Raw genomic sequence first — 56,388 nt, 5'->3', positions numbered from 1 at the left:
CACCGTAAGGTCCAGGCCGGACTGCGGCCGGCGGCACGGGGCGGGAGGTTCGGGCGCCTGTGCGGCAGGGCTCTGTGGATCAGGGAGAATGGGCGCCATGAGCGTTCGTACCCAGTCATCCGAAAAGCCGGCCGAAGCTGTCCACCGGGCTGGCTTCGCCTGCTTCGTGGGCCGTCCCAACGCGGGCAAGTCCACCCTCACGAATGCTCTGGTCGGCCAGAAGGTGGCGATCACGGCGAACCAGCCGCAGACCACGCGGCACACCGTGCGGGGCATCGTGCACCGCTCGGACGCCCAGCTGATCCTGGTCGACACCCCGGGGCTGCACAAGCCGCGCACGCTGCTGGGCGAGCGGCTGAACGACATCGTGCGCACCACGTGGGCCGAGGTGGACGTGATCGGCTTCTGCCTGCCGGCGAACGAGAAGCTCGGCCCCGGCGACCGCTTCATCGCGAAGGAACTGGCGTCCATCAAGAAGACGCCGAAGATCGCCATCGTCACCAAGACCGACCTGGTGGACAGCAAGACACTCGCCGAGCAGCTCATCGCGATCGACCAGCTCGGCAAGGAACTCGGCTTCGAGTGGGCCGAGATCGTCCCGGTGTCGGCGGTCGGCGACAAGCAGGTGGGCCTGCTGGCCGACCTGATCGTCCCCCTCCTGCCGGAGGGCCCGGCGCTCTACCCCGAGGGCGACCTGACCGACGAGCCCGAGCAGGTCATGATCGCGGAACTGATCCGGGAGGCCGCGCTGGAGGGCGTCCGCGACGAGCTCCCGCACTCCATCGCCGTGGTCGTCGAGGAGATGCTCCCCCGCGAGGACCGCCCCGCCGACAAGCCCCTGCTCGACATCCACGCCTTCGTCTACATCGAGCGCCCCAGCCAGAAGGGCATCATCATCGGCCCCAAGGGCAAGCGCCTGAAGGAGGTCGGCATCAAGTCCCGCAAACAGATCGAGGCCCTGCTGGGCACGCCGGTCTTCCTCGACCTGCACGTGAAGGTCGCGAAGGACTGGCAGCGGGATCCGAGGCAGTTGCGCAAGCTGGGATTCTGAGGAGCCGGCTCCTCGTGCCGGGGGACGCGACGCGTGCGGAGGGTCACCCGGTCGCGCCCTTCAGGCCGGCCGTTCGCGGCACACGGAGATCGCCGGTCTGCTGAGCGCGGATGAGCGACCGGTAGTGCTCACTGCTGTCGAGGAGATCCCCGTGGCTGCCCGTGGCCACGACCCGGCCGGCGTCGAGGACGACGATCAGGTCTGCTGCGCGGATGGTCGACATGCGGTGCGCGATCACGAGCAGCGTGCACTCCCGCGCGGTCTCCCGCATCGACCTGCGCAGCGCCGCTTCGCTGACCGCGTCCAGATGGGCGGTCGGCTCGTCCAGCAGGAGCAGGCGCGGCCGGGCCAGCAGGGCACGGGCGATCGCGATCCGCTGCCGCTCGCCACCGGAGAGCGCCATACCGTGCTCACCGGCGTCGGTGTCCAGCCCCCGAGGCAGACGGGCGATCAGGTCCGTGAGGTGTGCCAGCTCGACCACCCGGTCCAGCTCCTCCGGCCCGGCGTCCGGGACGGAGTAGGTCAGATTCTCCCGCAGCGTGCCGTACAGCACCGGGGCATGCTGTTCCACCAGGCCGACCCGGGCCCGGTGTTCGGCTCGGCCGATCACCTGTATGTCACCGCCGTCGAAGAGGATGTGGCCGCGGTCCGGGTCGTAGAACCGCTCGATCAGCGCGAAGACGGTGGACTTGCCGACTCCCGAGCTGCCGATCAGGGCGACATGGCAGTGCTCCGGCGCCTCGAAGGTCACGCCGCGCAGGACGGGGCGTGACGGTTCGTAGCCGAACCACACGTCGCGGAACTCCAGCGCGGCCGCCCGTGGCCTGCCTTCGCCGCCACGCGCTGGGCGGGACGCCGGAGCCCCGGCGCCCGGCACGGCGTCCTGCTCCGTGGGCAGCTCCAGCACTTCCGTGACCCTGCGGTACGCGCCCACGCCCTGCTCCATGGTGCTGAGGGACTGGAACAGCATGCCGATCGGCTCCACCAGGTAGATCATGTACAGCAGGAAGGCCGCGAGATCGGCGATCGACCCCTGCCGGTCGGCGACCCGTATGCCGCCGATGAGCAGCACGACGACGAACGATCCCTTGACGGCCAGCTGGATCGCCGGTGCCACCACGGCGTCCAGCTTCGCCATCCGCACGCTGCCCACGTAGGCCGACCTGGCGCCCCCCGCGATGCGGTCGGTCTCACGCTGCTCGGCGCGGCTGGCCCGGACGGTGCGGATGGCACCGAGCGCGCGCTCCAGATCAGCGGTCATCGCGCCCGTCGCCCGCTGCGTGGACAGCGACGCCACCTCGATGCCGTGCAGCACCGAGACGACGATCACGGTGGCGATCGCCACCATGCCCAGCACGACGAGAAACATCAGCCAGTCGAGCCAGACCATCAGCACCACGATGCCGATCAGCCCGATGGCCCCGGTCACCGCTTCGGTGAAGCCCTCCGCGACGAGCAGCCGCAAGGTCGTGCTGTCGGTGCTGGTGCGCGAGATCAGATCGCCGATGCGGTGGCGGTCGTAGACGGCCATGGGCAGCCGCAGAACGTGCTTGATCAGGCCGAGCCGGATCCCCAGCACGATCCCTTCGCCCGTGCGGGCCAGCACGAACTGGGCGAGGCCCTGCACCAGTGCCTGGGCCAGGAAGAGGACGACGAGCAACGCCAGGGCGGGCCCGATCGCGCTGCCGGACGCGGTCGCCTCGATCACCTGCTTGACCAGCAGCGGCTGGGCCAGGCTCAGGGCAGAGGCTCCCAGCGTCAGCAGGACGGCGAGGGCGACCCACCGCCGGTGGCCGTGCAGCAGGCGCAGGAAGTCCCACGGGGCGGTCCGGCGCCGCTCGTCGGTCTCATCCGTCGCTTCGGGCTTCATGGATCACGGCCTCACGGCTGACGGGACCAGGAGCGCAGGGCACGGTGAACAGGGGGCGGAAGTAGTCGGGCGGGTGGGTCTCTCCCACCGGCACCCCCTCCGCCTCCACCCACGCGTGCGCACCGAAGGGCGGCAGGCGCCGTGCGCCCACGCACCAGGTGGGCCACTGGCCGTGCAGGCGGCACAGCAGGATCGTGGCCAGGGACCGGGGCAGGCACCCCTCCCGTCCCCCGCACGCCAGGCTGACCGCGACCACGGAGTCCCGGGCGGCCCGGGTCTGTTCGAGGGTGGCCGGACGGGCGCCCCGGCGCAGCCACTCCAGTACGACCCGGATGCGCCGGGGGCGCCGGCGGGCCAGAAGCCGTGCGGCGCCCACGGCGAGCCGGACCGGGATCCGGCGCCGCAGGGGCACCGAGCGAGGGTCGTGGAAGATCGCCTCCGGTGAGGTCATCGGCTCTTCCTCCCCGGCCGCCGGCCGAGTACGCGCGGCCATCGGCCGTGCGCCCGGCGCCGCCCCGGCCGCGGCGCTGGGGCCCGCTGAGTTCCGGCGCGCTCCTCCGGCCCGCCGGTGTTCTCCTCGCCCAGGCCCGCCGAGTGCAGTCCGCCGACCAGTTCATGGACGTCCCGGTGCGCGGTGGCGATGTCCACCGCGTACTCCTCGCTGAGCGTCCGCGCGGCATCGGCTTCCGTGCCGCCGTGCAGCAGCGTTCGCAGGGCGATGGCGGCGCTGGGATTGAGCGTCCAGTACTGGTCGCGCTCCTCGTCGAGGAGCGTGATCCCGTAGTCCGTCTCGGCCGTGAACACACCCTCACGCAGCTTGAAGGTCATCGGCCCTCTCCCTTCAGCCCGGAACGGCGGTGGTGGCGGTTTCCAGCGTGCGGAGCCACATCTCGCACACCACGGTCTGGTACAGCGCGTCGAACGGCAGGGTCGGGGGCAGCGGCCCACCGCACATCTCGCGCAGCACCTTCGCGTCGATCAGACCCAGGCGGGCCAGCCGGGAGTCCTCGCACAGGGCCAGCAACTCGGCACGCTGCTCCCGCATCCCGACTTCCGCCTCGTAGGAACCCTCGTCCTTGGTGTGGCGGGTCAGGCTCTCGTCGGGAACGATGCCGCGCATCGCCTCGACGATGAGCGGCTTGTACCGCCAGGGCGTGATCCTTTCCTGCGGCCGCACGGCCAGGCCCGCTTCGATCACGCGGTCGTCGTAGTAGGGGGCGGCGAGGGTGAGCCCGGCGCGGGTGGCCAGCTGACCCACCTGCCGGACCATGCGGGAATTGTTTCCCAGGGCTTCCAGCTCGATGTGCTGTCCGCGCCGCTCGGCCAGTGGTTCGGCGGTACGCGCCGCCGTGCGGATCAGCTCCCGTACGGCCTCGACGGCATCCGGCGTCGCCCAGGGAGGGAGCCGCGGTGGCGTCCCCCAGTCCAGCGCGGGCGCCTCCAAGGGGGGCGGTGCGGCGGTGAGCAGGTCGCCGGCCCGGGCCAGCCACGCCCGGTAGGAGGTGTTGTCCCACAGCTGCCGCAGCGTTTCCCGGTACGGCCACGGACCCTGGGCGGCGAAGCCACGCAGGCGCTGCAACGCGGTTCTGGGGTGTGTGCGTATCAGCGTGTGCAGATGCGCCGGCGAACCGGCGAACAGCTCGTCCCCGCCGAAGCCCGTCAGGTGCATACCGGAGCCCTGTGCCGCGGCCAACCGTGGAATGACCAGGCAGCGGCTGGGATGCATCATGGCCGGGCACGGCTCGTCGAAGCGCTCGTCCACGTCCCGAAGGCCCTCGTACACCATCGGCAACTGGTCGCCGGCGATGATGTGGTGATCGACGCCGCCGAGTCCCGCAACCGTCCGGCGAGCCCAGGGCACGTCGTCGCACAGGGGGTCGAGGCCGTCGGCGGTGTAGGCGATGACCTTCGCCGTGCCGCCTGCGGCCAGAGCACACACCGAGGTCGAGTCCAGCCCGCCCAGATCGCAGCTCACCACGTCCCGGCCCCGGACGCGGACCTCCACCGCCGCCGACAGTGCCTCCCGCAACGCCGACGCGCCCTCGGCCATCGGCACCACCGGCTCCGGAGGCGCCCACCACGCCACGGGCCGTCCCCGGCCGTCGGCGTCGAGCGCCAGGTAGTGGCCGATCCCCAGGGCGCTCACGTCGCGCCAGACCGGCTCGCCGGCCAGCGGGTGGGGCGCGCACGGATTCAGCAGGCGGGCCGCCAACCACTGCTCGTCGGCCTCCGCGTCGAGCAGAGCGGCCAGGACGTCGGCCCGGTCCGCGGCCACGGCGGTATCACCGATCCTGGCGTGGAACACCCGCCGAAAGCCGGTGAGGCTCCCCTGGACACGCACCCGTCCGCTGATCGAGGCGACCAGATGAGAACTCCCGGCCATGCCACGGGCCAGACCGTCCAGACCGGCGATCGCACTGATCCGGCCGGCCGCCCGGGTGAGCCGGTCGGCGGTCATGGCGTGTTCACCGACGACCGCGACCTTCGCCCGGCCGGCCTCGCCGACGGACATGGCACCGGGAGACCAGCGGCCGAGCAGCCACGGCCGTCCTGACGGGTGGGTGACCTCCTGGACCTTCCGGGTGCGCAGTGCGGCGGACACCCGGCCCGCCGAAGCACAGTCCGGAAGGACGACGAACCAGCCCGGCCCCTCGCCGGAATCAGGAAAATCGACCATGCCGGTCCCTTCCCGTACGCCCAGCCACGAGGTGATCAAGACATAGGGGCGGCAGGACCTGCGCCCTGCCGCCATCTGGAGGTCCCGCGCCGGTGAGACAACCGGCGGATCAGAAGAACCTCCTCCGGAAGAACCAGAACCTCTCCGGTCCAGCCCTGAAGCCCAGACCGGTCTTGCGGAAGGAGCCGACCGCAGTCAGCGTCGGACGCTCGTAGGTGCGCATGTCGTTGCACCTCCTGAACTGCGCGCGTCGCTATCGGTTGTCTCTTCCACAGTAGACGCCGAATCGACCAAATGCCCAAAAGGTGAGATATGGTTATTGGTTCAATATTTAGGATTCTTCAGTGGCATTTCGCAGGGTTTGTGCGTGCAGTACATCGCGGAACCATGCGTACGACGCCTTAGGAGTCCGCTCCAGCGTCTGGAAGTCGACGTGCACCAGTCCGAAGCGGCGTGCGTAGCCCTCCGCCCACTCGAAGTTGTCGAGCAGGGACCACACGAAGTAACCGCGCACGTCGACGCCCGCCTCCATCGCCCGGTGCAGGGCCCGGAGATGGCCGTCCAGGTAGGTGATGCGGTCCCGGTCGTCGACGCCCGGGTACGAGCAGCCGTTCTCGGTGATGACGACGGGCGGGAGGCGGTCGCCGTAGCGGTCGTGGAAGGTGGTGAGGAGTTCGGTGAGGCCCTCGGGAACGACGGGCCAGCCGAAGTCCGTGACCGGGTGGCCCTCGATCTCCCGTACGGAGAAGGGGAGTTCGGCGGGCATGCGGACACCGCCGAACTCGATCTCCGTGCCCTGCGGGGCGCCCACCCGGGTCGGGGCGTAGTAGTTGACGCCGTACCAGTCGAGCGGCTCGGCGATCACCTTCAGGTCGGCCTCGACGTCCCCGGGCATCAGCTCGCCGATGCCGTCCGGGTACCGGCCCAGCAGCAGCGGGTCCGCGAACAGGCGGTTCAGCAGCAGGTCGTAGAACTCGGCCGCCTCCACGTCCGGCGCCTCGGTGGACGCCGCCCAGGTCGGGCCGTGCGAGTTGGCGATGCCGATGTCCGTGGCGCCGGAGGCGCGCAGGGCCCCAACGGCCAAGCCGTGGGCCAGCAGCTGGTGGTGGGCGGCCGGGAGCGCGTCGAACAGCAGTTGCCTGCCCGGTGCGTGGACGCCCAGGGCGTGGCCCAGCAGGGTGTGTTCGGCGGGCTCGTTGAGGGTGATCCACTTGGTCACCCGGTCCCCGAGGCGGCCGGCGACCAGCGAGACGTACTCGGCGAAGCGCGCGGCCGTGTCCCGCTCCAGCCAGTCGAGGTCCGCCGGCAGGTCCCAGTGGAACAGGGTCGGCACCGGGCGGACGCCCGCCGCGCACAGGTCGTCCACCAGCCGGTCGTAGAAGTCCAGGCCCTTCTCGGAGCGCACCCGGGGCCAGGAGACCGAGAAGCGGTAGGCGTTCACGCCGAGGCCGGCGAGCAGGGCCACGTCCTCGCGGTGGCGGTGGTAGTGGTCGCAGGCCACCGCCGCCGTCGAGCCGTCCTTCACCCGGCCCGGCTCGGCGGTGAAGGCGTCCCACACGGACGACTCGCGCTCGTCCGCGGCCCCCTCGATCTGGTGCGCCGAGGTCGACACGCCCCAGAGGAAGCCGGCCGGGAAGCGGGGGATCGGATTGCCTGCGTCAGTCGCCATGCGCTGGATCATCCGTACCGCCGGTAACGGAAGTCAACAGGCCGCTGCGGAAGACCTGTTAAGCACCTTCCTTCAGCACCCGCGAGATCAGCTTCCGCTGCTCGTCCGTCAGTCGCGGGTCGGCCGCGTACACCGTCTTCCCGTCCACGGTGATCTGGTAGCTGAACCCGTCCGGAACCCCGATCGGCGGCGTGCTCCGGCCGGCGGCGACCGCCTGCTCGGCCAGCGCGTGCCATTCGGGGGCATCGGGGCGGCCGGAGGTGTCCACCTCGGCATGCCGCTCGATGCCCGCGAACCCGCCCGTGCGCCTCACCTGAATACGCATGGCACCTGTCTAGTACGGAACTACAGGGTCCGCACCCCGACCTGCTCCCAGGCCTTCGACACGGCCTCCAGCTCCTCCCCGTCGCCGAACCGCTCCCGCGCGGCCTTGACGGTGAGCGTGGCGAAGTCGGCGAACATCGCCTGCTGCTTCAGCTCGCCGCCGGTCAGCACGTCGTACCAGATCAGTCCCGCGCGCTCCCAGGCGTGGCCGCCGAGGGCCGTGGCCGCCAGGTAGAAGGCGTGGTTCGGGATGCCCGAGTTGATGTGGACGCCGCCGTTGTCGCGGCCGGTGCGGACGAAGTCGTCCATCGTCGCCGGCTGGGGGTCCTTGCCCAGGACGTCGTCGTCGTACGCCGTGCCCGGCTCCTTCATGGAGCGCAGTGCCTTGCCCGTCACCCGCGGGGCGAGCAGGCCCGCGCCGATCAGCCAGTCGGCCTCGGCGGCGGTCTGGCCGAGCGTGTACTGCTTGATGAGCGAGCCGAAGACGTCCGACACGGACTCGTTCAGCGCGCCGGGCTGGCCGAAGTAGGTGAGGTTGGCCGTGTACTGCGTGACGCCGTGGACGAGTTCGTGGCCGATGACGTCGATCGGGATGGTGAAGTCGAGGAAGATCTCGCCGTCCCCGTCGCCGAAGACCATCTGCTCGCCGTTCCAGAAGGCGTTGTTGTACTCGCGGTCGTAGTGCACGGTCGCGTCCAGGGGAAGACCGTTGCCGTCGATCGAGTCGCGCCGGTACGCCTTCAGGAGCAGCTCGAAGGTGGCGCCGAGGCCGGCGTAGGCGCGGTTGACGGTGGCGTCCTTGCCGGGCTTGTCGCCCTCGCCCCGCACCTTGTGTCCGGGCAGGTCCGTGCCGTGCCGGGCGTCGTGGACCGTGCGGTGCGGCCTGGCGGGCTCGGCCCCGGCGGGCGGGGCCACGGACGGGGCGCCGACGACCGTGGTCAGGCGGCGGTGGGTGCGCTCCAGGGCGTCGCGCTCCAGTGTCCGGCGGGCGGGCCCGGCGAGTGCGGGGTCCTCGGCCTGGGAGAGCTTGTCGAGGACGTGGGGCGGAACGATGGTGCAGAAGACGGGCTCGAAGCCCCCGTGAGTCGTCATGCCCGGCACCTTTGCACTGCGTGACGAGACTGTCACCAGTAGCCACCATGATTGGTGAAATACCGGGACAAGGACCTTCACCCTCCGTGGCGAAGTGGTATAGCGCACTTTTTGTCCCGTTTGCGCGTCCGGTCCCGCATACTGATACGGATCCGCGCACACGGAGAGTCTCGACTAGCATGCTGCGCATCATGCGTTTCGGGCTGCTTCTCCTTAGCTGCCGCGGCGAGGGCCTGTAGTCGAGGCCGACTCCCTCCCCGCGGAGCTTGGTGCTGCGTCGTCGGCCGTCCTTCCGGACACCTCCTGAGGAGCCCCCGCATTATGGCGAACCGCCAGCAGCCCAGTTCCATGCCGATCCACAAGTACGGCCGCTACGAGCAGGTCGACATCCCGGACCGCACGTGGCCGGACAAGCGCATCACCACCGCCCCCCGCTGGCTCTCCACCGACCTGCGCGACGGCAACCAGGCCCTGATCGACCCCATGTCGCCCGCCCGCAAGCGCGCGATGTTCGACCTGCTGGTCAAGATGGGCTACAAGGAGATCGAGGTCGGCTTCCCGGCCTCCGGCCAGACCGACTTCGACTTCGTACGCTCCATCATCGAAGAGCCCGGTGCCATCCCCGACGACGTCACCATCTCCGTACTGACCCAGGCCCGCGAGGACCTGATCGAGCGCACGGTGGAGTCGCTGAAGGGCGCCAGGCGCGCGACCGTCCACCTCTACAACGCCACCGCCCCCGTCTTCCGCCGGGTCGTCTTCCGGGGCTCCAAGGACGACATCAAGCAGATCGCCGTCGACGGCACGCGGCTGGTCATGGAGTACGCGGAGAAACTGCTGGGCCCGGAGACGGAGTTCGGCTACCAGTACTCGCCGGAGATCTTCACCGACACCGAGCTGGACTTCGCGCTGGAGGTCTGCGAGGCGGTCATGGACGTCTGGCAGCCCGGCCCGGGTCGCGAGATCATCCTCAACCTGCCCGCCACGGTGGAGCGTTCGACCCCGTCGACCCACGCGGACCGCTTCGAGTGGATGGGCCGCAACCTCTCCCGCCGCGAGCACGTCTGCCTGTCGATCCACCCGCACAACGACCGCGGCACGGCCGTCGCCGCCGCCGAGCTGGCCCTGATGGCCGGCGCCGACCGTGTCGAGGGCTGCCTGTTCGGGCAGGGCGAGCGCACCGGCAACGTCGACCTGGTCACCCTGGGCATGAACCTCTTCTCCCAGGGCGTCGACCCGCAGATCGACTTCTCCGACATCGACGAGATCCGCCGCACGTGGGAGTACTGCAACCAGATGGAGGTCCACCCGCGCCACCCGTACGTGGGCGACCTGGTCTACACGTCCTTCTCCGGCTCCCACCAGGACGCCATCAAGAAGGGCTTCGACGCGATGGAGGCCGACGCGGCCGCCAAGGGCGTCACCGTCGACGACATCGAGTGGGCGGTCCCGTACCTGCCGATCGACCCCAAGGACGTCGGCCGCTCCTACGAGGCCGTCATCCGGGTCAACTCGCAGTCCGGCAAGGGCGGCATCGCGTACGTCCTGAAGAACGACCACAAGCTGGAACTGCCCCGCCGGATGCAGATCGAGTTCTCCAAGCTCATCCAGGCGAAGACCGACGCCGAGGGCGGCGAGGTCACGCCGAAGGACATCTGGGCGGCCTTCCGGGACGAGTACCTGCCCAACCCCGAGAACCCGTGGGGCCGGATCCAGGTCAAGAACAACCAGTCGACGACCGACACCGACGGAGTGGACACGCTGACGGTCGAGGCCACGGTCGACGGCCAGGACACCGTCCTGACCGGTTCCGGCAACGGTCCGATCTCGGCCTTCTTCGACGCGCTCCAGTCCGTCGGCATCGACGTACGCCTGCTGGACTACCAGGAGCACACGATGAGCGAGGGTGCCTCCGCGCAGGCCGCCTCCTACATCGAATGCGCGATCGGCGACAAGGTCCTGTGGGGGATCGGAATCGACGCGAACACCACGCGCGCCTCGCTGAAGGCGGTCGTCTCGGCCGTCAACCGCGCGACTCGCTGACCAGCCCCGTAGGCGGTTTGAGGGCTCCGTCCGCTGATGTCCGGCGGTCGGAGCCCCGTCGCATACCGGCCAATCCCTGTGAGGGTCACGGAAAGGTCTCCTCCGGGGTGCTGACTCCTCCTCATGGATGTGGCTAACATCACGCAAGCGCGGCGACGCTGCCGTGCGGCATGACGGAGGTGCGACGTGCTGCCAGGACGGGGACGAAACGGCCATGCCGCCAGGTTGTCGGGCATCCTGGGCACCCGTACCGCGTGGACGCCCGCCGGTGACGGAGAGTTCTTCTGCCCCGGCTGCGGCGGCGACCGCAACTACCAGCGGCTGACCGGACAACGCCGCTTCACCCTGCTCGGCCTGCCCGTGCTGCCGCGCGGCGAGACCGGCCCGGTCGTGGAGTGCGCCGCCTGCCGCCGCCACTTCGGCATGGACGTCCTCGACCATCCGACCACCACCCGCTTCTCCGCGATGCTCCGCGACGCCGTGCACACCGTCGCCCTCGCCGTGCTGGCCGCGGGCGGCGCCGGTTCCCGTACGGCGCTGGAGTCCGCGGTGCTCGCCGTGCGCGCGGCCGGCTTCGACGACTGCACGGAGGAGCAACTGGCCGCCCTCGTGGAGGCGCTGGAGGCGGACACCGGCCGGATCACCGGGGAGCCCTGCGGTGCGGGGCTGGCCATAGAGCTGCACGAGGCGCTGGACCCGCTCGCCCCGCACCTCGCCACGGTCGGCCGCGAATCGATCCTGCTCCAGGGGGCGCGCATCGCCCTGGCGGACGGGCCGTACACCCCGGCCGAGCGGGACGTGCTCGCCACGGTGGGGGCGGCGCTCACCATCTGTTCGGACGACGTGACACGGGTGATGGCGGCGGCGGCGCGCACGCCGTCGTAGGGCGCAGCCCCTTCCCGGCCGACCCGGGGCCGTTACTCCCCGGGGAGTAATCCGCAGCCCGTGCCGCCCTGTGCAGTAACCCCCGACTCGGCCTCGAGCCCGACGAATCCGCCCCCGTGCGCCGGGAGTCTGGAGACCGTTCCAGACACCCGGACCGGAGGGAGCCCGAACAGTGGGGGACACAAGGAACACCGCACGGCGGCGAGCCGTGCCCTGGGCGGTGGTCGGGCTGTGGCTCGCCGCCCTCGTACTGGTCGGGCCGCTCGCCGGGAAGTTCGCCGGCATCCAGCAGAACCGCGCGGTCGACTACCTGCCCGACAGCGCCGACTCCACGCAGGTCGCGCGGATCCAGGACCGGCTCCCGGGGGGCGAGTCCACCGACCTGGTGCTCGTGTACCACCGGGACGGCGGCCTGACCGACGCCGACCGGCGCACGGCCGCCGAGCAGATCGCCGAGGTGCGCGGCGCCTACGACGTGACCGGCGAGCCGCGGGGCGTGCCGTCCGAGGACGGCTCCACCCTGATGTACCCGGTGTCCAGCACCCAGCCGGGCCAGGACGAGGAGGCCCGGAACGCCTTCGTGGACGGCGTGCGCGAGGTCGCCGAGGGGAGCGGCGGGCTGAGCGTCGAGGTCGGCGGGCCGGGGGCGCTGAACACCGACATGGGCAAGGTGTTCGAGACGATCGACGGCACCCTGCTGCTGGCCACGCTCGCCGTCGTCACCGTCCTGCTGATCCTGATCTACCGCAGCCCGTTCCTGTGGCTGGTGCCGCTCGCCGTCGCGGGCGTCGCCGCCACCACGGCCATGGCCGCCGGGTATGGACTCCACGAACTGTTCGACGTCACCGTCACCGGCCAGAGCGGCGGCGTGATGACCGTGCTCGTCCTCGGCGCCGGCACCGACTACGCGCTGCTGCTCATCGCCCGCTACCGCGAGGAACTACGGCGCCACGAGCGGCCGTACGACGCCATGCGCACCGCTCTGCGCGGCTGCGGACCGGCCATCCTCGCCTCCTCCGGGACCGTCGCGGCCGGGCTGCTGTGCCTGCTCGCCGCCGATCTCAACAGCAGCAGCGGCATGGGGCCGGTCGGCACGGTCGGCGTACTCGCGGCGCTGGTCGCCATGACGACCCTGCTGCCCGCCGTGCTCGTGCTGCTCGGGCGGCGGGTCTTCTGGCCGCTGATCCCCGCCTTCGGCAGTGAGCCCAAGGCCCGGCGGTCGCTGTTCGCCGCGATGGGGACCTCGGCGACGCGCCGGCCCGTCACCGTGCTCGTCGGTGGCGGCGTCCTGCTCGGTGCGCTCGCGCTGGGCACGCTCAACCTGTCCGGCAGCATCAAGCAGGAGGACTCCTTCACCGAACGGCCCGAGTCCATCACCGCCATGCAGACGCTGGCGCGGGAGTATCCGGAGCGCAGCAGCCGGCCGGTGACCGTCATCGCCCCCGACGAGCGGACCGACGTGGTGTTGGACCGGGCCCGTGAGACCGAGGGTGTCGCCGAGGCGGTTCCCGGGCGCAGTGGCTCGGGGTGGACCGAGATCGCGGTCTTCACGGCTGCCTCGCCCGAGACTCCGGCCGAGACGCGGACCATCGAAGCCCTGCGTACCGGGCTCGACACCGCGGGCGCCTACGTCGGCGGGCCCAGCGCGCAGCAGATCGACCTGGCCGACAGCGAGTCGCGGGACCGCAAGGTGATCGTGCCGCTGGTGCTGGGCGCCGTGTTCGTCATCCTGGTCGGCCTGTTGCGGAGTCTCGTCGCGCCGTTGCTGCTGCTGGCGGCCGTGGTGGCGGTGTGGGGTGCGGCCCTCGGCATCGGGGGGCTGGTGTTCGAGCCGGTGTTCGGCTTCGGCGGTACGGATCCCGGACTGGGGCTGCTGTCGTTCGTGTTCCTGGTCGCCCTCGGGGTCGACTACGGCATCTTCCTCATGCACCGGATGCGGGAGGAGTCGGTGAAGGGTGCCGAACCGGAGGCCGCGGCGCTGACCGCGTTGCGTACGACCGGTGGGGTCATCGCCTCGGCGGGGGTGGTGCTCGCGGCGACGTTCGCGGTACTGACGACGCTGCCGTTGGTCGGGCTCGTCGAGCTCGGGTTCGTCATCACGGTGGGGGTGCTGCTGGACACCTTCCTTGTGCGGACGTACTTGGTCACCACGGCGAGTGTGCTGCTGAAGCGGCGGATGTGGTGGCCGGGTCGGCTCTCGCGTGCACCGGAGCAGCCTGCCGGAGCCGAACAGGGGCGGGTGCGCAGCCCTGCGTCGCGCTGAGCAGATCAAGCGCCCCTCCCCTCCCGGAGGGGCGCATTCCTGGACGAGGATGAGGTCCGTGCAGGTGCCCACGACAGGTAATCGGATCATGGCGGTGATCAACCGTGATCCGCTGACCGCTCCGCACGCCGTGCGCAACGACGCGCTGCTCGCTGTCGTCGCCGCCGTACTGGCGGTCGGACTCGCGCTGTTCGTCGACGACGGCCGCCGGCCCGACGCGCTCGGCTGGACGCTGCTGCTCGCCTGCCACGTGCCGCTGGCGTGGCGGCGCCGCCGTCCGCTGCTCGTGCTGCTCGCGATCGTGGCCTGCGTCGCGCCCTACCACGCCCTCGACAACACCCACACGGCGCCGACCCCGGCCACCTACATCGCCCTCTACACCGTCGCCGTCACCGGACGGCCGCTGCGTACCGTCCTGGTCGGCGTCGGCGTCATCACCCTCTCGACGAGCGTGATGCTCACCGTGAGCATGCACGAGGCGCTGAAGGTGCTCCAGATCTCCGGGTGGGTCGTCGCCGTGCTGTTCTGCGGTGCGGACGTGCGCTTCTACCGCCAGTACGTCGCCTCCATCGTGGAACGCGCCGAACGTGCCGAGCGCACCCGCGAGGAGGAGGCCCGGCGGCGGGTCGCCGAGGAGCGGTTGCGGATCGCCCGGGACCTGCACGACCTGCTCGCGCACAGCATCACCCTCATCGGCGTGCAGACTTCCGTCGCCGCCCACGTGCTGTCCGCCGACCCCGAGCGGCTCGACCGGGAGACGGTGGCCAAGGCGCTGGACGACATCGCCGAGACCTGTCGCAGCGCCCGGGGCGAACTCCGTACGACGCTGGAGGTGCTGCGCGAGCACGATTCCCCGGATGCCCGAGGTCCGCTGCCCGGCCTCGACGGTCTGACCGACCTGGCGGAGGCCGCGCGGCTCGCCGGTGCCCGGGTCGAGCAGACCGTACGGATACGGCAGGCACCGCCCGCCGTCGGTGCCGCCGCCTACCGCATCGTGCAGGAGGCGCTGACCAACGCGGTACGGCACGCGGGACCCGAACCGGCCGTCCGTGTCGACCTGGACGAGCGGCAGGGTGCTCTGCACCTGACGGTCAGCGACGACGGCACCGGACCGGCACCGGGCGGCACCCCGGGGTTCGGGCTCGTCGGAATGCGGGAGCGGGCCCGCAGCGTCGGTGGCACACTCGACGCCGGACCGCGCACCGGGGGCGGGTTCGAGGTGACCGCGGTCCTGCCGCTGACGACGGGGGAGAGAGCCGGATGACCATCCGAGTGCTGCTCGCGGACGACCAGACGCTGGTGCGGGAGGCGTTCGCGATGCTCGTGGAGTCGGCCCGGGACATGAAGGTCGTCGGCCAGGCCGCCACCGGCCGGCAGGCCGTGCGGCTGGCCCGCAGCGAGCGCGCCGACCTCGTGGTGATGGACATCCGCATGCCCGACCTGGACGGCATCGAGGCGACCCGGCTCATCGCGGCCGACGAGGACCTCGCGGGCGTCCGCGTCCTGGTGCTCACCACCTACGACACCGACGAGAACATCGTGGACGCGCTGCGCGCCGGGGCCTCCGGGTTCCTGGTGAAGGACACCAGGCCGGCCGAACTCCTCGACGCCATCCGTACGGTCGCGGCCGGGGAGTCCCTGCTGTCGCCCGGGCCCACGGCACGGCTGATCGAGCGGTTCCTGCGCAGTCCCTCGGCACCGGAGACCGGCGGCCCGGAATGCCTGTCCGGCCGTGAGCGTGAGGTGCTGTCGCTGGTCGCGCGCGGCCTCAACAACACCGAGATAGCCGATGCGTTGGGTCTGAGCCCGCTGACCGCGAAGACCCACGTCAGCCGCATCATGGGCAAGCTGGCGGCCCGTGACCGGGCGCAGTTGGTCATCGTCGCGTACGAGTCGGGGCTGGTGACGCCGGGGAGCATCTGACGGACAGGTACTGTCCGATGCTCCGTCACGCTCCGTCAGGAGAGGGATGACACTCCTCAGACGCACACTCCTCGTCACCGCCGTCCTGTGCACGCCCCTCACCGCCACGACCCACGCCTCGGCCACCCCCGGCTGCACCTCCTCCGTCCCGTACGTCTCGGGCGAGGGCGGCTACGACACGTACCGCATCCCGGCCACCGTCACGACGGGCAAAGGCACCGTTCTCGCCTTCGCCGAGGGCAGACGCGGCGGCGCGGGCGACACCGGCGACATCGACGTCGTCCTGCGGCGCTCGGCGGACGGCGGCTGCACCTGGGGCCCGCTCACCGTCGTCGCGGCCGGGGACGGCGACACCCGGGGCAACCCGGCTCCCGTCGTCGACCCGCGCACCGGCGCCGTCGTGCTGCTCACCTCCTACAACAGCGGCGAGGTGACGGAGGCCCGGATCATGCGCGGCGAGGTCACGCCCGAGCAGAGCCGCCGGGTGTTCGTGCAGCGCAGCCGCGACGACGGCCGGCACTTCACCCCGCCCCGTGAGATCACCGCGCAGGTGAAGGACCCGTCCTGGCGCTGGTACGCGACCGGCCCCGGCCATGCGGTCGCCCTCACCCGGGGCCCGTACGCGGGCCGCCTGGTCGTCCCCGCCAACCACTCGGCGTCCCCGCCGCCCGGCTCCCCGGACACCGGCCAGGAGCCCCGCTACTACGGCGCCCACGCGCTGCTGAGCGACGACGGCGGCAGGACCTGGCGGCCGGGCTTCGTCGACGACTCGTACGAGGGGACCCACAACGCCAACGAGTCCACCGCCGCCCAACTGCCGGACGGCCGGGTGTACTTCAACGCCAGGGACCAGCACGGCACGAGCCCGGGCAACCGCCTCGACAGCCACTCGCCGGACGGCGGCCGGTCTCTCGACCGCCCGTACACCGTGGAGCCCACCCTGAACGAGGTCCCGGTCGTCCAGGGCAGCGTCCTGCAACTCCCCGGCCGCAGCGGGCCGCTGCTGTTCTCCGGCCCGTCCGTCCCCGCCGCCCGCCGGGCGATGGCCGTCTGGCGCAGCACGGACGGCGGCGCCACCTTCACCAAGACGCTCACGCTCTCCCAGCGGCCGGCGGCCTACTCCGACCTGGTGCCGCTCGGCCGGAAGACGGTGGGGATCCTCTACGAGACGGGCGCCCAGGGGCCCTACGAGACGATCGAGTTCCGCCGCCTCCCAGCCGGCGACCTCTGGAAACAGAAGCTCTACAGCAGCCCCGCCGCCGCCAGGTACTTCCCGACCCGCTCCACCTCGCCCTGCGACAACGGCACCTGCGGCTGCGCCGTGGCCGGGCAGTCGATCACGCCCCGCAGGTGCAGCGCGGCCTTGAAGGCGCCGATCGCCGAGGAGCCGGGGCCCATGCGGGCCGGGTCGCCGACGGTGACCATGCCGAACAGGGCGCACAGCCGCTCCTGTTCGGCACGGGCCTCGTCCCACTCCCCGGCGCGGCACAGGCGGTCCAGGCGGGCATAGCCGTGCGGGTCGACGTTGCCGAGGCCGGGCACCGTGCCGTCCGCGCCGACCGCGAGCGCCGCGTCGACGATCAGCTCGGAGCCGGTCAGCACGCTGAAGCCGGTGATGCCCTGGTGGGCCCTGGCCCCGGTCACGACCTGGCGGAAGGCGGCCAGGTCGCCGCTGGAGTCCTTGAGCGCGGCCAGGACACCGTCGGTGGCCAGCTCCAGGACCACGTCCGCGGGCAGCTTCGTGTGGACGGCGACGGGAATGTCGTAGGCGACCACCGGCACCGGACTGGCCCCCGCGACCGCGCGGTAGTGGCGGGCGATCTCCGCCGGGTGGGTCCGGGCGTAGAACGGCGCGGTGACGACGACCGCGTCCGCGCCGGCCGCCGCCACCGCCGCGACATGGCCGAGGACCCGGGCCGTCGTCATGTCGATCGCCCCGGCGAGCACCGGGAGCTGCCCGCCCACGTGGGCCGCGACCGACTCGACGACCAGCCTGCGCTGCTCGTCCGTCAGATACGCCGCCTCCGACGTCGAGCCGAGTACGAACAGGCCGTGCACCCCGCCGGCGACCAGATGGTCGACCAGCCTGAGCAGCGAGGGGACGTCCACCTCGCGGTCCGGTGTCAGGGGCGTGCAGACGGGCGGGATGACACCGGTCAGCGAGGTGATCGTCATGGGGCCTCCATCGGGTCGCTCCGGCGGACGAGGTCGCGGGTCGACTCGTCCTCCTGGACAGGATGGTGGCAGCGGAAGCGGTGCGCGGGGGCCGACGCGGCCGAGAAGTCCGGCATCACCTCCGCGCACGTGCCGTCCGCCTTCCAGCAGCGCGTGCGGAACGGGCAGCCGCTCGGCGGGCGCGTCGCCGACGGGACCGGACCGGCCAGCGGGATCGGCTCGATCGGGTCGAGCAGGCCGGGCGTGGCGGAGAACAGCGCACGGGTGTACGGGTGCCGGGCCCGGTCGGTGACCAGGGCGGCCGGGGACTCCTCGACGATCCGGCCCAGGTACATGGTGATCACGCGGTCGCTCATCCGCCGTACGGTCTGGATGTCGTGCGAGACGAACACCAGGGCCAGGCCCAGGCGTTCCTTCAGGTCCAGCAGGAGGTTGAGGATCTGGGCGCGGACCGACACGTCCAGGGCACTGGTCGGCTCGTCCGCGACGACCAGGTCCGGGTCCAGCGCCAGCGCCCGGGCGATCGCGACGCGCTGCCGCTGCCCGCCCGACAGCTGGCCGGGCAGGGCGTCGGCGAGGGCCCGGGGGAGGCCGACCAGGGACATCAACTCCCGGACTCTCTCGTCACGTTGCCCGCGAGTGCCCCGGTCGTGCACGTCCAGCGGGTCCCGCAGGATCTGCCGTACGGTCAGGCGGCGGTTCAGGGCGGTCGACGGGTCCTGGAAGATCATGCCGGTGCTGCCGCCGACGGCCCTGCGGCGTTCGGCGGGCGGCATCGCCCACAGGTCGCGGCCCCGGAACGACACCGTCCCCCGCGTCGGCCGCTCCACCCCGACCAGCACCTTCGCCAGCGTCGACTTCCCGCAGCCCGACTCGCCCACCACGCCGATGGTCTCGCCGGGCGCGATCGCCAGGTCGGCGCCGGTCAGGGCGTACACCCGGTCGCGGGTGAACAGGCCGCCGCTGCGGGCCTTGTGCACGACGTGCGCGTCGGAGAGCTCCACGAAAGCGGGCTGTGCGTTCATGACACCGCCTCGGTCTCGGTCGTCGCCAGGTCTATGGCCGGGTGATGGCAGGCCGCCGTGTGCGCCGGTGTACCGGTCAGGAGCGGGGCCGTCGTCCGGCAGATCCCGCTCGCCCGCGGACACCGGTCGGCGAACCGGCACCCGGCCGGGAAGTCGGCGGGGGACGGCACGACCCCCTTGATCTGCGTCATCCGCTCCTGCGCCGACTCCAGCGACAGCACACTGCCGAGCAGACCGCGCGTGTAGTGGTGCGCCGGTGCCTCCACCAGGTCGGCGGTCACGCCGATCTCGACGATCTGCCCGCCGTACATCACCGCCACCCGGTCGGTGACGTCCGCGACCAGCGCCAGGTCGTGCGAGACGAGGATGAGCGCGAAGCCGAGCTCCTCGCGCAGCCGCAGCAGCAGCTCTATGACCTGGGCCTGCACGGTCACGTCGAGGGCGGTCGTCGGCTCGTCGGCGACGATCAGCTTCGGGTCGCGGGACAGGGCCATGGCGATCAGGACGCGCTGCCGCTGCCCGCCGGACAGCTCGTGCGGGTAGCTGCGCAGGGTGCGCCCGGGATCGAGGCCGACCATCGTCAGCAGCTCGGCGGGACCGCGCCGCCCGCCCCGCCGCACGACCTGCTTGAGCTGCGCGCGGATCGTCATCGCCGGATTCAGCGACGACAGGGCGTCCTGGTAGATCATCGCCATCTCGTGGCCGAGGAGTCTGCGGCGTACGCGCATCGGTTCGGCGAGCAGGTCGCGCTGGTTGAACCGGACCTGGCCGCCGACGCGCGCTCCCTTCGGCTGGAGGCCCATGACCGCCAGCGCGGTCAGCGACTTGCCGCAGCCCGACTCGCCGACCAGGCCCAGCACCTCGCCGGGATGCACCTCGAAGCTGATGCCGTCCACGATGTCCACGCCGCCGTGGCGCTGGTCGAAGCCGATGGTGAGGTTCTCCACCGCGAGCACCGGCTGCCCGTCCCGGGGCAGCCGACGGGCCCGGGCCCGCAGCCGCCGGGCCGCCTCCGTCAGGCCGGGCAGCCGCACGACCTCCCCGCTGCCGGGCTCCGGCGCCTGGAGCCGGTCGTCCTCGGGGACGTCCACCTCCCGCGCCGACGGGGCCGCCCACGCGTCGGACACCCCCTCGGACAGGATGTTCAGCGACAGCACCGTGACCAGCATCAGCAGGCCGGGGAACACGGTCGCCCACCAGCCGCCGGTCAGCACCATGTTCTTGCCGTCCGCGATGACACTGCCCCAGGACGGGTCGGGCGGCCGTACGCCCGCTCCGATGAAGGACAGCGACGCCTCGAAGACGATCGCCTCGGCGACCTGCACCGTGCAGAACACCAGCACCGGAGCCGCGCAGTTGATCGCCACGTGCTTCAGCACGATGTGCGGTGTGCGGGCACCGATCACCCGTTCCGCCGTCACGTAGTCCTCGCCGTACTGGTCGAGGACGTTCGCCCGGACGACCCGCGCCACCGGCGGCGTGAACAGGAACGCGATCGCGCAGATCAGCACCGTGATGCCACCGCCGAACACCGCCACCAGCACGGCGGCGAGCGCGATGCCCGGGAACGCCATGACGACGTCCAGGCAGCGCATCAGCGTCTCGTCGACCGCCTTGCGCGAGGTGGCCGCGACGGCCCCGAGCAGCGCCCCGGCCACCAGCGCCAGGCCGGTGGCGCCGAGCCCGATCGCCAGCGACCAGCGTGCCCCGTACATCAGCCGGCTGAGGATGTCCCGGCCGAGGCTGTCCTGGCCCATCCAGTGCCCGGCGGACGGATGGCCGGTGCCGTCGACGGGCGGCTGCTGGTCGAGCGGGTCGTGCGGGGCGAGCAGCGGCGCGAGCAGCGCCAGCAGCACGACGACCGCCAGGAAGCAGACGGCGGCCTTCGACAGCAACGGCAGCCGGCGCCAGCCGCGCAGCCGGAGGCCGGGCCGGGACAGCGCCTCGGTGAGGCTCTTCCGGGTCATCATGCGGGTCATCACGTGGTCGCATCCCTCAGTCGCGGGTTGACCAGCAGGTAGAGGACGTCGATGACGAGGTTCACGACGACGAACCCGGCCGCCGTGGTCAGTACGACGCCCTGGACGACGGCCGGATCGCCGTTCTTCACCGCGTCGATCATCAGCTTGCCCATGCCGGGCAGCGAGAAGATCGTCTCGATGACGACCGCGCCGCCCAGCAGATAGCCGACGCGCAGCCCGAGCACGGTGAGCGGGTTGATGAGCGCGTTCCGCAGCACGTTCCGCCCCACGACCACGCGCGGCGGCAGCCCGCTCCCGATCGCCGTCCGTACGTAGTCCTTGTCCAGCTCCTCCACCACGGCCGTCCGCACGATCCGGGTCAGCTGCGCCGCCACCGGAAGGGAGAGGGCGAGGGCGGGGAGGGTCATGGTCTTCAGCCAGCCGGTGAAGGAGTCGGCCGGGTTGATGTAGCCGCCGGTCGGGAACCAGCCCAGGTCGACCGCCAGGTACTGGATCATCAGCAGCGCCAGCCAGAAGCCGGGCGCCGCGACACCGGTCAGCGACACGACCCGGATGATCTGGTCGGGCAGCCGGTCCCGGTAGATCGCCGCGGTCACGCCGCCCACGAGGGACAGCACGACCGCGATGCCCAGGCCCAGGAAGGTCAGCTGGAGGGTGAGCGGCAGCGCGGTGGTGACCTGGTCGATCACGGGTGCCCGGGTCAGCGCGCTGGTGCCCAGGTCGCCGTGCAGCAGGTCGGCGACGAAGTCGGCGTACCGCACGGGCAGCGGGTCGAGCAGGCCGTGTTCCTCGCGGAAGTCGTGCAGTTGCTGCGGTGTCGGGTTGGCGCCCTGGAAGAATGCGGACGCCGGATCGACGTCCGAGAACCGCATCACCAGGAACACGAACAGCACGATGCCGAGCATCAGCGGCACGAGCAGGGCGATGCGGCGGAGCAGGATCCGCAGGACTGCCGTCATGCCGCTAGGCCCACTTGGCCTGAAGCAGGTTGATGCCGGGGTACGGTTGCGCCCTTATGCCGCTGAGCCGCTTCGGGTCCCAGGCCGTCATCAGCTCGTTGTGGACGACCGGGTAGAGCACGGCCTGTTCGGCGACGACGTCGATGTAGTCCTGGACCATCGCCTTCTTCTTCTCGGGCTCCGGCTCCCGGGTGGCCCGGTCCATGTCCCTGAAGAGAGCCTTGGCGACGGGGTCGCCCGCCCACCGCGTGTACTGCATCCACAGGTTCTCGGGTCCGTAGTTGTAGTGCATGATCAGGTCGGCGTCGAGGCCGAACTGGTTGGGGTTCGAGGCGGCGGCGACGACCTGGTAGTCCTGCTTCTGGTCCATCTTCGTGAACACGGCCGTCGTCTCCTGCGGGGACAGGGTCGTCTTCACGCCGATCGCGTCCCAGGACGCCTTGATGGTCGGCAGGCAGTCGACGATCCAGCTCACGTTCACCGCGAGGATGTCGATGCTCAGCCCCTTGACCCCGGCCTCCTTCAGCAGTGCCTTCGCCTTGTCCGGGTCGTAGTCGTACACGGTCTTCGCCCGGCGGTAGGACGGGTTGCTCTCGTCGAGGAAGGAACTCGACGGCTTCCCGTGGCCCTTGAGCGCGACCTCCACCATCTTCTCGGTGTCGATGGCGTAGTGCAGGGCCTGGCGTACGCGCACGTCGTCGAAGGGCTTGTGCTTGGTGTTGAACATCAGGAACAGGTTGTTCATCCCGGCCCCGCCGGCGACGGTCAGCCCGCTGCTCTCGAGCTGCGCGATGTTGGCGTACGGGATGTTGTCCGCGATCTGCGCGCCCGCACTCGACCCCGAGATCTTCGCGACGCGGGGTGCCGCGTCCACGATGGTCAGCCAGTTCATCTTCCGGAAGGCCGGCTTGCGCGGGCCGTTGTAGCCGTCGAACGCCTCGAAGGTCGTGTTCGACTTCGGGTGGTGCGCGGTCTGCCGGTACGGCCCCGAGCCGATCGCCTTGCCCTTGATGGCGTCGTCCCAGGCGCCCGGCCGGGAGAACACGTGCTTCGGCATGATCTTGGCGAGGGTCAGCCGTGAAAGCCCGTCCGGAAAGGGGAACTTGAGCACGAGTTCCACGCTCTGCGCGTCGATCTTCCGGACCTCCTTCAGCCAGCTCGCGAAGAAGCCCTTGGCGAGGGTCTGGGTGTCCGGGTCGAGGATCCGCTCGAAGACGAAGACCACGTCGTCGGCGGTGACGGGCTTGCCGTCGTGGAACTTCGCGCCCGCCCGCAGCGTGAACTTCCAGGACGTGCCGTCCGGGTCCTTCGGCACCTCGGTCGCCAGGGCCGCGTACGGCACGCGGGAGATCGGGTCGGTGTCGAGCAGGCCTTCGTAGATGTGGTTGTTCGCGGCCATGCAGAACGCGGACGCCGTCTGGGTGGGATCCCAGCTTCCGTCGTTGCCGTAGCCGATCACCGCGGTCAGTGTCCGGTTCGCCCCGCTGCCGCCGCCACCGGTGTCGTTGGTGGACTCCGGCCCGGACGAACACGCCGACAACGACGCGGAGACGGCGGCGGCCGCGCCCAGCGCGCCGGTGTACTTCAGGAACGTCCGGCGGTGCGGCGCCGGCACGTCGTGGGTCACGTCGCGCACGGGGTCCTCCAGCGAGAGGTCTGGAAAGGAAGCGAGGGGGCGAGCAGAGGAGATACGACGTCCTACGTCCTGCGGTCAGCGCGACCATAGGAGGGGCCGTGGAGGCGGTCAAGGGCTCGCACACGAATGGCGTATCTGTCAGAGGTCGGACCAATGACGCTGTGGAACAGGTGAGTTGACGGCCTATCAGGGCAGGGCCGGCACCGGGTACCGCCAGAGGTGGGACGTGGGACGTCCGGGGCGCGTACGATGCGGCGCATGTCCGAGGAGCCCAGGACCAGCCGGATACAACGCCAGGTCGTGCAGCTCATCCTCGACCGCAGACTCACCGCCGGCGCGCCGCTGCCCACCGAGACCGAACTCATGGAGGATCTCGGCGTCAGCCGCAACTCGGTCCGCGAGGCACTCAAAGCCCTCCAGGCCCTCGACATCGTCGAGATCAGACACGGTTACGGCACCTACGTCGGCCAGGCCTCCCTCACCCCCCTCGTCGACGGCCTGACCTTCCGCACCCTGGCCCGGCACGACGACGACACCGGCGCCCTCGCCGAGATCCTCCAGGTCCGGGAGGTACTGGAGGAGGGCCTGATCCGCCGGGTCGCCGCGACCGTCACCGAGGCCGAACTGGAGAGGCTGGAGGGCGTGGTGACCCGCATGGAGTCCGCGGGCGGCACGGGCCTCTCCTTCCCCGAACTCGACCGCGAGTTCCACGAGATCCTGTACGCCTCCCTCGGCAACGCGCTGGTCCCGCAGCTCCTCGGCGCGTTCTGGACGGTCTTCCGCCGGGTCTCCGGCGCCCGCGGCTGGACCGACGACCCGTCACCCGAGATCACGGTCCGCCGCCACCGCGACATCGTCACCGCCCTGCGCGCCCGCGACGTCGAGGGCGCGCAGCGGGCGATGGCGGTGCACTTCCGGGGGATCGAGGCGCGGGCGGCGGAGGAGTCGCGAGGGGTGGGCTGATTCCGCTCCCCGGCGAGCGGGCGCGGAGCATGATGAGGGGCATGACCGAGCTGTGGAGCGAGAGCGACGTCGGCGTCCTGCGGCTGCCCTCCGGCCGGCTGGTACGCGGCCGAGGCCTCCGCCACCCCCTGGACCCCGTCGCGCCCACCCCCTCCTACGGCCTCTACCTGCTCGGCAAGCAGCCCCCGGAGGTCCCCTGGGAGTCCGGCTGGCTCCGCTGGCCCGACTTCCGCATCCCGTCGGACCGGGCAGCCGCCCGCGTGGTGCTGGCCGACGCCTGGGAACGGGCCGCCGGGGAGCGCGTGGAGATCGCCTGCGGCGGAGGACGCGGCCGTACGGGCACGGCGCTGGCCTGCCTGGCGGTGCTGGACGGGGTGCCGGGGGAGGAGGCGGTGGCGTACGTGCGGCGGCACTACGACCGGCATGCGGTGGAAACGCCCTGGCAGCGGCGGTACGTACGGAGTTTCAGCGCGGGGTGAGCTCGGCCCCGCGCTGGCCGGCTTTGCTCTTGTCGGATTGTTCAACAATTCTCTAGTCTTGTTCGTATGAGACTGCTGCCGACCGGGCAGGACTCGCTGCTCATCGATCTGGACGGACCGGGCGAGGCCCAGGCGTGGCACGCCGAACTGCTGCGCCGCCGGGCCGCGGGCACCCTGACGCCGGTGCGGGAGATCGTGCCGGGGGAGAGGACCGTGCTCTTGTACGGCGTGCACGATCTCCCCGGTCTGCAGGCGGAACTGCGCCGATGGTCCACCCCTCCGCCGGTGGCGGACAGCGGCGAGCTGGTCGAGATACCCGTCCGGTACGACGGGGCCGACCTCGGCCTGGTCGCCGAGCTGTGGGGCATGAGCGAGGACGAGGTGGTACGCCTGCACGGCGGCACCGAACACCGGGTGGCGTTCTCCGGGTTCGCCCCTGGATTCGCGTACATGACGGGACTGGGCGAGCCGTACGTCGTGCCGCGCCGGGCGGAGCCGCGGACCTCGGTTCCGGCCGGGGCGGTGGCCCTGGCCGGCCACTACACCGGCATCTATCCCCGGAGCTCGCCGGGAGGCTGGCAGTTGATCGGCAGGACCTCGGTGACGCTGTGGGACCTGCAGAGGCAGCCGGCGGCCCTGCTCGTGCCGGGCACCCGGGTGCGTTTCGTGCCTGACTCCGAGGAGCGGCCGCGTGAGTGACGGCAAGGTGGAAGTGGTGCGGGCCGGTGCGCTGACCACCGTCCAGGACCTGGGACGGTTCGGCCACGCGGCTCTCGGTGTACCCCGCTCCGGGGCCCTGGACCAGCCGGCGCACCGGCTGGCGAACCGGCTGGTGGGCAACCCCGCCGACGCCGCCACCCTGGAGACCACCCTGACCGGCGTGACGATACGCGCCACCCGGGCGGTGACCGTGGCCGTCACCGGAGCACCCGCCCCGGTACGCGTCGACGGCCGGCCGGCGGCATGGGCCGGTCCCGTCCACCTGCCGGCCGGTGCGGTACTCGACGTGGGCGCCGCCACCTTCGGGCTGCGCGGCTATCTCGCCGTGAGCGGAGGCATCGCCGTACCTCCGGTCCTCGGCAGCCGTTCCACCGACCTGCTGTCCGGGCTGGGCCCCGCCCCCCTCAAGGACGGTGACGTCCTGCCGCTGGGCGAACCGGCCGCCGCGGGCCCGCCGCACCACCACATGGCCCTGTGGGACGGGCCCCCGCGTGAACTGGTGCTCCCCGTGCTGCTCGGCCCGCGCGACGACTGGTTCACCGCCGCCGCCGTGCGCACCCTCGCGACGGGCCGCTTCGCCGTGTCTCCCCACAGCAACCGCATCGCACTGCGGTTGGACGGCCCCTCCCTGGAACGAGCGGTGGACGGCGAACTTCCCAGCGAGGGCATGGTGCTCGGCGCGGTCCAGGTACCGCCCGACGGCAGGCCCGTGCTCTTCCTCGCCGACTCACCCACGACCGGCGGCTACCCCGTCATCGGTGTCGTCCCCGAGTCCCGCCTGCCCGCCGCCGCCCAGGCCCGGCCGGGCCTGTCCGTCCGCTTCGCGCCACTGCGGGAGCGGCGCCGCGCGGTTCAGGCACGTCCCGGCGGTCGCACCATGAAGACGTCGACCGGGTCCTGCGACTCCACAGTGAAACCGTGGCGTTCGTAGAGGCGCCGGGCCGGGCTGCCCTGGAGGACGTTCAGGCGTACCCGTTCGCCGTCGGCGTCGGTCCGGGTCAACACGGCGCGGAGGACCGCCGAACCCAGGCCTCGGCCCTGGAGCTCCGGGCTGAGGTAGAAGTGCTCCAGCCAGTGGCCGTTCTCGTCGGTCTCGGACGGGCGCAGTGCGACGCTGCCCGCGAACATGCCGTCGGCCTCGATGACCGACGTGTGCTGGGGGCAGAAGGCGTCCCGTAGCCGCTGCCTGACCCGGTGTTCGTCGAAGCGGCCCAGCCGTTCCAGGTCCGGGCGCATCACCACCGCCCGTAGTTCCGCTATCGGTTCGACGTCCGCCGGCTCGGCGGGACGCAGGGCCCAAGTCATGGGGACCGGCCGTATCCCGTCCGCCGTCGTACGTGTATCCACGGCCGGATTATGTCAGCGGCCGCTTATCGTCAATCGGCTTTCCTGCTGAGCGCTTGAAAAATACCCCTCGCCGCATGCCGAGAACCGTGGCCATTGCCGAACCCCTTTGTGCCGCGCCGCAGTTGTAGGGCACAGACCCCTCCCGAGTGTAGGCGCGGAGCGTCACCGCAGGGATGCGAAGAGTGAAACTCCCAAAGGAGGGGGAGCACGGTGGAGGCACGACACTCGGCGCTCTGCGTCGAAGAAGCGGAGGATGCGGTGAAAGAATTGCGGGCAGAACTCGTCAAGACCGGAATTACCCTGCCGTCATTGGGGCTGGGCCCGGTAAGTCTTGCGCGGGAAGCACCCTGTCCGCTCGTGGAATTGGCCCGGTGTTCCGTTCGGACCACCCGGCGGCTCGCGGCGGTGCCGCGATGAAGCCTCCGGTCGGCGCGTATGTCGTGGACACCCGCAGCGGCCGCATCGGCATCGTCATGGGGCATGAGGGGCCCTACGTGCAGCTGAGGCCGTACGGGGGCGGGAAGGAGTGGGACGCCGACCCTGGTGCCGTCCGGCACGCCACCCCGGCCGAGCGGCTGCGCGCGGCGACGGCGTACGCCAACGCCCGCAGCAGGGGCGAGGTCCCTTGACGCCATGACCCTGCGAGAATGACGCCATGAGTCTGTTCCGCGACGACGGCATCGTGCTGCGCACCCAGAAGCTGGGTGAGGCGGACCGGATCATCACGCTGCTCACCCGCGGTCACGGACGCGTACGGGCGGTGGCCAGGGGCGTGCGCCGGACGAAGTCGAAGTTCGGTGCGCGCCTCGAACCCTTCTCCCACGTCGACGTGCAGTTCTTCGCCAAGGGGAGCGAGCTGGTCGGGCGAGGGCTGCCGCTGTGCACGCAGAGCGAGACCATCGCCCCGTACGGGGGCGGGATCGTCAGCGACTACGCGCGGTACACCGCGGGGACCGTGATGCTCGAGACCGCCGAGCGGTTCACCGACCACGAGGGCGAGCCGGCCGTGCAGCAGTACCTGCTGCTCGTCGGCGGGCTGCGGACCCTCGCCCGCGGGGAGCACGCGCCGCACCTCGTGCTGGACGCGTTCCTGCTGCGGTCCCTCGCCGTCAACGGGTACGCCCCGAGCTTCACCGACTGCGCGAAGTGCGGCATGCCCGGGCCCAACCGGTTCTTCTCGGTCGCGTCGGGCGGTTCCGTCTGCGGGGACTGCCGGGTACCGGGCAGCGTCGTACCCTCGCCCCAGGCCCTGGAACTCCTCGGCGCGCTGCTTACGGGAGACTGGGAGACCGCGGACGCCTGCGAGCCGCGGTACGTCCGGGAGGGCAGCGGGCTGGTGTCCGCGTATCTGCACTGGCACATGGAGCGCGGGCTGCGCTCCCTGCGCTACGTCGAGAAGTAAGCGAAGCAAGCAAGCACGAGGAGACGAGAAACACATGGCCGTACGCGGGATCCTGGGGCGGCAGCGCCGGGAGTACAGGACGCCGGAGCCCCACCCGTCCGGCGCGCGGCCGCCGAAGCTCGGAGAGCTCGTACCACAGCATGTGGCGATCGTCATGGACGGCAACGGGCGGTGGGCGAAGGAGCGGGGCCTGCCGCGCACCGAGGGGCACAAGGTCGGCGCCGAGCGGGTGCTCGACGTGCTTCAGGGCGCCATCGAGATGGGCGTGGGCGCCATCTCCCTGTACGCCTTCTCCACCGAGAACTGGAAGCGGTCGCCGGACGAGGTGCGCTTCCTGATGAACTTCAACCGGGACTTCATCCGCAAGACCCGCGACCAGCTCGACGAGCTGGGCATCCGGGTGCGCTGGGTGGGCCGTATGCCCAAGCTGTGGCGCTCGGTCGCCAAGGAGCTCCAGATCGCCCAGGAACAGACCAAGGGCAACGACAAGCTCACGCTGTACTTCTGCATGAACTACGGGGGGCGCGCCGAGATCGCCGACGCGGCGCAGGCGCTGGCGGCCGATGTGAAGGCCGGGAAGCTCGACCCGTCGAAGGTCAACGAGAAGACCTTCGCGAAGTACATGTACTACCCGGACATGCCGGACGTGGACCTGTTCCTGCGTCCGAGCGGTGAGCAGCGCACCTCCAACTACCTGCTCTGGCAGAGCGCCTACGCCGAGATGGTCTTCCAGGACGTGCTGTGGCCGGACTTCGACCGCCGCGACCTGTGGCGGGCGTGCCTGGAGTTCGCCTCGCGGGACCGGCGCTTCGGCGGGGCCATCCCGAACGAGGAGCTGCTGGCGATGGAGGGCAAGCAGCAGTAGGTCTCACCCGGCCCGGCAGCCCCTCGAGTGGCAGCCGGGCCGCCCTGGTCCGCTACTTCGCCGCCGCCGCACAGTCGGCGCACGTCCCGAAGATCTCCACCGTGTGGGCCACGTTCACGAAGCCGTGCTCGGCGGCGATGGCCTCCGCCCACTTCTCCACGGCCGGTCCTTCCACCTCGACGGCCTTGCCGCAGCCGCGGCACACCAGGTGGTGGTGATGGTCGTCGGTGGAGCACCGGCGGTAGACGGACTCGCCGTCGGCGGTGCGCAGGACGTCGACCTCACCGGCGTCGGCGAGGGACTGCAGGGTGCGGTAGACCGTGGTGAGCCCGACCGAGTCGCCTTTGTGCTTGAGCATGTCGTGCAGTTCCTGCGCGCTGCGGAACTCGTCGACCTCGTCCAGGGCCGCCGCCACGGCGGCACGCTGCCTGGTGGCGCGGCCCTTCACGGACGGTCCAGCGGTCGTCACCGTTGCCTCCTCACGTCTGCCTTGCCCGGGCCATTGTGCCAGCCCGGGGTGGGGGCGGTCAGACGCCGACTTCGTCGGTTGTCTTCCGGGTGCCCGGAATCGCGCACTCGGCAGGGTCGTGGGCGGGATCCGCGGCCGCCTGGGCACGGGCGCGGCGGCGGGCCAGCGGGGTCGCGAGCGCCGTCAGCACGACGAAGGCGCCGATGGTCAGCAGCACGATCGTCGCGCCGGGCGGGACGTCCTGGTAGTACGAGGTGACGGTGCCGCCGATCGTCACGCTCACGCCGATGGCCACGGCGACCACGAAGGTCGCCGCGAAGCTGCGGCCGATCTGCTGGGCGGCCGCGACGGGCACCACCATCAGCGCGCTGACCAGGAGCAGGCCGACCACGCGCATCGCCACCGTCACCGTGACGGCCGCGGTGATCGCCGTCAGCAGGTTCAGGGCGCGCACCGGCAGGCCCGTCACCCGGGCGAACTCCTCGTCCTGGCTGACCGCGAAAAGCTGCCGGCGCAGGCCGAGGGTGACCAGGACGACGAACGCGGCCAGAATGCAGATCGCCGTGACGTCCGACTCGGACACCGTCGACAGGGAGCCGAAGAGGTACGACGTGAGGTTCGCGTTGGAGCCCGTCGGCGCGAGGTTGATGAACATCACACCGCCGGCCATCCCGCCGTAGAACAGCATCGCGAGGGCGATGTCGCCGCGGGTCCTGCCGTACCAGCGGATCAGCTCCATGAGGACCGCGCCGATGACGGAGACGAGGGTGGCCATCCACACCGGGGACCAGGTCAGCAGGAAGCCGAGGCCGACGCCGGTCATCGCCACGTGGCCGATGCCGTCGCCCATCAGGGCCTGGCGGCGCTGGACCAGGTAGATCCCCACCGCGGGGGCCGTGATGCCGACCAGGACGGCGGCGAGCAGCGCCCGCTGCATGAAGGCGTAGTCGAGGATCTCCATCAGCTCAGCAGTCCCGTGCGGATCGGTTCGTGGCCCGCGGGTGCGTGCGGGTGTACGTGGTCGTGGCCGGGCAGGGCGTGCTGCCCGACCGCCTTGGGGGGCGGGCCGTCGTGCACGACGCAGCCGTCGCGCAGGACGACCGCCCGGTCGATGAGGGGCTCCAGGGGGCCCAGTTCGTGCAGCACGAGCAGCACGGTCGTGCCCTGGGAGACCTGCTCGCGCAGCGTGTGCGCGAGGACCTCCTGGCTGGCCAGGTCGACCCCGGCCATCGGCTCGTCCATGATCAGCAGTTCCGGCTCGGAGGCGAGCGCGCGGGCTATCAGGACACGCTGGTGCTGGCCGCCCGAGAGGGCGTTGACCGAGTCCTTGGCCCGGTCCGCCATGCCGACGAGCTCCAGGGCCGCGCGCACGGCCGCGTGGTCCGCCTTGCGCAGCACGCCGAAGCGGGCCCGGGACAGGCGGCCCGAGGAGACCACCTCGGTCACCGTGGCGGGCACCCCGCCCGCGGCCGTGGTGCGCTGCGGGACGTAACCCACGCGGTGCCAGTCGCGGAACCGCCTGCGGTCCGTGCCGAACAGCTCGATCTCGCCGGCGCCGGTCTGCACCTGGCCGATGATGCTGCGCACGGCCGTGGACTTGCCGGAGCCGTTCGCGCCGAGCAGCGCGACGACCTCACCGTGGTGCACGGTGAGGTCGATGCCGCGCAGGACGGGGCGCGAGCCCAGGTCCGCGCGGACGCCGCGCAGGGATACGACGGGCTCGTTCATGCCGTCCTCCGATGGGTCGATCACTTGGCTCCCAGGGCCGCCTGAAGGGCCTTGAGGTTGGCTTCCATGACCTGGAAGTAGTCGTCGCCGCGGGACTTGTCGGTGATGCCCTCGAGCGGGTCGAGGACGTCCGTCTTGAGCTTCGCGTCCTTGGCGAGGGTCTTCGCGGTCTTGTCGGAGACCAGTGTCTCGTAGAAGACGGTGGTGACGCCGTCGGCCTTGGCCTCCTGCTGGAGCTCCTTGACCCGGGCGGCGCTGGGCTCGCTCTCGGGGTCGAGGCCGGAGATGGCCTCCTGGGTGAGGCCGTAGCGCTCGGCGAGGTAGCCGAAGGCGGCGTGGTTGGTGAAGAAGACCTTGGTCTTCGTGTTCTTCAGGCCGTTCTCGAAGTCGCCGTCGAGGCCGTTCAGCTTCTTGACCAGGGCCGCGGTGTTCTTCTTGTAGTCGGCCGCGTGGTCGGGGTCGGCCTTCTCGAAGGCCTTGCCCACACCCTCGGCGACCTCGGCGTACTTCACCGGGTCCAGCCAGATGTGGGGGTCGCGGGCGTGCTCCTCCTCCTCGGCGTGCCCCTTCTCGCCCTCGCCCTCGCCCTCGTGCTCGTGCTCGGTGCTGCCGTGGTCCTCGAGGGTGGTCAGGCCGGCCGCGTCGATCTTCGTCTTGATGCCGGTCTGCGAGACCGCCTCGTCGACGGCGGGCTGGAGACCCTTGAGGAAGAGCGCCGCGTCGGCCTCTTCGAGCTGCGCCCGCTGCTTGGTGCTGATCTCCAGGTCGTGCGGCTCCTGGCCGGGCTCGGTCAGACTGGTGACGTTCGCGTGGTCGCCGCCGATCTGCTCGGCGAGGAAGGCCATCGGGTAGAACGACGCGACGACGTCGAACTTGTCCGTGTTGCCCGTCGCCGCGCTGTCGCTGGAGCAGGCGGAGAGAGCACCGAGGCCGAGAGCGGTGGCCGCGGTGACCGCGGTGGCGGATATGAGGCGTCGTCGTACGTTCATGACACTCATTTTCAACAAATATGGAAACCGTTGTCAACAAACGGGCCGAGCGGGTTCCTGGGAAGGGGTCTGGCGGTCGCGGGAGGGGGAGCGATTTGATTGAGGGGGCGCCCCCGCCGGTAACCTGAAGCATTCGCTGGAAGCAACTCGCTTCGTCGCCCGTCGTCGTAATGAAGAGAGCACCGTGGCCGCCGACAAGATCGACACCATCGTCAGCCTGAGCAAGCGCCGTGGCTTCGTATTCCCCTGTAGTGAGATCTACGGCGGTCAGCGCGCCGCTTGGGACTACGGCCCCCTGGGTGTCGAGCTCAAGGAGAACCTCAAGCGCCAGTGGTGGCGCTACATGGTGACGTCGCGCGAGGACGTCGTCGGTATCGACTCGTCCGTGATCCTGGCCCCCGAGGTCTGGGTCGCCTCCGGCCACGTCGCCACCTTCACGGACCCGCTGACCGAGTGCACCTCCTGCCACAAGCGGTTCCGCGCGGACCACCTGGAGGAGGCCTACGAGGCCAAGCACAACCGCCTGCCGGAGAACGGCCTGGCCGACGTCAACTGCCCCAACTGCGGCAACAAGGGCCAGTTCACCGAGCCCAAGCAGTTCTCGGGCCTGCTGTCCACCCACCTCGGCCCGACCCAGGACTCCGGCTCCATCGCCTACCTGCGGCCCGAGACCGCCCAGGGCATCTTCACCAACTTCTCCCAGGTGCAGACCACCTCGCGCCGCAAGCCGCCGTTCGGCATCGCCCAGATGGGCAAGTCCTTCCGCAACGAGATCACGCCCGGCAACTTCATCTTCCGCACCCGCGAGTTCGAGCAGATGGAGATGGAGTTCTTCGTCAAGCCGGGCGAGGACGAGAAGTGGCAGGAGTACTGGATGGAGCAGCGCTGGAACTGGTACACCGGTCTCGGCCTGCGCGAGGAGAACATGCGGTGGTACGAGCACCCGAAGGAGAAGCTCTCCCACTACTCCAAGCGCACCGCCGACATCGAGTACCGCTTCCAGTTCGGTGGCAGTGAGTGGGGCGAGCTCGAAGGCGTCGCCAACCGCACCGACTACGACCTCGGCGCTCACTCCAAGGCCTCCGGCCAGGACCTCACCTACTTCGACCAGGAGGCCGGCGAGCGCTGGACCCCGTACGTCATCGAGCCCGCGGCCGGTGTCGGCCGCGCGATGCTGGCGTTCCTCCTGGACGCCTACATCGAGGACGAGGCGCCCAACGCCAAGGGCAAGATGGAGAAGCGCACGGTGCTGCGCCTCGACCCGCGCCTGTCCCCGGTGAAGGTCGCGGTGCTGCCGCTGTCCCGGAACCCGGAGCTGTCCCCGAAGGCCAAGGGCCTCGCCCAGGCCCTGCGCCAGCACTGGAACATCGAGTTCGACGACGCCGGCGCCATCGGCCGCCGCTACCGCCGCCAGGACGAGATCGGCACGCCGTTCTGCGTGACCGTCGACTTCGACACCCTGGAGGACAACGCGGTCACCGTCCGCGAGCGTGACTCGATGAAGCAGGAGCGCATCTCCCTCGACCAGATCGAGGGCTACCTGGCGGCCCGCCTGGTCGGCTGCTGATCGCTCTCGTACGTACGCCGGTGCCGGGTTCCTCTTCGAAAGGGCCCGGCACCGCCGCGTTTCAGAGGTCCAGGTCCGCGTAGACGGCCGCGTGGTCCGAGGCGCGGTTCCACTTCGAGGTGACGGTGTCGAATGACTTGATCGTGGACGGCGCCCAGATGCCGCGCCGTTCGACCTCGACGTGCTGCACCTGGTCCCACAGCGGCGGCGGCAGCATCAGGTAGTCGAGCTTCTGGTTCTCGGAGGTGCCGGTGCCGTGGGTGCCCGGGGTGCCCCGGTACTCGGGGTGGCTCATCACGTCCCGCAGGCCGGTGCCCAGCAGGGCCCGGATCGCCTCGCTGGACGGTTCGTCGTTGAGGTCTCCGGCGACCACGACGTACGGGGAACGCTCCAGGGCGCTCTGGTAGATCGACGCCACGCGCCGGGCCTGGGCGATGCGCAGTTCCGGGTCGTCGCCGCTCTGGCTCTTCAGGTGGTTGCCGAGCAGCCACAGCGGGGTGCCGCCGATCTGGATCTCGTACTCGGGGCAGTCCCGGCTGAAGAGGTACTCGCCCGGGCGGTCCGGGTCGGGGTCGAAGACGTGGGACCGCATGGACGTGATCGGGTGGCGGCTGAGGATCCCCACGTCGATGCCGCGCGGGTCGTTGCCGTCGATCACCATGTCGTACGGGTACGGCGTCTTCTTCAGGTCGCCGCCCAGCACCTGCTCGTTGAACCGGCGCAGGGTCGTGCGGTCCTCCACCTCCACCACGAGCATGATGTCGGCGTCGACCTCGGCGATCACCCGGCCCGTGTTGTGCACGACCTCCCAGTCGAGGTCGTCACGGACCAGCTCCACCCAGCCGGTCCAGCCCGAGCGGCCCTTGGCGACGATCTCGAAGGTGACGTGCTGGCCGCTGCCCCTCGTCTTGAACAGCGTCTCCTGGCCGCGGGTCTCGTTGACGAAGAACGGCCGGTCCTTGCGCGAGTCGTGCACCCGGTGCTTCTTCAGGAGCTCGGCGATGCGCTCCTTGGTCTTGTCGTCGTAGGTCTTCTTCTCCAGGAGGGAGATCAGCTTGGAGTAGTCGCTCAGGATCTCCCGGCGCTGCTTGTCGCCGGGGAGGCGGAAGACCTTGGGGCGGCGGAAGAGGTTCTCCGTGTTGAAGGTGGCGATACGGATCGTCATGGCTCGCTCCCTCGGGCGGCGCAGGAGTTCCGCGCGGCCGGTGGGCAGGCGCCGCCGGGGAGACTGCTCGCCGGCTCTTCCATTCTCGGAGCGGGTGGGAGGCATGTCGACCGGTGGGGCGGGTGAGCGCTTCTGTGGCCGGCCCGATTGGTCCTTCAGCGCTGCTGCCGATTGGCCCTGTTTCCGCGAGCGGCGCGGCGCCAGGGTGAGCGCATGAGCATCGCTTTTCTGCTGACCACTCTCGTCGTCGTCGCCACGCCGGGTACCGGAGTCGTCTACACCCTCGCGGCCGCGCTCTCCCGGGGCCGGCGCGCGAGCATCGTCGCGGCCGTCGGGTGCACGCTCGGGATCGTGCCGCATCTGCTGGCCACGGTCACCGGGGTCGCCGCCCTGCTGCACGCCAGCGCGACCGCCTTCCAGGTGCTGAAGTACGCCGGGGTCGCCTACCTCCTGTACATGGCGTGGGCGACGGTGCGGGACAAGGAGACGCTCGTGGTGGAGGAGGAGCGGGCGGCGCCGGTGTCCGCGCGGCGGGTGATCGTGCGGGGTGTGCTGATCAACATCCTCAATCCGAAGCTGACGATCTTCTTCTTCGCGTTCCTGCCGCAGTTCGTGAGCCCCGGTGAGCCGCACGCGGTGGTGCGCATGGTGGGGCTCGGCGGGGTGTTCATGCTGGCGACCTTCGCGGTGTTCGCCGGTTATGGGGTGCTGGCCGCATCGGTGCGCAGCCATGTGATCGGGCGGCCCCGGGTGATGGCGTGGCTGCGGCGGGGGTTCGCGGGGTCGTTCGTGGCACTGGGCGCGAAGCTGGCGGTCACGGCGCGGTAGCCAGGGGCAGGGCCGCAGTGCCCGAGGCGGATGACAAGTATGGAATGACAGATATTGAAATCTGTCAGCCGCCATGGCACAGTGGACGGCATGACGATGCGAACCCGAACCCTCGGAACCACCGGCCCCCAGGTCTCCGCCCTCGGTCTCGGCTGCATGGGCATGTCCGCGCTGTACGGCGAGGCGGACCGGGCCGAGTCCGTCGCGACCATCCACGCGGCGCTTGAAGCGGGCGTCACCCTGCTGGACACCGGCGACTTCTACGGCATGGGCCACAACGAGATGCTGATCGGGGAGGCCCTGCGTACGGCCTCCGCCGCCCGGCGTGAACAGGCCCTGGTCAGTGTGAAGTTCGGCGCCCTGCGCGACCCGGACGGCGGCTGGTCCGGCTATGACGGCCGGCCCGCCGCCGTGAAGAACTTCGCCGCTTACTCCCTCCAGCGGCTCGGCGTCGACCACATCGACGTCTACCGCATCGCCCGCCTCGACCCCGACGTGCCGATCGAGGAGACGGTCGGCGCGATCGCGGAACTGGTCGAGAAGGGGTACGTGCGGCACATCGGCCTCAGCGAGGTCGGCGCCGACACGATCCGCCGGGCCGCCGCCACCGCGCCGATCTCCGACCTCCAGATCGAGTACTCCCTCATCTCGCGCGGCATCGAGGACGAGATCCTCCCCACCACGCGCGAGCTGGGCATCGGCATCACGGCGTACGGCGTGCTCTCCCGGGGCCTGATCTCCGGCCACTTCACCGCCGACCGGCAGCTCGGCGCGGGCGACTTCCGGGCGATGTCGCCGCGCTTCCAGGGGGACAACCTCCGGCACAACCTGAATCTCGTCGAGGCGCTGCGGAAGATCGCCGAGCAGAAGGGCGTCAGCGTCGCGCAGATCGCCATCGCCTGGGCGCTCTCCCGCGGCGAGGACATCGTGCCCCTGGTCGGCGCCCGCCGCCGCGACCGGCTCACGGAGGCGCTGGGTGCCCTGGACGTGACGCTGGACGCGGCCGACCTGGCCGCGATCGAGGAGGCCGTACCGCCCGGCGCCGCCGCGGGCGACCGTTACCCGGCGGCCCAGATGGCACACCTCGAGAGCTGAACCGGGCTCCGGGTACGGTCAGGGCATGGCACCGACCAGCGAGATTCTGACCGCCGAGCGCATCCTCGAGGCGACCGAGGATGTGCTGCGCCGCCACGGACCGGCCAAGGCCACCGTGGTGGACGTGGCCCGCGCGCTCGGCGTCAGCCACGGCAGCGTTTACCGTCACTTCCGCACCAAGGCGGCGCTGCGCGAGGCGGTCACCAAGCGCTGGCTGGACCGCACGTCCGGGGAGCTGTCGGGCATCGCCGCGGGGGACGGTGCCCCGGAGGCCCGGCTGCGGGACTGGCTCGCCGCGCTGTTCGCCGCGAAGCGCCGCAAGGCGGGCGGGGATCCGGAGCTGTTCGCCACGTACACGGTCCTCACGGGCGAGAACGGCGCGGCGGTCGGTGAGCACATCGCCGACCTGACGTCACAGCTCACCCGCATCATCCAGGCCGGCGTCGAGACCGGCGACTTCGCCGCCGCCGACCCGCAGGCCACGGCCCGCGCGGTCTTCCAGGCGACGGGTCGCTTCCACGACCCCAGTTATGCCCGGGAGTGGGAGGAGCCGGGGGCCGAGGCCGACTTCAGGGCGGTCGTCGACCTGCTGGTGCGAGGCCTGCGGCCCTAGAAGCATCGCCGTATCTACCGGATGCGCCCTGGCAAGCAGAGGCACAGGATGGGAAGGAGGGGCGGGTCGCCGTGCGGGGGGCGCGAAGAAGGGGATGGCGATCATGGATCTCGTACTGCGCCAGGGCACCGCGGACGACGCCGCGGAGTGCGGAAGGATCTGCTACGAGGCCTTCGCCGGCATCGCCGGGGAGCATGCGTTCCCACCCGACTTCCCGAGGCCCGACGTGGGTGTCGCGGTGATCGAGGGAGCCCTGACGCACCCCGGTTTCTACAGCGTCGTCGCCGAGCTCGACGGGCGGATCGTGGGCAGCAACTTCCTCGACGAACGCTCGACCGTCGTCGGGGTCGGGCCCGTCACCGTCGACCCCACCGTGCAGAACGCGGGCGTGGGCCGCCGCCTGATGCGGGACGTGATGGAGCGGGCCGACGAGCGAGGAGCGCCGGGCATCCGGCTGCTGCAGACCGGCTACCACAACAGGTCGTTCTCGCTGTACGTCAGCATGGGCTTCGTCCACCGGGCCACGGTCGCCTGTGTCCAGGGCCCGCCGATCGGGCGTGCGCTGCCCGGCTACACGGTGCGGGAGGCCACGGACGCGGACCTCGGCGCCTGCAACGACGTGTGCCGGCAGGTCCACGGCGTCGACCGGGGCGGCGAGGTCGCCGACGGGCTCAAACAGGGCACCGCCCGGGTCGTCGAGCGCGCGGGACGCGTCACCGGGTACGCCACCGACCTGGCCTTCTTCGCGCATGCCGTCGGTGAGACCACCCCGGACCTCCAGGCCCTGATCGCGGCGACCCCGCAGTTCGCCGGGCCGGGCATCCTCGTCCCCGTGAGCGACAGTGTGCTGCTGAGGTGGTGCCTGGCCAACGGCCTCAAGGTCGTGCAGCTGATGAGCCTGATGACCATCGGCCTGTACAACCAGCCCGACGGGGCGTACCTGCCCTCGATCCTCTACTGAGGCCCGTACTACCGGGGCCCGCCCGGCCGTTCACGCCGCCGTAGGGTCCACCGTCGCCTGATGGGCCTCCGCCAGGTGTTCCTCCGCCTTCAGCCAGGGCAGGAACTGGGCGCCTCTGCGCCAGCCGCAGGTGTCGCATCTGATCGTGCGCTGCACGCCGATGCGCTGCACCCGCACCACGTGCTCCCGCCCGTGCTGGTCCCAGCGGCTGACCTTGCTGGTGTCGATGTGCGCCACGACGCCTCCCGCGTCCAGGAACCCGGCGGATCCGGTCTGCTCGCAGCAAGGAGTGTGCAGCAAGACCAACATCAACAGGGCTTCGCCCGGCAGCGAGTTATCCAGTTGTGAGACGCGTGGAGCAGGGTGACGTCGTCGTGGGGAACGTCAACCGCCCGTGCCGGACTGTGCCGTGTGCCAGGGCAGGAACGCATTGGTCAGCCCCGCCAGGGCCGGGCGCAGCTCCGGGTGGTGCCGCAGGATCACCGTGGCCATGGTGTTGTCGTCGATCCAGGCCATTCCGGCCTTGGAGTACACCTCCGGCGTGTAGTACGCGGTGAAGAAGCGGTCACTGCTCATCCTGACCGAAGCCATCAGGATGAAGATGCGGAACGCGGTGTTGCTGAAGGTGAACCCGGCCGGAAGCCTCTCGGCGTACATCCCGATCGTCAGGTCGACCTTCTCGATGTCGTTCCCGTACAGCCGCTTGATCTCCTCGGCCCACGCCGGGTTGTCTGTCAGATCCTCGAAGCTTGCCGCGGGCTTCATCCGCAGAAGCCGTCGGAACTCGTTGTAGCGGGGGACGCCCAGCTCCCGGCTGCGCAGGATGTCGGTGGCGGCGAGGTCCTGCAGGTGCCCGTCGGGGCGCTGGAACTCCTGGAGAAACTTCGGGAAGTTGTGCAGGGTGACCAGGCCCGGGTGGAGCGTGCCGAAACTGTAGAGCAGGTCGGCCATGTTCGTGGTCTCGAGGACCTTCAGCGCCTCGGGTCCGGAGATGTCGCGCAAGGTGCAGTGGCGCAGGGTCTCGTCGTCGGCGGCGGAGCGCAGGTGCCAATCGTCGCGGATCAGTGGATGCATGCGGTAGATGGCCACGAACTCCTCGGTGAGGGCGAACGGGGCGCCGTACTGATCCGTTTTGGCACCGGGGATGCCGCTGACGAGCTCGCTGTCGCTGATCCGGCCAAGAAGGTTGTGGACGCGTTCCCCCGCGAGACCCCACCAGTTGGTTCGCAGGGCCTTGACGGTCGTGGGATGGCTGATCACAGCCGGTGTCCACTCCACGGTGTGAATCTTGGCGATGAGCGCGGAGTTGACGAGCCGCGCCCGCTGGAACAGCTCCTCGTCGTCCCAGGACGGATACGCGGCGTGCAAGTGGTCGCAGATGGCGTTGTGTTCCTGGGCGAACAGGTTCTGCATCAGCACCAGGCCCAGCCAGAAGCCGGGCACCCGCGACGGGTCGCGAGAGGGGTCGGGGAACGGGGTCTGCTCGTCGTCCCACAGCCGCAGCCTGCCCATCTCACCGGTGCGCAGTTGGCGTTGCTCCGCGTCACTCGACCCGTAGACCTGCGACGCGTCCCACCAGTGGGAGGAGACGTTGACGCGCGTGTCGGGCATGTCGGCACCCGCCTGCGGGTCCCGGGTCGGGTCGTCGGGTGTCCGCGTGATCCGCATCGGGCGCTCCGGCCAGGGATCGTCTTCCATGAGGGGCACTTCCCAGGGCCGGTCCTCGGGACTCGTACCGTGGCTGAACCAGTCGCGGATCATGAACTGCAGCCAGGTGGAGATGAGGGAGTTCACCGACTGGGCCGGGATCAACTCGTGACGGGTGAGCAGGGCTCGGCTGACCTCCCGCGGGTTGGGCCGGGAGACCACGTCCTCGGGCGTGGCCGACGGGATCTTGTCCAGTGGGACATTGCGGTTGAAGCGCGTGCCCGCCATGCCCATCCGCGGCTCGTCGAGGTCGTTGAAGCTGCCGTCGGCGCTTCGGTTGACCTTGTGTTTCTCGGACTTCGGCCCGGGATCGGGAAGGTTGACCGAGGGCAGGTGCGTGGTGTCGTGGAGGTTCTCCTGCCGGAGCTTCACGCGCAGCCCGAAGAGGACCGCCAGGCCAGGAATCACGGCCAGCTTGTCCCAGCCGATGCGCCGGTCGACATACTCGGCGAGGTCGCCGGCGATTCTCCGCGGAACAGCCGCGGATGCGGAGCGGGACCGGCGGAAGAGGGAGCGTTGTCTGCTCATGGTGGTACTCCTCGGGGCACTCCTGGTGGGTGTTCCATCGGGCTGACCACACCGGCCTTGTAGCGGTTCGCGGCGTCTACCCGCGCCGGCAATCCCGTGTCGGACTCGCGGAACGTTGGACTCCGCCGTCGCCGCGGCGCCTTCTGCCCGGATCTCGGATCTCGGATCTCGGATTGCGATGACCTCTGCCGCCATGGCGCACATGCGTCTCGACATCACATCTGAGTCGGCGTGAAATTCACACTAGGAGAAGTTCCGCTCGCCTGCATGTCGGAACAGGGCCGTTTCACGGCACGGTCGCAGCGCTGGGCCAGTCTGCGTGAAATAGGCAATTATTGACGCTTACATATTCGCCGTTCGCGACCTTCTTGAGGACCGGTGAGGCGTCCGCTGCGCAGATGCGGACCCTGGTGGCGGCAGTTACGGTGGTATGCGTCCCAGGAAATTCCCGATGCGGGGATTCGGACTGCCAGGAGACGGAGAATTCCTATGCTTGGTGTCATCATGACGTGCGTGGCAATCATCCTGGTCGGCTTGATGGTCCGCTCTTCGCGGTCTGTCCATGCCGACCTGAAGTGTGGCGACGCGCCGATGCATTTCGACGACGGACTCGTTGTCACGTGGGCGGGCCCCGCACCCGAAGAGGCACGGGTGAAGCTGGGGAACGGTGGCATATTCGAGCGGGTAGAGCAGGTGACTGGGCCAGGAATTCCGGCGGGCTACCCGGAGAAGTACCTGGAGAACCTTCGCACATCCGAGGTGTTCAACGCGAGCATGGCTTGGACTCCTGACGAACTGGTGCGCTGGCAGGAACGCCATGGAATCGAAATGGAACCCGAGGCCCTGAGCGTATTCGAAAGCTACCTCGACAATGGTCACCGCATCTTCATGACGCTGGTGGATCATCCGAACGTCTCTGATCCGGGATCGTTCGTGGCTTGCAGCCTGGTACTCCAGCGTGCCGTGATCGTCTTTAACGGCCGACGGCAGGACCTGTTCCTCCGTTCATACTTCCACAGCGCACGGACCGACTCATCGGAGTACGTCAACTTCGTGCCCGGTGGCAGTGTGCACTACTCCTTCAAGACGGATTCGGTCTGGTTCCCGCTGGAGCTGACCCGGCTGATCTCCGAACCGGCCTCCCACGTCGAGTTGGACATCGTCACCCCCGAGGAATTCGACGAGGGTCTTCTTCCGGCTCCGTTCTCGGCGCAGACGAGTGGGCCCGTGCTTCTGGGGGACGTCAAATATCAGGTGAGGCGAGCCTCCGCTGTTTTCAGGGTGGGAGAAGACCAGCACGCAGCCATCCCGGACTTCAGGATGGCACTGAGCTGACGAGCCGTGCGGGCCCGTGCCGGAGGGTCGGCTGACCAAGCCGGCCCTCCGAGGGTTGGTGGCTCAGGGAGTGATGAGTGCACACTGCGGAGCTTGTTTACCTGGCCGGATTGACGCTGACGTTCTCAGTTATTGCTTCATGTACTTATTTCGTTCGCGTGGTATCTGAGTCCATGGCGCCGACGCTCCTTGTCGATGACCGGCTCCTGGTGATCCGGAGGGCTGTGCTGACGCGGTGTTTCCCTGCTCGCGGCCAGATCGTGGTCTTCACTGCTGACGCCAAGAACCCTGAGGGCGGAAGCAGCCGGCGCAGGATGGTCAAGCGGGTGGCCGCCACAGGCGGGGACAGTATCCTCGTCGGTGACGATTTCCTGGCGGACGGCGGCTACGAGCCGAAGCGCGTTGACGTACCGGCAGGCGGTCTTTACGTACTGGGGGACAACCGGCAGGTTTCGCGCGACTCGCGAGAGTACGGGTGCATCCCTTCGCGACAGGTGACCGGCTTGGTCGTTCTCGTCGTGTGGCCACCGCGCCGGGCGCGAGTAGTCCGATGACGCGATTCACCGTTCGTAGACGCTTCAGGCCCGCTCCGCAGCCCCCACCGCATCCCGCACCTCCGCCGACTCCAGCCGCGCGGCCGTCCGTTCGGCAGTCCCCCGGGCCCACCGCCCGCTCGTCACCGCCCCCAACGCCAGGACGGCGAAACCGCACACGGCGATGATCCACCAGCCCGGCATGGCGGCCGAGACGAACATCTCGCGGTACGGGGACGCGCCCACACCGGCGGCGAGCACCGCGCCCACCACAGCCACCCCCAGCGTCTGGCCGAGCTGGCGGCTGGTGGAGGCGACGGCCGCGGCGACGCCCGCCTGGGCGCGCGGCATGCCGGAGACCGCCGTGTTGGTGATCGGCGCGTTGACGAAACCGAAGCCGATGCCGAAGAGGACGTACCCGGCGAAGAGGGTGGTGTTCGAGGTCTCGGCCTCGAACGCCGCGAAGAGGACGCCGCTCACCGTCATCGCGCAGCCCGCGATCAGCAGGGGCAGACGCGGGCCCCGGCTGCCGACCAGGCGGCCGGAGAGCGGGGCGCACAGGAACGTCGGGGCCGCCATCGGCAGCATCCACAGGCCCGCCTCCAGAGCGGTCAGGCCGCGTACGTTCTGGAGGTACAGCGTGGACAGGAACAGGAAGCCGCCGAGTGCCGCGAACGCGCTGATGGCGATGACCGTGGCCCCGCTGAACGGTGCCGAGCGGAAGAAGCGCAGGTCGATCAGGGGTTCCGCGCGGCGCGGCTCGTACCACAGCAGGCCGGCGAGCGCGGCCAGGGCGACGACGGCCAGCGGGGCCACCGACGCGAACGGCGTGCTCGGCGCCTCGATGATCGCGTATGTCAGGGAGCCGAACAGGGCGATCACCAGGACCTGGCCGACCGGGTCGGGGCGGCGGGCCCTGCCGGCGCGGGACTCGGGGACGAAGCGCAGGGTGAGGAGCAGTGCCGCCAGGCCCACCGGCAGGTTGATCCAGAAGATCGAGCGCCAGCCGACCGTCTCCACCAGGAGACCCCCGACGAGCGGGCCGGCGGCCATCGATATGCCGACGACCGCGCCCCACGCGCCGATCGCCCGGGCCCGCTCGCGCGGATCGGTGAAGGTGTTGGTGATGATCGACATGGCGACCGGGTTCAGCATCGAGCCGCCCACCGCCTGCACCATCCGGAAGGCGACCAGCGCCTGAAGGTTCGGTGCGAGGGAGCACAGCACCGAGCCGAGGGTGAAGACGACCAGGCCCGCCATGAAGACCCGCTTGCGGCCGATCCGGTCGGCGGTGGAGCCCGCGAGCATCAGCAGCGAGGCCAGGACGAGGGTGTAGGCGTCGATCGTCCACTGGAGGCCGGAGGTGCTCGCGTGCAGGTCGCGCTGCATGGAGGGGAGGGCCACGTTCAGGACCGTGTTGTCGAGGCTCACGATCAGCAGGCTCATGCAGCAGATCGCGAGCACTAGCATCCGGCGGCGATGGCTGAGCTCGGGCATGCGGACCATCGTACGCCCATTTCGATAGTGTGCCTAACTAATGAATTTTGCCATCTCATTGCACGGCACAATGGAGGCATGTCCACGCCCCTCCAGATCGGTCCGCACGCCGTCCAGCCCCCCGTCGTCCTGGCGCCCATGGCCGGGATCACCAACGCGCCCTTCCGCACCCTGTGCAGGGAGTTCAGTGGTGGCAAGGGCCTGTTCGTGAGCGAGATGATCACCACGCGGGCGCTGGTCGAGCGCAACGAGAAGACGATGCAGCTCATCCACTTCGACGCGAGTGAGCGGCCCCGGTCCATCCAGCTCTACGGCGTGGACCCGGCGACCGTCGGCAAGGCCGTCCGCATGATCGCGGAGGAGGACCTCGCCGACCACATCGACCTCAACTTCGGCTGCCCGGTGCCCAAGGTGACCCGCAAGGGCGGCGGATCCGCGCTCCCGTACAAGCGGAACCTGCTGCGGGCCATCCTGCGCGAGGCGGTCAGCGGCGCCGGCGACCTGCCCGTGACGATGAAGATGCGCAAGGGCATCGACGACGACCACATCACCTACCTCGACGCCGGCCGGATCGCCGTCGAGGAGGGCGTCACATCCATCGCGCTGCACGGCCGCACCGCCGCCCAGCACTACGGCGGCACCGCCGACTGGGACGCCATCGCCCGGCTGAAGGAGCACGTGCCGGAGATCCCCGTGCTCGGCAACGGCGACATCTGGTCGGCCGAGGACGCCCTGCGGATGGTGCGGGAGACCGGCTGCGACGGGGTGGTGGTCGGGCGCGGGTGCCTGGGGCGGCCCTGGCTGTTCTCCGACCTCGTGGCCGCTTTCGAGGGGCGCTCGGAGGACATCGCACGGCCCGCCCTCCGGGAGGTCGCCGACGTCATGGTCCGGCACGCCGGCCTGCTCGGCGAGTGGATCGGCGACGAGTCCCGCGGCGTGATCGACTTCCGCAAGCATGTCGCCTGGTATCTGAAGGGCTTCGCGGTCGGTTCCGAGATGCGCAAGCGGCTCGCGATCACCTCGTCGCTCGAAGAGCTGCGGGCCGGTCTCGACGAGCTGGACCTCGACCAGCCCTGGCCCGCCGGCGCCGACGGGCCCCGGGGCCGTACGTCCGGCAACAACCGCGTGGTGCTGCCGGACGGCTGGCTGAAGGACCCGTACGACTGCGCGGGCGTCGGCGAGGAAGCGGAGCTGGACACCTCCGGCGGCTGATCAGCCTCCCGAGGCGTGCGGTGTGGAGCCGTACGCCTTGAGGAAGCGGTCGCGGAACGCGCTCATCTTCCAGACGGGGGCGTCACGGTCCGGCTTGAGGCCTTCGGTCCAGTTCCAGTCGGCGACCTTGTCGAGGACCTTCGGGTCCTTCGCGACGATCGACACCGGCACGTCCCGGCTCGCGCGGTTGCCGCTGACCCGGGCCATGGGCTGGTGGTCGCCGAGGAAGACCAGGACGGTGTCGTCGGTGCCGTAGCGCTCCAGCCACTGGGTGAGGCTGGTGACCGAGTACTGGATGGACTTGCCGTACTCCTGCCGGGACCTGGTGGTGTCGGTGATGACGTCCGACGCCTTGTTGCCGGCCTTCTGGATCGCGTCGAAGACCGAGCCGTCGCCGAGTTCGTCCCAGCCGACCATCCTGGGAAGGGGCGCCCAGGGCTGGTGGCTGGAGGTCAGGATGACGAACGACATCAGCGGCTTGTCGCGCTTCTTTCCGTGCACGCGGCGCTGGAACTCCTCCAGCGCGTACTGGTCGGGCATCGTCGACCAGCTGAACTTCGGGCCCCGGTAGCCCAGGTCGAAGGCGTCGTAGAGCTTGTCGAGGCCGTACCACTTCTCCTCCGGCCAGCCCTTCTGCACGCCCGGCATGACGCCCACCGTGTCCCACGCGCCGGTCTTCTGGAACGCCTTGGTGAGGGTGAGGTGGTCGCCCGCGGTGACCGTGCGGTAGCGGCGCTGGTTGTCGATCCACAGGCCGGACATGGTCGTGGAGTGGCCGAGCCAGCTGCTGCCGCCGTAGGTCGCCGAGGTCAGCCAGCCGCTGCGGGCCTGGAAGCCGGCCTTGGCCAGCGCCTCGGTGCTCGTGTCGAGGGTCCGGCCGACGCCGGGTGCCATGACCGGGTCCTCGATCGCGCTGCGGCCGTAGCTCTCGATGAAGGTGAAGATCACGTCCTTGCCGCGCAGGTCCGGCAGGAGCTGGCCGGGCGGGGTGTTGCCGAAGGTGTCGGCCTTCGCCTCGCGCGCGAACGCCGCCTCGTCCCGCAGCGACTGCACGGTCCGCTGGGCGTGCACCCGGAGGGCCCCGGCCCCGCGCTCGGAGGCGATCGGGCCCCCGAAGAGCGTCAGGCCCAGGGCGGCGCAGGTGACCCAGACGGTGCCGGCGAGCAGGGCGCCCTTGGTCGCCCGGACGCGGTGGCGGGACAGCACGTCGGCGAGCCGGATCGTCGCCGCGACCATGACGGCCGCGACGAGCAGGACGAGCACGACCGCGCCGACGGCCGCGGCGGTCGCGACGCCCCCGCCCAGCGTGTCCTCGACGTACGCCTGCGCGTCGGGCAGCAGGTCCCAGTCGAGCGCGGCGTTGAAGCCCCGGCCCAGGTACTCGTTGAACCCCATGTCGAGCAGGTTCACCGTGGTCAGCGCGGTGAGCCCGAGCCCGTACAGCACCGCCGCCGCCAGCCGGGGCCGGCGCGGCAGCACCAGCATGACGACGGCCCCGATGACCGCCTCGGCCGGGATCCGCGCGAAGCGGTCCGGCTCGACGGCCGGGAGGGTGTTGGGCAGGAGCAGGGCCCCGAGGACCAGGACGGCGGCGAGGACGGTGGTGGTCAGGTGCACGGAACGGGCGGCCCGGGGGTGACGGGTGCGCCAGGTGCGGAGGTGGGCGAGGCGGGATCTGGGCTCGGGGGTCCCCACTTCCTCTGCGAGGGCCTCCGGCCTCTCGTCACGCTCCGTCTCGGCCTCGGCCCCTGGGGTGCCCGGCTGCGGCGGCCGGCTGAAGCGTGTGAAGACAGGCACCCGGAGGTCCTTCCCGTGCGGAACGCGGCGAGGTGGCGGACGCGTGGGGGTACGGGTCCGCCGCAGTTCCGTACGGTGCGCCCGGCAGGTGTGTTCAGCCGGCCGGGCCAGCGCTCGGCAAACTCCGGGCAAACGCCCGGCCAACCCGGTGCTCAGATGCCGCCGACCGCCGTGAGCAGTGCCAACGGGGCCGACGCCGACCGGGATTCACGCACGCACGCGTGCGGGTACGGCACCGGCTCGGGATGCGTGTCGCGGCCGTAGCCCGCGAGGACCTCCGGCAGCCGGTGGCCGGTCGCGCTCGCCGCGTCGACCAGGCCGCGGGCGATCGCGCGGGCCTCGTCGTGCAGCCCGTAGCGGGACAGGCCCAGCGCGATCAGTGCGTTGTCGTGCGGCCAGACCGAGCCGCGGTGGTAGGAGAGCGGGTGGTAGGCCGGCTGCCCGGCGGCCAGGGTGCGGACGCCCCAGCCGGAGAAGAAGTCCGGCTCCAGCAGACGCCGGCCGACCTGCTCGCCGTACTCCTTGTCCAGCAGCCCCGACCACAGCAGATGCCCGGCGTCGGAGGCGAGCGCGTCGACCTGCCGGCCCCGGCCGTCGAGCGCGAGTGCCGGGAAGGAGCGCTCCGGCATCCAGAAGTCCCGCTGGAAACGGTCGCGCAGGTCACCGGCCGCCTGCTCCAGCAGGTCCGCGTACGTGCCGTCCTGCCACACCGTACGCGCCAGCCACGCCGTGCGGCGCAGCGCGTCGTACGCGTATCCCTGGGCGCCCGCGGCCGTCACCGGGCCGTTGGGGCGGGTGCCCTCGGCGGAGCAGATGGCGCCGGGGGAGTCCTTCCAGTTCTGGTTGGCGAGGCCGCCCTGGTCGGCGCGGTAGACGAGGTAGCCGCGCGAGGTCAGGCCGCCGTGGTCGAGCATCCAGCCGACCGCCGCGCGGGCGTGCCGCTCCAGACGGCGGGCCAGGCCCGTGTCGCCGGTGTGCTCGGTGTACGCCCCGAGCAGGACGAGGAACAGGGGCGTGGCGTCGACCGAGCCGTAGTAGCGGGCGTACGGGACCTGGCCGAAGTGCGCCAGCTCGCCGTGCCGCACCTCGTGCACGATCTTGCCGGGCTGGGCGACCTCGCTGACGCCGGTGTCCGTGGCCTGGGTCGCGGCGAGCGCGGGCAGGGTGGCGGCGGCCAGCCGCGGCCGGTAGGGCAGTGCGAACAGCGAGGTCAGCAGGGCGTCCCGGCCCAGCAGGGTCAGGAACCAGGGCGCGCCGGCGGCCGGCACGCGCAGTTCCTCGCCGTCCGGGCCGGTCGCCGGGACCTGGAGCGCGGCCAGGTCGGCGAGGCCCCGGGCGCAGGCCGCGGACAGCTCCGGCCAGCCGGCCGGGAACGCCACGCCCTCCATGAACCGGCCCTCCCGGACGAGGAGCCGCTCCTGGAGGGCGGCGGGGGAGCGGGGCACGCGCAGGGCACGCTTGTCGCCGTGCGGGCGGGCCATGACGCGCAGGACCAGCTCGGCCGTGCCGTGCGGTTCGAGGTCCAGGGTCCACACCAGCCGGCGGGCGCCGGTGCCGGTCTCCTCCACGGCGTCCGGCTGGGGCTCGGCCGTCACGGTCGTGACGGACCGCCACTCGCCGCGCCGGTAGGTGAACTCCACGCCGTGCCCGAGGACCTGCCGGGAGCGGACGGCGCCGGCCTTCGTGTAGGTGCGGTGGTCGGAGCGCAGTTCGAACTGGTCGGTGAAGTCGGCGTCGGCGGTGACCGCGAGGCGGACCGTCGTCGGCGCCGGACGGTTGCTGGTGACCCGCAGCGACTCGACGAACGAGGCGTCCCCGACGGCCTGTTCGCGGAAGAGCGTGTACGCGGGCGGCTCGTTGCGGCCCCCGCGCGGCACCAGGACGCAGCGCGCGGTGTCCCCGTCGGCCACCGGCGTCAGCGTGTCGGGCACGGCCCCGTCGACGGTGAGCTGCCACCGGCTCAGGTGCCTCGCGTCCTGTACGAACATTCCGTCCGGGGCGCTGCCGCCCCGGTAGCCGCTGATGTCGCCGCGGTCGCCGACGGCGGCGAACGTCCCGCCGTGCACGAGCAGATGATGCCGGTCCGTCATCCCCGAACCTCTCCCTTGATCGCCGTGACGCCGTCCTTGTCCCATGCGGGCCGGTCGTGCAGCAGGTCGAGCGTGAGGGCGGCGGTCCAGCCGAAGCCGGTGGCGCCGCAGGCCTGTCCGGTGTACGGGTCCACGTACTCCGCGAAGTCGGAGGCGCCCGCGGTGTGCAGGATCCCCCTGCGCAGGGCGTCGGCCCGGCCGCGCTCGCCGTGCAGCCGCAGCCCGCGCTCCAGCAGCCAGTTGGTGTTGAACCAGGCCGGACCGCGCCAGTAGCGGTGCGGGTCGAAGGCGTCGCCGAGCAGGTCGTAGCTGGGCACCAGCCGGGTCGTGCCGCCGAGCCCGAAGTGCGGGCCGCAGACGGTGCGCACCAGGGTGGCCGCCAGGTCGCGGGGCAGGTCCGGCAGCAGCAGGGGGACCAGCCCGGAGACACAGCGCTCGGGGATCAGCTCCCCGGCGCGCACGTCCCGGCACAGGAACATCCCCGCCGACGGCTCCCACAGCCGCTCCACCAGGGCGTCGGTGAGCCGCTCGGCGCGGTGCTGCCGGGCCGGGGCCGCCGCGCCCAGCTCGCGGGCGATCCGGGCCAGGGCGTACTCGGAGGCGATGAGCAGGGCGTTGAACGCCGGATCCTCCACGGCGAAGTCGCCCGGTCCGTCGGCGTACCCCCGGTCCCGGTAGTCGGTGGCCAGCCGCACGTACCGCCCGTAGTCCAGATCCGTCGGCCGGTCCTCGGGGGAGCCGTGGTCGAGGTCGGCGCGGCGGAAGGAGCGGGCCGGGGCCGGAGTGACCCGGGAGAGCGGACGATCCCAGCAGGGGCTGTTGTCCATACCCTGTTCCCAGGGGTGCACGACGGACACCAGTCCGCCTCCGCCCAGGTCGCGCCGGTGCAGCAGATACCGGTGCCAGGCCGCGAGCCGGGGATACGCCCGGGTGAGGAAGCCGCGCGCCCGGGACAGACCGGGGTCGGCGAGGTGCACCAGCCACGCGGCCAGCGCGTGGACCGGTGGCTGCACGATCCCGGAGGTCTGTACGGTGCGCGGGGCGCCCGCGGCGCGCCCCGCGGCCGAGGAGCGCCAGAAGTCGGGGCTCGGGAAGTACGCGTCGAGCGGGACGGAGGGGTTGAAGACGATGTGCGGGATCCGCCCGTCCGCCCACTGGGCCGCCAGCAGCGTCTCCAGCTCCGTCTGTGCCCGTAACGGCGACACGTGCCGCAGGCCGATCGCGATGAACGCCGAGTCCCAGGACCACTGGTGCGGATACAGACCGCGCGAGGGCACCGTGGACGTGCCCGTCCAGCCGGCCTCCAGCACGGCGGCTGCCCTGACGTGCAGGGGTGGTGCGGGGATGGACGGATCGTATGCAACGGTTCGTCCCGTGGGACGAGGGGCGCGTTGGGCGGTGCTGTCCACTCGGGGCTCTCCGGAAAGACGTCCGGCCGACAGGTTCGGCTGCGGCTACGGTGAGGTTACGTCTATTTAACACGCAAAACCCACTATGTAAGGCAAGGTTGAGAAACACAAGGGGGTGTGCATGACCGGACGGCCCGTCAGAACGGGACGAGGTGCCGGCCAGGCGAGCGCCGGCGAACTGCTCGAACTGGTGCGCAGTCGCCGCGCCGTGACCCGGGGTGCGCTCCAGCAGGCGACCGGTTTGTCCCGGGCCACCGTCGGGCAGCGGCTCGACCGGCTCTTCCGCGCGGGCTGGCTGCGCGAGGGTGCCGGGGGGCCGGTGGAATCCCCGCTGGGCGGGCGCCCCTCCATCACCCTGGAGTTCGACGACGAGCACGCGGTGGTCCTGGCCGCCGACCTCGACACCCGGCACGCGCGGGCGGCGGTGCTGTCGCTGAGCGGCGAGATCCTCGCCGAGCACTCCGGCACCCTCGTCGTCGACGACGGGCCGGACCTCGTGCTGGGCGAACTCGGCCGCTGGTTCGGGGAGTTGCTGGAGAAGACCGGACGCGGGGCCGAGTCGGTGTGCGGGGTCGGGCTCGCCGTGCCCGGCCCGGTGGACACCGAGAGCGGCCGCGTCGTCCAGCCGCCGATCATGCCCGGCTGGGACGGCTACGACATAAGGAGCCGGCTGGCCCGGGCGCTCGCCGAGCACACGGGCGCCGCCGAGGTGCCGGTGCTGGTGGACAACGACGCCAACCTCATGGCCTACGGCGAACAGCGCACCGGCTATCCCGACTGCTCCGCCTTCGTACTGGTCAAGGTCTCCACCGGCATCGGTGCCGGGGTCGTGGTGGACGGCGCGGTGTTCCGGGGCATCGACGGGGGCGCCGGGGACCTCGGGCACATCCGGGTGCCGGAGGGCGCCCAGATGCTGTGCCGGTGCGGTTCGTACGGCTGTCTGGCCGCCGTCGCGAGCGGCGGCGCGGTGGCGCGGCGGCTGGCGGAGACCGGGGTGCCGGCGGCCTCCGGCTCGGACGTACGGGACCTGCTGGCGTCCGGGCATCCCGAGGCGGTCGGTCTCGCCCGGGAGGCCGGGCGCCGGGTCGGGGACGTGCTGGCGACCGTGGTGACGCTGCTCAACCCCGGCGTGCTGATGATCGCCGGGGATCTGGCCGGAACCCCCTTCCTCACGGGCGTGCGCGAACTGCTCTACCAGCGGGCGCTGCCCCGCTCCACCGCCCACCTGGACGTCGTGACGTCACGGCTCGGCGAGCGGTCCGGGCTGGTCGGAGCCGGGGCGATGGTCGTGGAGCACCTCTACGCCCCCGAGCGGGTCGAGGAGCGGCTGCGCGCGCTCGGGGTATGACAGGGACATTTCGGCCCCGAGACGCGTCCGCATGGTGAAATTCCGTCGGCTGTGGCAGCGTGATTCTCGCCACCCTTGATAAGGGTTGCGCTCAGATGAGCGGATCTTGAGCGACTGCACTTCTCCAAAGGGTGGCACTGAGTGCCACCGTTTGATCGTTCATCGAGCGAAATCAAGCGTGCTGAACCTCGCTCATTTGAGCGCTCGGCGGGGTCCAGGGAGGTTGATGCGTTCAAGAAGTGAAAACATGCGGCTGTGATCGCTTGCCGAGCTTTGACTTTCGATCCGCTGGCGGCCGAGTGGTTACAGGCGTATGACGCGCGAGTGGACGTACCCAGAAGCCTTTGATCTGGGTATGTTCCTCGCCGTCAGGGCAGCCACCGCGTCCTCGAGGAGTCGAGACCCGTGTCGGAAAACAAAGATCCCCACGTAGCTGAGCACGGTACGAGTGTTGAGGGCGTGAAGTTCGTTTACGACTTCACCGAGGGCAACAAGGACCTCAAGGACCTCCTCGGTGGCAAGGGCGCGAACCTCGCCGAGATGACGAACCTGGGCCTTCCGGTCCCGCCCGGCTTCACGATCACCACCGAGGCGTGCAAGGTCTACTTGGACAGCGGCGAGGAGCCGGCGGCACTGCGTGACGAGGTGAGTGCGCACCTCGACGCGCTGGAGCAGCGCATGGGCAAGAAGCTGGGACAGGCCGACGACCCGCTGCTGGTGTCGGTGCGTTCGGGCGCCAAGTTCTCCATGCCCGGCATGATGGACACCGTCCTCAACATCGGCCTCTCCGACAAGTCGGTGCAGGGCCTGGCCAAGCAGGCCGGCGACGAGCGCTTCGCCTGGGACTCCTACCGCCGCCTCATCCAGATGTTCGGCAAGACCGTCCTCGGCGTCGACGGCGAGCTCTTCGAGGACGCCCTGGAGAAGGCCAAGGAGACCAAGAAGGTCACGGTCGACACCGAGCTGGAGGCCGCGGACCTCAAGAAGCTCGTCACCAAGTTCAAGAAGATCGTCAAGACCGAGGCCGGCCGGGACTTCCCGCAGGACCCGCGCGAGCAGATGGACCTCGCCATCCACGCGGTCTTCGACTCCTGGAACACCGACCGCGCCAAGCTCTACCGCCGCCAGGAGCGCATCCCGCACGACCTGGGCACCGCCGTCAACGTCTGCTCGATGGTCTTCGGCAACCTCGGCCCGGACTCCGGCACCGGCGTCGCCTTCACCCGCGACCCCGCCTCCGGCCACCAGGGCGTCTACGGCGACTACCTCCAGAACGCCCAGGGCGAGGACGTGGTCGCGGGCATCCGCAACACCGTGCCGCTCGCGGAGCTGGAGCGGATCGACAAGAAGTCGTACGACCAGCTCATGCAGATCATGGAGACGCTGGAGAACCACTACAAGGACCTCTGCGACATCGAGTTCACCATCGAGCGCGGTGTGCTGTGGATGCTCCAGACCCGGGTCGGCAAGCGCACCGCGGGCGCGGCGTTCCGCATCGCCACCCAGCTCGTGGACCAGGGCCTGATCGACGAGGCCGAGGCGCTCACCCGCGTCAACGGCGCCCAGCTCGCGCAGCTGATGTTCCCGCGCTTCGACGAGGACTCGAAGGTCGCGACCGTCGGCCGGGGCATCGCGGCCTCGCCGGGCGCGGCGGTCGGCAAGGCGGTCTTCGACTCCTACACCGCCGTCAAGTGGTCGCGTTCGGGCGAGAAGGTCATCCTGATCCGCCGCGAGACCAACCCCGACGACCTGGACGGCATGATCGCCGCCGAGGGCATCCTGACCTCGCGCGGCGGCAAGACCTCCCACGCGGCCGTGGTCGCGCGCGGCATGGGCAAGACCTGTGTCTGCGGCGCGGAGGAGCTGGAGGTCGACACCAAGCGCCGCCGGATGACCGTGCCGGGCGGGCACGTCGTCGAGGAGGGCGACGTCGTCTCCATCGACGGCTCCTCGGGCAAGGTGTACCTCGGTGAGGTACCGGTCGTGCCGTCCCCGGTCGTGGAGTACTTCGAGGGCCGGATGCACGCCGGTGCCGAGGACGCCGACGAGCTGGTCGAGGCGGTCCACCGCATCATGGCGTTCGCCGACCGCAAGCGCCGGCTGCGCGTGCGGGCCAACGCCGACAACGCCGAGGACGCGCTGCGGGCCCGCCGCTTCGGCGCCCAGGGCATCGGCCTGTGCCGCACCGAGCACATGTTCCTCGGCGACCGGCGCGAGCTGGTGGAGCGGCTGATCCTGGCCGACACCCAGGCCGAGCGCGAGGAGTCCCTCAAGGAACTGCTGCCGCTCCAGAAGCAGGACTTCGTCCAGCTCTTCGAGTCGATGGACGGCCTGCCGGTCACCGTCCGGCTGCTGGACCCGCCGCTGCACGAGTTCCTGCCCGACATCACCGAACTGTCGGTGCGCGTCGCCCTCGCCGAGTCCCGCCAGGAGCCGCACGAGAACGAACTGCGCCTCCTCCAGGCCGTGCACCGGCTGCACGAGCAGAACCCGATGCTGGGTCTGCGCGGTGTGCGCCTCGGCCTGGTCATCCCCGGCCTGTTCACCATGCAGGTCCGGGCGATCGCCGAAGCCGCCGCCGAGCGCAAGGCCGCCAAGGGCGACCCGCGCGCCGAGATCATGATCCCGCTCGTCGGCACGGTGCAGGAGCTGGAGATCGTGCGCGAGGAGGCCGACCAGGTCATCGCCGAGGTCGAGGCGGCCTCGGGCACGCAGCTCAAGCTGTCCATCGGCACGATGATCGAGCTGCCGCGCGCCGCCCTGACCGCCGGACAGATCGCCGAGGCCGCCGAGTTCTTCTCCTTCGGCACGAACGACCTCACCCAGACGGTATGGGGCTTCTCCCGGGACGACGTGGAGGCCAGCTTCTTCACCGCGTACCTGGAGAAGGGCATCTTCGGCGTCTCCCCGTTCGAGACGATCGACAAGGACGGCGTCGGCTCCCTGGTGAAGCTCGCCGCCCAGGCCGGCCGTGAGACCCGCCCGGACCTCAAGCTCGGCGTCTGCGGCGAGCACGGCGGTGACCCGGAGTCGGTCCACTTCTTCCACGAGGTGGGACTCGACTACGTTTCCTGCTCCCCCTTCCGCATCCCGGTGGCCCGGCTGGAAGCGGGCCGGGCGGCGGTCCAGTCGCAGGGCAGCGACCACCGGTAGACCGCGGTCCGCGCGAGACCACCTCACGTGGCCCGCGCGGGGCCGCTCAGGACCCGGAGCCGTCGGCGGTCCCCGACCCTCACCGATCGCGGCGGCTCCGGTGCACGGAGGAGAGCGGGGGAGCACCTTGTGCGGAGGTGCGCCCCCGCTCTCTCGCGATCCGTTCGGGCGCGGGCGGCCGGGTACGGGAGGCGGACCTGCGCTCCGTGTCCTGCGAGGTCCGACGGGCCCGTGCGGCTGTCACCGGGGCAGGCCTTCCCGCAGGCAGACGACGGTCCCGGTCAGGGCTGCCGTGTGCAGGGCGGTGAGGGCCGGCAGCGGGGTCGCCAGCGGAAGGGATTCCAGGTCGGCGAGGGCGAACAGGCCGTTCTGGTCGTGCTCGCCGCTGCGCCTGACGTTCTGTCCGGGGGCGAGGCGGCCGCCGTGGAAGTAGAAGTCGATCACGGGGCCGGTGCCCTTCACATCGGCCCGGTGGTCGTAGCCGACGAACCGGGGCTCCCGGTCCAGGACGATGCCGGTCTCCTCGTGCAGCTCCCGGCACGCGGCGCCGAGGGGGTCCTCCCCGTGGTCGAGCATGCCGCCCGGCAGCCCCCAGAGCCCGGCACCGGGCTCGCCCCCGGCGTAGCGCAGCAGCAGCATCCGGTCCTCGGCGTCGAGGAGCAGGACGCACGAGGCGACGATGGTCTGCGGCAGCGTCTTGACCCACTCGTCACGCGGCAGCACGCGCGGTACGTCGGTGGCGGGCACGGTCGTGTCCACGGTGATGTTCCTTCCGTCGGCCGGGCAGCCCGGGACGAGCTGCCCAAACGGTGGAACGGCCCAACGCGCCGATGGTCACCGGCGTACACGTGTCACGTGTCGCAGGCGACCCCGTCGTCGTCACGGTCCAGGTGGGAGGCGTAGCCGGGTTCACCGCGGTGGATGGGGGCGGCCCCGGCGGCCCGGACGGCGTCGCAGTTGGCGTAGTAGACGTCCGCCGAGCCCCCTGAGCCGCCCGAACTGCCCGAACCGCTG

Annotated in this window: 51 protein-coding genes and 1 pseudogene (1 of these 52 cut by a window edge); 25 read left to right on the top strand and 27 right to left on the bottom strand. The window is 70.8% G+C overall.

The window, feature by feature from the left end:
- The first annotated feature begins 88 nt into the window (after nt 1–88).
- Nucleotides 89–1,051 (top strand): GTPase Era, encoded by a 963-nt coding sequence (era, locus tag CP976_RS14750; RefSeq protein WP_150480778.1) that lies wholly within the window; start codon nt 89–91, stop codon nt 1,049–1,051.
- Between the two features lie 43 nt (nt 1,052–1,094).
- Here era and CP976_RS14745 read toward each other — a convergent pair whose 3' ends face one another.
- The 8 genes from CP976_RS14745 to CP976_RS14710 form a co-directional block, all read right to left on the bottom strand.
- Nucleotides 1,095–2,921, bottom strand: coding sequence for an ABC transporter ATP-binding protein (locus CP976_RS14745; RefSeq protein WP_150480777.1), 1,827 nt, complete (start codon nt 2,919–2,921; stop codon nt 1,095–1,097).
- The gene (locus CP976_RS14740) at nt 2,899–3,372 is read right to left on the bottom strand and encodes a lasso peptide biosynthesis B2 protein (protein WP_150480776.1); all 474 of its coding nucleotides are present in this window, start codon (nt 3,370–3,372) and stop codon (nt 2,899–2,901) included. The genes CP976_RS14745 and CP976_RS14740 overlap by 23 nt, the downstream gene beginning before the upstream one ends.
- Nucleotides 3,369–3,749 (bottom strand): lasso peptide biosynthesis PqqD family chaperone, encoded by a 381-nt coding sequence (locus CP976_RS14735; RefSeq protein WP_150480775.1) that lies wholly within the window; start codon nt 3,747–3,749, stop codon nt 3,369–3,371. Before CP976_RS14735 ends, CP976_RS14740 begins: the two co-directional genes overlap by 4 nt.
- Nucleotides 3,750–3,762: 13 nt before the next feature.
- Complete coding sequence (locus CP976_RS14730; protein WP_150480774.1) at nt 3,763–5,598, bottom strand: lasso peptide isopeptide bond-forming cyclase; 1,836 nt, start codon at nt 5,596–5,598, stop codon at nt 3,763–3,765.
- A 109-nt stretch (nt 5,599–5,707) separates the two neighbouring features.
- The gene (locus CP976_RS14725) at nt 5,708–5,821 is read right to left on the bottom strand and encodes a keywimysin-related RiPP (protein WP_107092234.1); all 114 of its coding nucleotides are present in this window, start codon (nt 5,819–5,821) and stop codon (nt 5,708–5,710) included.
- Nucleotides 5,822–5,929: 108 nt separating this feature from the next.
- A complete protein-coding gene (locus CP976_RS14720; RefSeq protein ID WP_150480773.1) occupies nt 5,930–7,267 on the bottom strand; it encodes a GH1 family beta-glucosidase in 1,338 nt (445 codons plus the stop codon).
- 58 nt (nt 7,268–7,325) lie between these two features.
- On the bottom strand, nt 7,326–7,592 hold the full coding sequence (locus CP976_RS14715) for a protealysin inhibitor emfourin (RefSeq protein WP_059414081.1): 267 nt from the start codon (nt 7,590–7,592) through the stop codon (nt 7,326–7,328).
- 20 nt (nt 7,593–7,612) lie between these two features.
- Nucleotides 7,613–8,683, bottom strand: coding sequence for a M4 family metallopeptidase (locus tag CP976_RS14710; RefSeq protein ID WP_150480772.1), 1,071 nt, complete (start codon nt 8,681–8,683; stop codon nt 7,613–7,615).
- A gap of 321 nt (nt 8,684–9,004) precedes the next feature.
- Here CP976_RS14710 and leuA point away from each other — a divergent pair, with 321 nt between their 5' ends.
- The 6 genes and pseudogenes from leuA to CP976_RS14675 all read left to right on the top strand — a co-directional run.
- Entirely contained in the window at nt 9,005–10,726 is a 1,722-nt protein-coding gene (leuA, locus tag CP976_RS14700) for a 2-isopropylmalate synthase (RefSeq protein WP_150480771.1), read from the top strand.
- Between the two features lie 186 nt (nt 10,727–10,912).
- The gene (locus CP976_RS14695; RefSeq protein WP_150480770.1) at nt 10,913–11,611 is read left to right on the top strand and encodes a tellurite resistance TerB family protein; all 699 of its coding nucleotides are present in this window, start codon (nt 10,913–10,915) and stop codon (nt 11,609–11,611) included.
- 172 nt (nt 11,612–11,783) lie between these two features.
- Nucleotides 11,784–13,874 (top strand): MMPL family transporter, encoded by a 2,091-nt coding sequence (locus tag CP976_RS14690; protein WP_167537339.1) that lies wholly within the window; start codon nt 11,784–11,786, stop codon nt 13,872–13,874.
- Between the two features lie 49 nt (nt 13,875–13,923).
- Nucleotides 13,924–15,138, top strand: a complete 1,215-nt coding sequence (locus CP976_RS14685; protein WP_150480769.1) for a sensor histidine kinase — start codon at nt 13,924–13,926, stop codon at nt 15,136–15,138.
- Nucleotides 15,135–15,797, top strand: coding sequence for a response regulator (locus CP976_RS14680; protein WP_150480768.1), 663 nt, complete (start codon nt 15,135–15,137; stop codon nt 15,795–15,797). Before CP976_RS14685 ends, CP976_RS14680 begins: the two co-directional genes overlap by 4 nt.
- A 46-nt stretch (nt 15,798–15,843) precedes the next feature.
- Nucleotides 15,844–17,025 (top strand): annotated as a pseudogene (locus CP976_RS14675) (sialidase family protein); the annotation flags it as partial.
- A gap of 14 nt (nt 17,026–17,039) precedes the next feature.
- On the opposite strand, the gene CP976_RS14670 reads toward CP976_RS14675, so the two are convergent.
- From CP976_RS14670 to CP976_RS14650, 5 genes are read right to left on the bottom strand one after another with little or no spacing between them, the layout of a single operon-like run.
- Nucleotides 17,040–17,972 (bottom strand): dihydrodipicolinate synthase family protein, encoded by a 933-nt coding sequence (locus CP976_RS14670; RefSeq protein ID WP_150480767.1) that lies wholly within the window; start codon nt 17,970–17,972, stop codon nt 17,040–17,042.
- Nucleotides 17,969–18,997 carry an oligopeptide/dipeptide ABC transporter ATP-binding protein gene (locus CP976_RS14665; RefSeq protein ID WP_150480766.1) on the bottom strand — a complete coding sequence of 343 codons (1,029 nt, stop codon included), beginning with the start codon at nt 18,995–18,997 and terminating at the stop codon, nt 17,969–17,971. Before CP976_RS14665 ends, CP976_RS14670 begins: the two co-directional genes overlap by 4 nt.
- The gene (locus tag CP976_RS14660) at nt 18,994–20,967 is read right to left on the bottom strand and encodes a dipeptide/oligopeptide/nickel ABC transporter permease/ATP-binding protein (RefSeq protein WP_150485353.1); all 1,974 of its coding nucleotides are present in this window, start codon (nt 20,965–20,967) and stop codon (nt 18,994–18,996) included. The genes CP976_RS14665 and CP976_RS14660 overlap by 4 nt, the downstream gene beginning before the upstream one ends.
- Before the next feature lie 8 nt (nt 20,968–20,975).
- Entirely contained in the window at nt 20,976–21,938 is a 963-nt protein-coding gene (locus tag CP976_RS14655) for an ABC transporter permease (RefSeq protein ID WP_150480765.1), read from the bottom strand.
- Nucleotides 21,939–21,942: 4 nt separating this feature from the next.
- Nucleotides 21,943–23,574 carry an ABC transporter substrate-binding protein gene (locus tag CP976_RS14650; RefSeq protein WP_150480764.1) on the bottom strand — a complete coding sequence of 544 codons (1,632 nt, stop codon included), beginning with the start codon at nt 23,572–23,574 and terminating at the stop codon, nt 21,943–21,945.
- 249 nt (nt 23,575–23,823) lie between these two features.
- Here CP976_RS14650 and CP976_RS14645 point away from each other — a divergent pair, with 249 nt between their 5' ends.
- The 4 genes from CP976_RS14645 to CP976_RS14630 all read left to right on the top strand — a co-directional run bounded on the left by CP976_RS14645 (nt 23,824) and on the right by CP976_RS14630 (nt 26,667).
- Entirely contained in the window at nt 23,824–24,537 is a 714-nt protein-coding gene (locus CP976_RS14645) for a FadR/GntR family transcriptional regulator (protein ID WP_150480763.1), read from the top strand.
- A gap of 41 nt (nt 24,538–24,578) precedes the next feature.
- Nucleotides 24,579–25,016, top strand: coding sequence for a protein-tyrosine phosphatase family protein (locus CP976_RS14640; protein WP_150480762.1), 438 nt, complete (start codon nt 24,579–24,581; stop codon nt 25,014–25,016).
- Between the two features lie 66 nt (nt 25,017–25,082).
- Nucleotides 25,083–25,715, top strand: a complete 633-nt coding sequence (locus CP976_RS14635) for a 5-oxoprolinase subunit B family protein (protein WP_150480761.1) — start codon at nt 25,083–25,085, stop codon at nt 25,713–25,715.
- Nucleotides 25,708–26,667 carry a 5-oxoprolinase subunit C family protein gene (locus CP976_RS14630; RefSeq protein ID WP_229875222.1) on the top strand — a complete coding sequence of 320 codons (960 nt, stop codon included), beginning with the start codon at nt 25,708–25,710 and terminating at the stop codon, nt 26,665–26,667. Before CP976_RS14635 ends, CP976_RS14630 begins: the two co-directional genes overlap by 8 nt.
- Here CP976_RS14630 and CP976_RS14625 read toward each other — a convergent pair.
- Nucleotides 26,589–27,041, bottom strand: a complete 453-nt coding sequence (locus tag CP976_RS14625; protein ID WP_150485352.1) for a GNAT family N-acetyltransferase — start codon at nt 27,039–27,041, stop codon at nt 26,589–26,591. The two genes, CP976_RS14630 and CP976_RS14625, sit on opposite strands and share 79 nt — an antisense overlap.
- 252 nt (nt 27,042–27,293) lie before the next feature.
- Here CP976_RS14625 and CP976_RS43695 point away from each other — a divergent pair, with 252 nt between their 5' ends.
- The 4 genes from CP976_RS43695 to CP976_RS14605 are packed head-to-tail and all read left to right on the top strand — an operon-like array spanning nt 27,294 to nt 29,350.
- Nucleotides 27,294–27,500 (top strand): hypothetical protein, encoded by a 207-nt coding sequence (locus tag CP976_RS43695; protein WP_150480760.1) that lies wholly within the window; start codon nt 27,294–27,296, stop codon nt 27,498–27,500.
- Entirely contained in the window at nt 27,497–27,712 is a 216-nt protein-coding gene (locus CP976_RS14615; RefSeq protein ID WP_086599578.1) for a hypothetical protein, read from the top strand. Before CP976_RS43695 ends, CP976_RS14615 begins: the two co-directional genes overlap by 4 nt.
- Before the next feature lie 26 nt (nt 27,713–27,738).
- Nucleotides 27,739–28,485 (top strand): DNA repair protein RecO, encoded by a 747-nt coding sequence (recO, locus tag CP976_RS14610; protein WP_150480759.1) that lies wholly within the window; start codon nt 27,739–27,741, stop codon nt 28,483–28,485.
- Nucleotides 28,486–28,519: 34 nt separating this feature from the next.
- Complete coding sequence (locus CP976_RS14605; RefSeq protein WP_086559065.1) at nt 28,520–29,350, top strand: isoprenyl transferase; 831 nt, start codon at nt 28,520–28,522, stop codon at nt 29,348–29,350.
- Nucleotides 29,351–29,402: 52 nt separating this feature from the next.
- On the opposite strand, the gene CP976_RS14600 is transcribed toward CP976_RS14605, so the two are convergent.
- Genes CP976_RS14600 through CP976_RS14585 form a run of 4 tightly spaced genes read right to left on the bottom strand, consistent with a single transcriptional unit; the run spans nt 29,403 to nt 32,536 of the window.
- The gene (locus CP976_RS14600; RefSeq protein ID WP_086559064.1) at nt 29,403–29,819 is read right to left on the bottom strand and encodes a Fur family transcriptional regulator; all 417 of its coding nucleotides are present in this window, start codon (nt 29,817–29,819) and stop codon (nt 29,403–29,405) included.
- Between the two features lie 58 nt (nt 29,820–29,877).
- Nucleotides 29,878–30,780 carry a metal ABC transporter permease gene (locus tag CP976_RS14595; protein ID WP_150480758.1) on the bottom strand — a complete coding sequence of 301 codons (903 nt, stop codon included), beginning with the start codon at nt 30,778–30,780 and terminating at the stop codon, nt 29,878–29,880.
- Nucleotides 30,780–31,547 (bottom strand): metal ABC transporter ATP-binding protein, encoded by a 768-nt coding sequence (locus CP976_RS14590; RefSeq protein WP_150480757.1) that lies wholly within the window; start codon nt 31,545–31,547, stop codon nt 30,780–30,782. The genes CP976_RS14595 and CP976_RS14590 overlap by 1 nt, the downstream gene beginning before the upstream one ends.
- A gap of 20 nt (nt 31,548–31,567) precedes the next feature.
- Complete coding sequence (locus tag CP976_RS14585) at nt 31,568–32,536, bottom strand: metal ABC transporter substrate-binding protein (RefSeq protein ID WP_150480756.1); 969 nt, start codon at nt 32,534–32,536, stop codon at nt 31,568–31,570.
- Between the two features lie 184 nt (nt 32,537–32,720).
- Here CP976_RS14585 and CP976_RS14580 point away from each other — a divergent pair, with 184 nt between their 5' ends.
- Nucleotides 32,721–34,103 (top strand): glycine--tRNA ligase, encoded by a 1,383-nt coding sequence (locus CP976_RS14580; protein WP_150480755.1) that lies wholly within the window; start codon nt 32,721–32,723, stop codon nt 34,101–34,103.
- Between the two features lie 61 nt (nt 34,104–34,164).
- On the opposite strand, the gene CP976_RS14575 is transcribed toward CP976_RS14580, so the two are convergent.
- The gene (locus tag CP976_RS14575; RefSeq protein WP_150480754.1) at nt 34,165–35,268 is read right to left on the bottom strand and encodes an endonuclease/exonuclease/phosphatase family protein; all 1,104 of its coding nucleotides are present in this window, start codon (nt 35,266–35,268) and stop codon (nt 34,165–34,167) included.
- A gap of 213 nt (nt 35,269–35,481) precedes the next feature.
- On the opposite strand from CP976_RS14575, the gene CP976_RS14570 reads away from it, so the two are divergent.
- The 4 genes from CP976_RS14570 to CP976_RS14555 all read left to right on the top strand — a co-directional run bounded on the left by CP976_RS14570 (nt 35,482) and on the right by CP976_RS14555 (nt 38,765).
- Nucleotides 35,482–36,096, top strand: coding sequence for a LysE family translocator (locus tag CP976_RS14570; RefSeq protein ID WP_150480753.1), 615 nt, complete (start codon nt 35,482–35,484; stop codon nt 36,094–36,096).
- 90 nt (nt 36,097–36,186) lie between these two features.
- Entirely contained in the window at nt 36,187–37,191 is a 1,005-nt protein-coding gene (locus CP976_RS14565; RefSeq protein WP_150480752.1) for an aldo/keto reductase, read from the top strand.
- 25 nt (nt 37,192–37,216) lie between these two features.
- Nucleotides 37,217–37,804, top strand: a complete 588-nt coding sequence (locus tag CP976_RS14560; protein ID WP_150480751.1) for a TetR/AcrR family transcriptional regulator — start codon at nt 37,217–37,219, stop codon at nt 37,802–37,804.
- 103 nt (nt 37,805–37,907) lie between these two features.
- Entirely contained in the window at nt 37,908–38,765 is an 858-nt protein-coding gene (locus CP976_RS14555) for a GNAT family N-acetyltransferase (protein WP_190146795.1), read from the top strand.
- Between the two features lie 30 nt (nt 38,766–38,795).
- On the opposite strand, the gene CP976_RS14550 is transcribed toward CP976_RS14555, so the two are convergent.
- Nucleotides 38,796–39,002, bottom strand: coding sequence for a hypothetical protein (locus CP976_RS14550; protein WP_150485351.1), 207 nt, complete (start codon nt 39,000–39,002; stop codon nt 38,796–38,798).
- A 147-nt stretch (nt 39,003–39,149) separates the two neighbouring features.
- On the bottom strand, nt 39,150–41,000 hold the full coding sequence (locus CP976_RS14545; RefSeq protein ID WP_150480749.1) for a peroxidase family protein: 1,851 nt from the start codon (nt 40,998–41,000) through the stop codon (nt 39,150–39,152).
- Nucleotides 41,001–41,513: 513 nt separating this feature from the next.
- Here CP976_RS14545 and CP976_RS14540 point away from each other — a divergent pair.
- Nucleotides 41,514–42,335 (top strand): hypothetical protein, encoded by an 822-nt coding sequence (locus tag CP976_RS14540; RefSeq protein WP_150480748.1) that lies wholly within the window; start codon nt 41,514–41,516, stop codon nt 42,333–42,335.
- 77 nt (nt 42,336–42,412) lie between these two features.
- A complete protein-coding gene (locus CP976_RS44665; protein ID WP_150480747.1) occupies nt 42,413–42,889 on the top strand; it encodes a S26 family signal peptidase in 477 nt (158 codons plus the stop codon).
- Nucleotides 42,890–42,913: 24 nt separating this feature from the next.
- On the opposite strand, the gene CP976_RS14530 is transcribed toward CP976_RS44665, so the two are convergent.
- Nucleotides 42,914–44,365, bottom strand: a complete 1,452-nt coding sequence (locus tag CP976_RS14530; protein ID WP_150480746.1) for an MFS transporter — start codon at nt 44,363–44,365, stop codon at nt 42,914–42,916.
- 78 nt (nt 44,366–44,443) lie between these two features.
- On the opposite strand from CP976_RS14530, the gene dusB reads away from it, so the two are divergent.
- Nucleotides 44,444–45,577 carry a tRNA dihydrouridine synthase DusB gene (gene dusB / locus CP976_RS14525; RefSeq protein ID WP_150480745.1) on the top strand — a complete coding sequence of 378 codons (1,134 nt, stop codon included), beginning with the start codon at nt 44,444–44,446 and terminating at the stop codon, nt 45,575–45,577.
- On the opposite strand, the gene CP976_RS14520 is transcribed toward dusB, so the two are convergent.
- The 3 genes from CP976_RS14520 to CP976_RS14510 all read right to left on the bottom strand — a co-directional run bounded on the left by CP976_RS14520 (nt 45,578) and on the right by CP976_RS14510 (nt 50,873).
- The gene (locus CP976_RS14520; RefSeq protein WP_150480744.1) at nt 45,578–47,374 is read right to left on the bottom strand and encodes a sulfatase-like hydrolase/transferase; all 1,797 of its coding nucleotides are present in this window, start codon (nt 47,372–47,374) and stop codon (nt 45,578–45,580) included.
- 152 nt (nt 47,375–47,526) lie between these two features.
- Nucleotides 47,527–49,464, bottom strand: a complete 1,938-nt coding sequence (locus tag CP976_RS14515) for an amylo-alpha-1,6-glucosidase (RefSeq protein ID WP_150480743.1) — start codon at nt 49,462–49,464, stop codon at nt 47,527–47,529.
- Complete coding sequence (locus tag CP976_RS14510) at nt 49,461–50,873, bottom strand: MGH1-like glycoside hydrolase domain-containing protein (RefSeq protein WP_167537338.1); 1,413 nt, start codon at nt 50,871–50,873, stop codon at nt 49,461–49,463. Before CP976_RS14510 ends, CP976_RS14515 begins: the two co-directional genes overlap by 4 nt.
- Before the next feature lie 121 nt (nt 50,874–50,994).
- On the opposite strand from CP976_RS14510, the gene CP976_RS14505 reads away from it, so the two are divergent.
- Both CP976_RS14505 and ppdK read left to right on the top strand, forming a co-directional pair.
- Nucleotides 50,995–52,221 (top strand): ROK family transcriptional regulator, encoded by a 1,227-nt coding sequence (locus CP976_RS14505; protein WP_190146796.1) that lies wholly within the window; start codon nt 50,995–50,997, stop codon nt 52,219–52,221.
- Nucleotides 52,222–52,626: 405 nt separating this feature from the next.
- Nucleotides 52,627–55,374, top strand: coding sequence for a pyruvate, phosphate dikinase (gene ppdK / locus CP976_RS14500; protein ID WP_373304842.1), 2,748 nt, complete (start codon nt 52,627–52,629; stop codon nt 55,372–55,374).
- A 240-nt stretch (nt 55,375–55,614) separates the two neighbouring features.
- On the opposite strand, the gene CP976_RS14495 is transcribed toward ppdK, so the two are convergent.
- Nucleotides 55,615–56,133 carry an NUDIX hydrolase gene (locus tag CP976_RS14495; RefSeq protein ID WP_150480739.1) on the bottom strand — a complete coding sequence of 173 codons (519 nt, stop codon included), beginning with the start codon at nt 56,131–56,133 and terminating at the stop codon, nt 55,615–55,617.
- A gap of 92 nt (nt 56,134–56,225) precedes the next feature.
- On the bottom strand, nt 56,226–56,388 hold the final stretch of the coding sequence (locus CP976_RS14490; protein ID WP_150480738.1) for an excalibur calcium-binding domain-containing protein. It continues 362 nt past the right edge of the window; only the last 163 of its 525 coding nucleotides appear in the window; its start codon lies off the right edge, out of view; the stop codon is at nt 56,226–56,228.

The sequence above is a fragment of the Streptomyces coeruleorubidus genome (genome assembly GCF_008705135.1).
In the GTDB taxonomy this organism is placed as follows: Bacteria; Actinomycetota; Actinomycetes; order Streptomycetales; family Streptomycetaceae; genus Streptomyces; species Streptomyces coeruleofuscus.
This window is presented reverse-complemented; position numbering and strand designations above follow the sequence as displayed.

Bases quoted from the DNA above. Each gene is read 5' to 3' on its own strand.
- era (WP_150480778.1), top strand. From the start codon at position 89: ATGGGCGCCATGAGCGTTCGTACCCAGTCATCCGAAAAGCCGGCCGAA.
- CP976_RS14745 (WP_150480777.1), bottom strand. From the start codon at position 2,921: ATGAAGCCCGAAGCGACGGATGAGACCGACGAGCGGCGCCGGACCGCC.
- CP976_RS14740 (WP_150480776.1), bottom strand. From the start codon at position 3,372: ATGACCTCACCGGAGGCGATCTTCCACGACCCTCGCTCGGTGCCCCTG.
- CP976_RS14735 (WP_150480775.1), bottom strand. From the start codon at position 3,749: ATGACCTTCAAGCTGCGTGAGGGTGTGTTCACGGCCGAGACGGACTAC.
- CP976_RS14730 (WP_150480774.1), bottom strand. From the start codon at position 5,598: ATGGTCGATTTTCCTGATTCCGGCGAGGGGCCGGGCTGGTTCGTCGTC.
- CP976_RS14725 (WP_107092234.1), bottom strand. From the start codon at position 5,821: ATGCGCACCTACGAGCGTCCGACGCTGACTGCGGTCGGCTCCTTCCGC.
- CP976_RS14720 (WP_150480773.1), bottom strand. From the start codon at position 7,267: ATGGCGACTGACGCAGGCAATCCGATCCCCCGCTTCCCGGCCGGCTTC.
- CP976_RS14715 (WP_059414081.1), bottom strand. From the start codon at position 7,592: ATGCGTATTCAGGTGAGGCGCACGGGCGGGTTCGCGGGCATCGAGCGG.
- CP976_RS14710 (WP_150480772.1), bottom strand. From the start codon at position 8,683: ATGACGACTCACGGGGGCTTCGAGCCCGTCTTCTGCACCATCGTTCCG.
- leuA (WP_150480771.1), top strand. From the start codon at position 9,005: ATGGCGAACCGCCAGCAGCCCAGTTCCATGCCGATCCACAAGTACGGC.
- CP976_RS14685 (WP_150480769.1), top strand. From the start codon at position 13,924: ATGAGGTCCGTGCAGGTGCCCACGACAGGTAATCGGATCATGGCGGTG.
- CP976_RS14680 (WP_150480768.1), top strand. From the start codon at position 15,135: ATGACCATCCGAGTGCTGCTCGCGGACGACCAGACGCTGGTGCGGGAG.
- CP976_RS14670 (WP_150480767.1), bottom strand. From the start codon at position 17,972: ATGACGATCACCTCGCTGACCGGTGTCATCCCGCCCGTCTGCACGCCC.
- CP976_RS14665 (WP_150480766.1), bottom strand. From the start codon at position 18,997: ATGAACGCACAGCCCGCTTTCGTGGAGCTCTCCGACGCGCACGTCGTG.
- CP976_RS14660 (WP_150485353.1), bottom strand. From the start codon at position 20,967: ATGATGACCCGGAAGAGCCTCACCGAGGCGCTGTCCCGGCCCGGCCTC.
- CP976_RS14655 (WP_150480765.1), bottom strand. From the start codon at position 21,938: ATGACGGCAGTCCTGCGGATCCTGCTCCGCCGCATCGCCCTGCTCGTG.
- CP976_RS14645 (WP_150480763.1), top strand. From the start codon at position 23,824: ATGCGGCGCATGTCCGAGGAGCCCAGGACCAGCCGGATACAACGCCAG.
- CP976_RS14640 (WP_150480762.1), top strand. From the start codon at position 24,579: ATGACCGAGCTGTGGAGCGAGAGCGACGTCGGCGTCCTGCGGCTGCCC.
- CP976_RS14635 (WP_150480761.1), top strand. From the start codon at position 25,083: ATGAGACTGCTGCCGACCGGGCAGGACTCGCTGCTCATCGATCTGGAC.
- CP976_RS14625 (WP_150485352.1), bottom strand. From the start codon at position 27,041: ATGACTTGGGCCCTGCGTCCCGCCGAGCCGGCGGACGTCGAACCGATA.
- CP976_RS14615 (WP_086599578.1), top strand. From the start codon at position 27,497: ATGAAGCCTCCGGTCGGCGCGTATGTCGTGGACACCCGCAGCGGCCGC.
- recO (WP_150480759.1), top strand. From the start codon at position 27,739: ATGAGTCTGTTCCGCGACGACGGCATCGTGCTGCGCACCCAGAAGCTG.
- CP976_RS14605 (WP_086559065.1), top strand. From the start codon at position 28,520: ATGGCCGTACGCGGGATCCTGGGGCGGCAGCGCCGGGAGTACAGGACG.
- CP976_RS14595 (WP_150480758.1), bottom strand. From the start codon at position 30,780: ATGGAGATCCTCGACTACGCCTTCATGCAGCGGGCGCTGCTCGCCGCC.
- CP976_RS14590 (WP_150480757.1), bottom strand. From the start codon at position 31,547: ATGAACGAGCCCGTCGTATCCCTGCGCGGCGTCCGCGCGGACCTGGGC.
- CP976_RS14585 (WP_150480756.1), bottom strand. From the start codon at position 32,536: ATGAACGTACGACGACGCCTCATATCCGCCACCGCGGTCACCGCGGCC.
- CP976_RS14575 (WP_150480754.1), bottom strand. From the start codon at position 35,268: ATGACGATCCGTATCGCCACCTTCAACACGGAGAACCTCTTCCGCCGC.
- CP976_RS14570 (WP_150480753.1), top strand. From the start codon at position 35,482: ATGAGCATCGCTTTTCTGCTGACCACTCTCGTCGTCGTCGCCACGCCG.
- CP976_RS14565 (WP_150480752.1), top strand. From the start codon at position 36,187: ATGACGATGCGAACCCGAACCCTCGGAACCACCGGCCCCCAGGTCTCC.
- CP976_RS14560 (WP_150480751.1), top strand. From the start codon at position 37,217: ATGGCACCGACCAGCGAGATTCTGACCGCCGAGCGCATCCTCGAGGCG.
- CP976_RS14555 (WP_190146795.1), top strand. From the start codon at position 37,908: ATGGATCTCGTACTGCGCCAGGGCACCGCGGACGACGCCGCGGAGTGC.
- CP976_RS14545 (WP_150480749.1), bottom strand. From the start codon at position 41,000: ATGAGCAGACAACGCTCCCTCTTCCGCCGGTCCCGCTCCGCATCCGCG.
- CP976_RS14530 (WP_150480746.1), bottom strand. From the start codon at position 44,365: ATGCCCGAGCTCAGCCATCGCCGCCGGATGCTAGTGCTCGCGATCTGC.
- dusB (WP_150480745.1), top strand. From the start codon at position 44,444: ATGTCCACGCCCCTCCAGATCGGTCCGCACGCCGTCCAGCCCCCCGTC.
- CP976_RS14515 (WP_150480743.1), bottom strand. From the start codon at position 49,464: ATGACGGACCGGCATCATCTGCTCGTGCACGGCGGGACGTTCGCCGCC.
- CP976_RS14505 (WP_190146796.1), top strand. From the start codon at position 50,995: ATGACCGGACGGCCCGTCAGAACGGGACGAGGTGCCGGCCAGGCGAGC.